Source organism: Aequorivita vladivostokensis, from assembly GCF_000952855.1.
In the GTDB taxonomy this organism is placed as follows: Bacteria; Bacteroidota; Bacteroidia; order Flavobacteriales; family Flavobacteriaceae; genus Aequorivita; species Aequorivita vladivostokensis.
Genome location: NZ_JSVU01000005.1, coordinates 57672 through 115093, shown reverse-complemented (window position 1 = coordinate 115093; position 57422 = coordinate 57672). Strand labels below are relative to the sequence as shown.

The window sequence follows — 57422 nt, the reverse complement described above, 5'->3', positions numbered from 1 at the left end:
GAAAAATATTTTTTGGCAAATTATTTTTTTATTTTAATCCAAAACTCTTTTTAAAGTCATCCCGAACCTAGCAGCGGCTTTATCATACATATTTCCCATTCTTATAAGGCTTGGTTTTGGGTAATCTTGTTTGGCTTTCATAAACTCTTCCAGCCAATTACCCGAGGGGCCAAAAGAGGTGGTTGTGCCAGTTTTATAAAAAGATAAACTTCCGACAACATCAAAACCTTCGGCTCTTTCAACGTCAATTTGCGAAATAATGCTTTCCGGATTTGAGGTTTCAAAAAAATAGATTTTAAGATTTGCTTTGGCTGGCTGTTTTGCTATTCCAGCATCATATCCAAAATACATCCAATCTGTTTGCACTTTCATTGTGTATTTTATTGATGGATCATTCCAAACAAATTCAACGGGATGGTCATAATTTTTGATGCGGTTATTTAGTGAAGCAACGAATATCCTTGGATATACAGAATCTTTGGCGGCAAGATGCTCTTGTTCCCAATCCAAGGCTTCTTCAGTGTTTAATTTCCCTTCTATTTTTTTCTTTATATAATCCAAAAATTCTGCTTCGGTAAAATTATCGGCATTGAAATGAAGGTCGTGGTAAGTAAAGACAACGTTTATTTTTTCCTGAGATGCCAAAAAAGCCATTTCTTTTTTATCGAGTCTAATATGTTGTGCAACTAAAAATTGTGTGCCAAAACAAATAAAAAAAGTGAAGAGTAAAACTTGAAATTTCATAAAATTTTTATTTGCCCAAAAATAGAAATATTTATGAAGTTTAAAATTGTTTTCTACTTTTACTGAAAACAAATTATGAAGTATCCAATTACAATTCTCTTTTTACTGTGCTGTCTCGGGGCTGGTGCCCAGAATGGGGCCACAGTTTCCGAAAGCAGGGCGGCTCAGCTGGAACTGAACGAAGAATTCAGCAACCCTGAAACTACCATTTTGGAGCCCGAGGATTTCAAAAACTTTAAAGGATTGGAATTTTATCCTATTGATGAAAAATATATTGTGAAGGCAAAATTTGTGCGTACCCCAGATGAAAAACCGTTTCTGATGCCCACAACCACTTCCCGCAGGCCCGAATATGTAAAGTATGGCGAAGCCCATTTCTCTTTGGAAGGAAAGGATTTTGTATTGAATCTTTTTAAAAGCACCCAACCGTACGATGAACCTGGCTACGAAGATTATCTATTTTTGCCCTTTACCGATTTAACCAGCGGCGACGGTTCCTACGGCGGCGGCAGGTTTTTGGACCAGCGCATTCCGGAAGGCGATACCATCATTATAGATTTCAACAAGACGTACAATCCTTACTGTGCGTACAGCCCTCGTTTTTCGTGCCCCATTCCGCCGAAGGAGAACGACCTTTTAATTCGAATTGAAGCCGGAGTGAAAGATTTTGGGAAGCATTAAAAATACTTCACCAGCCACATTCCGAAAAAAACCATTGCGAAACCCACTACAAAGCTGGCAATGGTATAAAAGGCAAAAGACATAAAGTCGCCGCTTTTTAAAAAGAGATGGTTTTCATAGGCAAAGGTTGAAAAGGTGGTAAACCCGCCGCAAAAGCCCGTGGCCAAAAACAGGACCGTGTTTTGGGAAAGGGTTTCGTTTTTCAAGGCCAGGCCCAAAATTATTCCAATCAGCAAACTTCCCAGAATATTTGCCGCAAAGGTTCCAAACGGAATGCCGGTTTCGGGATTGTTCAAAAACTTTGAAAAGAAATACCGCAGCACGCTTCCCAAGCCACCGCCTAAAAAAACCAGTGCCAATTGTTTCATTTTTCTATAAAAATTGTTTTTTCGTGGCTAAAGGGAGCATATTTTTTTATTGCAATTTCTCTCTGCAAATTAGTGCGTGCTATTTCATTTTAAATACCTTCTTGAACAGGTTCGGGGGCGGTAATTATTGGGATGTAAATCTCGGTCAACCAGTTTGCCGGATTGGGCGTTTCTTCGGGGTCTGTTACGTAAACCTCAAACATTTTTCCATTGGGGTCTGCTTGAAGGTCATTCTTCTCCATATATTGTCTGCCTTTGGTGTATGCTTCCGGTAAGTGTTTATAATTTCCTTTCAAAGAAATCTTCACCGCTGAAACGGGTTCCATAAAACCGCAAACTACGGGGCTGCCCTCTGGGGTAATCACTCTTTCCTTTACGGGAACGCCGGTTGAGAAAATAACGGTATTGTTGGCGCTGTTTATTTCATTGTAAAGAGCAAAAGGCTTGCCTGCCATATTCAGATTGTTGTTTTTTATAAAATCCATGACCACATCCATCATCGGCTCCATTTTTTCACCCAATTCGCCCATTTTCGCAACCGATGTTGTGTACATATAATAGCCGCCTCCGTATTGGGTAACGCCATCCACATTTATGGAATACTGCTTCATATCTTCGGCTACTTCTTCAGCAATTCCTTCCAAACCTGCTTTGTTCATCTTGTGCATTTCGGCATCAAAGTCCATTCCGCTGAGCGAATAATAGGCCTTGTCAATTAATGTGTGCTCGCCCTTCATTCCCCACGTCACCTTGGTTCCGCCGTCCACTTCCTCAAATTTCCAATATACTTTTGGATGTCTTTCCCCACCGGGAGTACTCAGTGTAAGATCTTGTTCTATTTCTTTGTTCGGAATCACTTTTGTCGTGGTCATAGAGCCGCTCATTTCGCCCTCCCAGGAATAGGACGCTCCTTCGCCCACAGTTTTTTCGGCATAGGTGAAGGTTATTGTGGAATCCTCTTTTTTCCACGGTCCCCATTCTTCCCAGCTTTTGTAATCGTTTACCTTATTGAAAACCACTTCCGGCGGCGCATTGATTACCATGGTATCCTGAATATCATAGCTTCCTTCCTTGGTTCCAAAGTAGATGGCACTGCCTATAATAATAATGAGAAGAAGAAAAAATAAGTATTTTAAAATTTTCATTTGGTCGTGGGGTGTTGATTGGTGTTGCTAAGATAGTGAAAATTCATTGACGCTTCTGAAAAGGGAAGGCTTTGGAATCTGTAGAATTTAGCCCCTTGGCTATCACGAACAATATTTTAGTACATTTGCGGAAATCTAAAATTTTTTAAAATGAAGAAGACCTTTTTTATTGCGATGGCAATGAGCGGTTTGCTCTTTTTTTCGTGCAAGGACAACCAGCCGGAAAAAGATGTGGCCCAATTGGAAACTGTCGAATCCACCGAGTTTGACTATAATGTGGAATCTTTCGGCGACGTAAAGATATTGCGTTACCAAATCCCGGGTTGGGACCAGCTTACCCTAAAGGAACAAAAATTAGTCTATTACCTTACCCAGGCCGGTTTGGAAGGACGGGATATTATGTGGGACCAAAACTACCGCCATAACCTAACCATCAGAAAGGCGCTGGAAAATGTGTATGAAAACTATAAAGGCGATAAAACAATCGAAGATTGGAAGAATTTTGAAACCTATTTAAAAAGGGTTTGGTTCAGCAACGGTATTCACCACCATTATTCAAATGACAAATTGAAGCCTGAATTTTCTTCGGAATACTTAAAGCAACTTTTAACCGACACAAACACAACTTTGGAAGGCGAGGCGTTTGAAGTAATCTTTAATGATAAGGATTCCAAAAAAGTAAACCAGGCAAAAGGTGTGGATAATGTTGCGGAAAGCGCTGTAAACTTTTATGGGCCAAACGTAACCAATAAGGATGTGGAGAGTTTCTATGCGAAAAAGAAATCTCCGAATCCTAACAAACCATTGTCTTTCGGTTTGAATTCAAAACTGGTGAAGGAAAATGGTGAACTCAAGGAATTGGTTTACAAATCGGGCGGACTTTACGGCCCGGCGATTGACAAAATTATTGGTTGGCTTGAAAAGGCACGGGGAGTAGCCGAAAACAAGGCTCAAGGCGATGCCATCGGCCTTTTGATTGAATATTACAAAACGGGAGATCTTCAAACCTGGGATGACTATAACGTAGCTTGGACCGCCGCCACCGAAGGAAACATAGACTATATAAACAGCTTTATAGAGGTTTATAACGATCCGTTGGGCTACAGAGGTTCGTATGAAACCATCGTTCAAATAAAGGATTTTGATATGTCTGAAAAAATGGCCGTACTTTCTGAAAACGCACAGTGGTTTGAGGATAATTCGCCATTGATGGACGAGCACAAAAAGAAAAATGTGGTTGGTGTAACCTATAAAGTGGTAAATGTTGCGGGTGAGGCAGGTGATGCTTCCCCGAGTACGCCAATTGGGGTAAACCTTCCAAACGCAAACTGGATCCGTGCCGAAGTGGGCAGTAAGTCTGTTTCCCTCGGAAATATTATCGAAGCCTATAACAACGCCGGAAGTACTGGCAGATTGAAAGAATTTGTAAACGATGAGGAAGAATTGGAGCTGGAAGAAAAATACGGGCAGAAAGCCGATAAACTCCACACCGCGCTTCACGAGGTAATAGGCCATGCCTCGGGACAATTAAATCCTGGCGTTGGCGAAACCAAGGAAACCTTGAAAAACTATGCCTCTACTTTGGAAGAAGGACGTGCTGATTTGGTGGGCCTTTACTATTTGTACAATCCAAAATTACAGGAGCTCGGCTTGGTTGACGACTGGAAAAAAGTAGGAATGGCAGCGTATGACGGTTACATTCGCAATGGTTTAATGACGCAGTTGATCCGCTTAAATTTAGGCGATGATGTAGAAGAAGCACACATGCGTAACCGCCAGTGGGTATCTGCTTGGGTTTATGAGAAAGGAAAGGCTGATAACGTAATCGAAAAAATTACCCGGGACGGAAAAACCTATTTCAACATCAATGATTATGACAAACTGCACGACCTTTTCGGGCAATTGCTTCGCGAAACACAGCGCATCAAAAGTGAGGGGGATTATGCCGCCGTGGAAAATTTAGTTGAAACTTACGGCGTAAAGGTGGACCAAAAACTTCACGAGGAAATTTTGGAGCGCAATAAGCAATTCACTTCTGCACCTTACAGCGGATTTGTAAATCCCGTGCTTGTTCCAAAAATGGACGCTAACGGCGAGATTGAAGGTTTCACCATAGAACAGCCAAAGACGTTTGCAGAGCAGATGAAGTTTTATTCTGAAAACTATAGCAATTTGCCTGCGGTGAATTAAGCTCTAAAAGTTGCTTCATAAAAAAGGCTCTTCGTAACTTTCGAAGAGCTTTTTTTATGAAGAATTAACCTTTTAAATACCCTTTTAAAAACAATAAAATTGCAATAAAAACCAAAAACCCCACCAAGACCCAAAGACTGCCCTTGTACTGTTTTTTATGATGTTTCTTATCGCCCCGATAACTATAGAACATGATGATCACGAAGGCAATAAAAAATAAAACAGAAAAAACCAATTGGCCGGTAGTAAACATAAATTTGTAGTTTTACTGGGCAAATTTACAACCTTAAAATCATTATATGAAGAATAAAATAGCCGCAGTTTCCGAATTTCACAAGGCATTTGGTTTGGAAATGAACGAAACCCCGACCGCCGATCTCGGAATAAAGAAAAACCTGTTGCGCTACGAATTGATGCGCGAGGAAAACGAGGAATATCTGGAAGCTGCCAACAATAATGATTTGGTTGAAGTTGCGGACGCCCTGGGCGATATGCTATATATTCTTTGCGGAACTATTATAGAGCACGGTCTGCAGCATAAAATTGAAGAGGTTTTTAACGAAATACAGCGCAGCAATATGAGCAAATTGGGGGAAAACGGAAAACCTATTTACCGCGAGGACGGCAAGGTTTTAAAAGGTCCCAATTATTTTAAACCGAATATTGGGGAAATCCTTGAAAAGTAAAATTCGAAATTCCAAATCGCAAAAACCAAAGAAGTACCAAATAAAAAGTTCCAAATTCCAAATCACAAAAACCAAAGAAGCACCAAATAAAAAATTCAAAATTCCAAATCACAAAAACCAAAGAAGCACCAAATAAAAAATTCCAAATTTCAAAGAGCTAAGTTTTTGGAATTTGGAATTTTAAGATTTAGAATTTAAGTTTCGTTTTTACAAAACCTCATATCTCCACCCAAATGGGTCTTCGCTACGGTTATACTGTATGTCCATCAATTCCTTTTTAAACCGGGCGGCATAGCCATCTTCCTGTTTCTCTAGATCGTAAACCGTTTCTTTATAGCTAAAGGCACTCACGGGACTGATAACCGCTGCCGTTCCCGCGCCAAAAATTTCCTTTAAGCTTCCATTTTTAGCAGCTTCCACAATTTCCGAAACTAAGACCGGTCTTTCTTCCACTGCTAAGTTATCTCGTTTTGCCAGAGCTATCACACTTTTTCGCGTAACACCATCAAGGATCCGATCGCTCACCGGTGCTGTTAAAAGCGTATCGTTCACACGGAAAAATACATTCATGGTTCCAGCTTCCTCCAAATATTCGTGCTTGCTGGCATCGGTCCAAATAACCTGTTGAAATCCTTTTTCGCGTGCCAAATTTGTCGGGAAAAACTGCGCCCCGTAATTTCCGGCTGCCTTTGCGGCACCCACACCGCCATTGGCAGAACGGCTGTAATGTTCGGCAATCACTACCTTAACATCACCTGTATAGTACGCCTGCGCGGGCGACATTAAGATCATAAACTTATATTCGGTGGAAGGCGATGCCGAAACGCCCTCTTGGGTGGCCATCACAAAAGGACGGATATACAATGAATTTCCAAGGCCTTGCCTTACCCAGTCCTTGTCCATTTTCACGAGAGTTGTCAATGCCTCAAAGAAGAGGTCTTTGGGAAATTCCGGAATCGCCATTCGTGTTGACGACTTATTGATTCTTTTAAAATTTTCCTCAGGTCTAAAAAGCCAAACTTTGCCAGCTTCATCCTTAAAAGCTTTCATTCCCTCAAAAACTGCCTGCCCATAGTGAAAAACCTTAGCTGCCGGTGAAATAGTCAGTGGCCCATATGGCTTAATGGTAGGGTTTTGCCATTCCCCATCCTTATAATCACATTCAAACATATGGTCGCTAAAGGTGCTGCCGAAAGTGAGGTTGTTAAAATCAACTTCGCCAATTCTGGAAGTTGAAGCTTTTTGTATATCAATTTTTTGGGTGGTGGAAGAATTCATGGGAAAGAATTATTTATTTTGTAAAAATAGGTAAAATTTAAACCATATAAAATTCAAAAAATCATTAAAATTGCAACACATTACCAATCAATAATTTATTAAATACTTCAAAATGAAAAAAATTCTATTTGTATTTTCAATAATGGCAGTCTTTGTAAGTTGCAAGAACGAAAAGACTGAAGAAAAGCCCGTTGTTGCAATGGAAGAAACTGCAATGAACTATCAGACTTTCGGCGATGAGATTACTGCTCAGGATGTTATGGACAAGTCAGAAATGATAGAGAAATACAACGATTTGAAAACTGGCGATACCATAAACGTGAAATTCACCACCCACGTAAAGGAAGTGTGCCAAAAGAAGGGTTGCTGGATGAAGGTAGATATGGGAGAAGATGAAGCAATGGTACGCTTTAAGGATTATGGGTTCTTTATGCCAAAGGATATTTCCGGCAAGGAAATTATTGCGGAGGGTAAGGCCTATGTAGAGGAAATGAGCGTGGAAGACCAACGCCACTATGCTGAGGATGGCGGTGCTACCCCAGAGGAAATTGCCGCTATCACCGAGCCCAAGCGCACCCTCGCCTTTGAGGCACACGGCGTGCTGATTCCAGAGGAGGAAAAACAATAATTTTTGAAAAGAACTCTATTTAAAACGGGCGACGGCTCTTACACCCTGCACATTCCGGAGTGGGACGAACAATACCACTCCAAGCACGGTGCCATAGCTGAAGCCCTTCACGTTTTTATTAAGGAAGGACTTTATCATTGGCTTTCACGTAATTCTGAAAAGGCGGTCTCAATTCTCGAAATAGGTTTCGGAACGGGGTTGAATGCTTTTCTTACTTATTTGGAAACAGAAAAAAATTCCTTTACAGTACATTACACCGCAATTGAGGCATTTCCATTGGAAGTAACCGAGGTTCAAAAGCTCAACTATACTTCACTCTTAAATGCTTCGGAAGAACTATTCTTGCAAATGCACCGTGTGCCTTGGGAAGAAATTCACGGTATTTCCGAAAAATTTCATCTTAAAAAACAGCAGCAATTCTTTTCTGAAATATCTTCTGGAAATTGCTTCAATCTTATCTATTTCGATGCTTTCGGAATCCGCGTGCAGCCCGAACTTTGGACCGAGGAAATTTTTGGCAAGATGTACATGGCTTTAAAACCGAACGGCGTGTTGGTAACCTATGCGGCCAACGGAAATGCCCGCCGTGCTATGCAGGCCGTAGGGTTTAAAGTAGAGCGTCTTGCGGGACCTCCGGGGAAAAAGGAAATGCTGAGGGCGACCAAAAAATAAGGAAAAACGTGGCTAAAGTGGATGTTTACAAATTCCAAATTCCAAATTCCAAACCTGCCTGTCGTGCCTCTGGCTGGCAGGTTCCAAATTCCAAATTCCAAATCCCAAATCCCAAATCCCGAATTCCAAATTACCAGATAAAATTGCCCAATTCACAATCTTCCGTTAAGGGGCTTTGCAATTCGCCTTTGAATTTCTAAATTTAGAATTATGATTAAAAAAGTGTTGATAACAGGAGCTACGGGGCTTATAGGTAGTGAATTGGTTCGGCAATGTCATGCTGCGGATATTTCCGTCAATTACCTCACTACCAGTAAGGAAAAGATAGAAAATACTAAAAACTACAAGGGCTATTATTGGAATCCGCAAAAGGGAGAGATTGATCTTCAGGCTTTTGACGGGGTCACGGCCATTATTAATTTGGTCGGAGCAACCATTTCAGAACGGTGGACTAAAAACTACAAAAAGGTTATTCTGGAGAGCAGAATAGAATCCATCAATCTCTTGCGGGATACCCTTTTAAAAATTGACCATAATATCGTTCATTTTATTTCGGCTAGTGGGGTAAGTATTTATCCAAATTCAAAAACCAAGCTCTATACCGAGGAAAATGAGGAGGTTGACACTACTTTTTTGGGCGAGGTAGTGTTAGCCTGGGAAGCTGCCGCCGCACAATTTAAAAACATGGGGATGGAGGTGAGCAAAGTGAGAACGGGCGTAGTTTTAGCTAAGGATGAGGGGGCACTGCCCAAACTGGTGAAGCCAATAAAGCTAGGGGTGGGGGCGCCCTTGGGAAGTGGTGAGCAATGGATCTCGTGGATACACTTGGAAGATATTGCCGGAATTTATCTTTTTCTACTTAAAAATCAATTGGAAGGGAAATATAATGCAGTAGCTCCAAATCCCGTCCAAAATAAAAAAATGACCAAAATGATTGCCGCTAAACTCGATAGCCCACTGTGGATGCCAAATATTCCCGCCTTTGCACTCAAGCTTTTATTGGGCGAAATGTCCGTATTGGTGCTGGAAGGGCAATTGGTAAGCTCACAAAAAATTGAGCAGCTCGGGTATCATTTTAAATATTACAATCTGGAAAACGCGCTGCAGGATTTATTGTAAATAAAAAGAGAGGCAAATTTGCCTCTCTTTACTTTATGGATATTTATTATTGATTACGCTTTGTTTGCAACCAAGGAAACGGTAATTTTCATAGTATCGTTGATAAACTTATCGCCTAAATTAGGGAAAACGGATTTTGATCCGTAATTAACACCCCATTTAGTTCTGTCTATCTCAAAAGTTTCGCTTTTTAGCATCATTTTATCTCCTTCCATTGTTACTGTTGCAGGAAATTCAATAGCGTGGGTTTTATCTTTTATAGTCAAGTTACCTTTTACCATATTGTTTTCGTAACCTGTCATCTCAAATTTTGCGGTTGGATATTCCTTAACATTGAAAAAATCGCCTTCCTTTCCTTCTACGGTTCCTTTTAAGTGAGCCTCGAGATTGGCTTTATCTTCCCCTTCCAAATCCTCATCATTGATACTGTTCATATCAATTACAAACTCACCGGCCTCTACGTTACCTTCGTTAAGGTGGATAGTTCCGGAAGAAAGCATAATAGTACCATTGTGCTTTCCGGTAGGTTTCGCACCTTCCCACATAATTTGTGATGCCGAGGTATCCACGGTATATTCAGTTGCCATTTCAGTTGGTTCGGCTGCATCCTCTACCATAGCTTCGGCCTCTTTTTCAGTATTCTTGCAAGAAAAAGCTCCTACCGCGATAAAAGCCATTAAAGTGATTTTTAAAAATGTTGATTTCATAAATATTGGTTTTTTGTTTTAAGGTGCAAAAATATGTTTTAACAAAATGATTTCTTCTTAAAGTAATATTAAATTAATTGCTGTGACATTTTGACATTTTAATGCAAATGGCAGTACTTTTGCTCCCTTTAGAAAAAATTGAAACAAACGCTACTATGAGCAAAAAAGATAAATTCTCTGAGAAAGAACGCGACCCTGAAAAATCGGAGTACGATACGGTGTTAAATGATAAAGAATTAAATGAGCAGGAAGTTGCGGAAGAAAATGTAACGGATGCACTTTTGGATTTACAGGATGAATTCCAACGAGAAAAGGAGCGCTATTTGCGTCTCTTTGCCGAATTTGAAAATTTCAAAAAAAGGACTGCCCGTGAACGGGCGGAAATGTATAAAACTGCGGGTGAGGATGTTATTAATTCCTTATTGCCCATTTTGGACGATTTTGAGCGTGCGTTGAAGGAAATTGAAAAGAGCGGCGATGATAACCTCTATAAAGGAGTGGCACTTATCAATAACAAGCTGCGCGAAACCCTTAAGTCGAAAGGATTACATTTAATGGACGTAAAAGCGGGCGATACCTTTGATGCAGATTCACACGAAGCAATTACCCAAATTCCCGCTCCCGAGGATAAGCTCAAGGGCAAAATAGTGGACGTGGTTGAAAAGGGATATGCGCTGGGCGATAAGATTATTCGCTACCCAAAAGTAGTTATAGGACAATAAAAAAGGCAATCCGCCGCGGCGGACTATATATATGAAGGAAGATTATTACGACATTTTAGAAATATCAAAAAGTGCAACGGCAGCTGAAATAAAAAAGGCTTACCGAAAAAAGGCCTTGCAATACCATCCCGATAAAAATCCAGGCGATCACGAGGCGGAAGCCATGTTTAAGAAATCTGCCGAGGCCTATGAGGTTCTCAGTGACCCAAACAAACGTTCACGTTATGACCAATACGGGCATCGAGCCTTTGAAAACGGTGGTGGTTTCGGCGGCGGCGGCATGAATATGGAAGATATCTTCAGTCAGTTTGGGGATATATTTGGCGGGGCTTTCGGTGGAGGCTTTGGCGGCGGTTTTGGTGGCGGTGGCCGCAGGACCGTTAAAGGAAGCAACCTGCGCATTCGCGTCCAGCTTACTTTGGAAGAAATTGCCAATGGTGTTGAGAAAAAAATAAAGGTTAAGCGGAAAAAATTAGCCAAGGGAACTACTTATAAAACCTGTTCCACCTGTAACGGTCAAGGTCAGGTTACGCGCATTCAAAATACTATTTTGGGCCGTATGCAAACGTCGGCCACCTGTAGCACCTGCGGTGGTTTGGGCCAGATTGTGGATTCCAAGCCCGCAAATGCCGATGCGGAAGGGATGTTGGTTACAGAGGAAACCGTTTCCATCAAAATACCAGCAGGTGTTGTGGACGGCATGCAATTAAAAGTTTCGGGAAAAGGAAATGATGCTCCCGGCAACGGTATTGCAGGCGATCTATTGGTGGCTATTGAAGAAAAGCCGCACCCTACCTTGCAGCGCGAGGGCGATAATTTGCATTACGATCTGTACATAAGCTTTTCTGAAGCAGCTTTGGGTACGTCAAGAGAAATTGAGACCGTTACCGGAAAAGTGCGAATAAAAATAGACAATGGGGCGCAGAGCGGAAAAATTCTGAGACTTCGCAATAAGGGAATTCCCAGCATCAATGGGTATGGAACCGGAGATTTGCTTGTACATGTAAATGTGTGGACTCCCAAATCGCTTTCAAAGGAACAACGGGAATTCTTTGAGAAAATGAGCAATGACGAACATTTTCAGCCGAAACCCGAAAAGGAGGACAAGTCGTTTTTTGAAAAAGTTAAAGATATGTTCTCTTAAATAAACGTTAAATAAATAATTTTGCATATATTTGAAAAGTCGCTTCGTCTTAGAAGTGATAATTTTTCTTTTTCATAGCAATTTTTTTCCCATCCAAAAATTTCATTTTTGGGTGGGTTTTGTTTTTATACGGTTTGTTGTCGGAAATTCTAGAATTTTTTTAATCTTTTCCGTGCAGCGCCCAATCCCGCTATCATCCCTTTTCTTTTGATCTCAAATTTTTATGCAAAAAAAATCATAAATCTTACCACCTTTCGGGGTTTGCGGACTATCATTTCAATATATTTACATACTTCAAACAAAATTCATGGAAAAACTTTTAGTGGTAAACAATGTTTCCAAAACCTACGGAGATTATAGAGCGCTCAACAACGCATCCATAGAGGTAGAGAAAGGAAGCATATTTGGACTATTGGGCCCCAATGGTGCCGGAAAAACAACCTTGATCAGAATCATAAACCAAATTACCATGCCCGATACCGGTTCGGTTATCCTGGATGGGGAGCCGCTCCAACCCCACCATATAAAGTACATTGGCTATTTGCCCGAAGAGCGCGGCCTCTATAAATCTATGAAGGTTGGGGAACAGGCCCTGTATCTGGCCCAGCTTAAGGGACTTTCAAAACAGGAAGCCAAGGAACGGCTGAAATATTGGTTTGACCGCTTGGAAATCGGTGATTGGTGGGATAAAAAAATACAGGAACTATCAAAGGGAATGGCACAGAAAATCCAATTTGTGGTGACGGTTCTCCACAAACCAAAACTGTTGATTTTTGACGAACCTTTCAGCGGCTTTGATCCCATAAATGCCAATCTCATAAAAGATGAAATTCTAAAGCTGCGTGACGAGGGTGCCACCGTCATTTTCTCCACCCACCGCATGGAATCTGTTGAGGAAATGTGCGACCATATTGCTTTGATTCACAGATCGAATAAAATACTCGATGGTAAATTGATTGATATAAAACGTCAATATAAAAACAACACTTTTGAAATTGGCTTAATCACCCAGGACCACGCCTCGACCACTGCGATGCTAAAGGATAAATTTGAAATTTCGCCGGCAACCTTTAAAAGTATAAATAACGAGCTGCAGTACAAGGTAAGAATACCGGATTCGGTATCGTCTAATGACTTTGTAAGTTACTTGACTTCCTTGGGGCAACTCACCCATTTTGTTGAGGTTGTACCTTCTGCCAGCGATATTTTTATTGAAACCATCCAAAAAAACTAACCCAGAAATGAATCATCTTCCGCTCATCATAAAAAGGGAATACCTCACCAAGGTACGCAACAAGTCGTTCATTATTATGACTTTTTTAAGCCCACTTATTTTTGTGGGTATCTTTGCATTGGTCGCCTATTTGTCCAGCCTTAATAACGATACGGTTCGCAAAATTTCGGTTTTGGACGAAAGCGGTCTATTTAAGGATGAATTCAACAGCTCTCCGCATTTGCAGTATAAGCTTTTGGGCGAAACTACACTACAGAATGCAAAGGAAGAAGCTGAAAAAGAGGAGGTTTACGGTTTGCTGTATATTCCGAAAATTGACAGACTTGAAGATCTTTCTAAGAAAATAACTTTTTATTCCGAAGATTCCCCCTCGCTTTCCTTGATGGGCGACATAAACGATCTACTTGAAAATAAGGTGAATACCCTAAAGCTTCGCGAAGCGGGTATCGATTCTGAAACCATTAAAAATCTTCACATAAATATTAGTGCCAATCAGGAAACCTTTAAGGGGAAGGAAACTTCAAAGCTTGGTTCTGGATTAAAGCTTATTTTTGGTGGAGCTGCCGGCTATTTGTTATTCATGTTTATTATCATTTATGGCAACATGATCATGCGCAGTGTTATAGAGGAAAAGACCAGCCGGGTGATCGAGGTGATCATTTCCTCAGTGAAGCCCCGATTATTGCTGCTCGGGAAAATCTTCGGAACAACGCTCGCAGGAATTACGCAATTTGTGGTCTGGGTGGTGCTTATTTTGGTTTTGATGACGGTTGTAACTTCTGTGTTCGGAATTGACCCTTCCGCAGGCTCGCCTTCACAACAGGTACTGGAGAATAGCGTAAATGGTGGAACCCAGCAGATCTTGCAGGATGTAATGATTGAAATTAACAATCTGCCCATTACAAATTTAATAATCATGTTCATCCTATTTTTTGTGGGCGGTTATCTGCTTTACGCATCCCTTTATGCCTCTGTGGGCGCCGCAGTGGATAGTGAGACCGATACCCAACAGTTTATGATGCCTATTTTAATGCCACTTATATTAGCTGTTTACGTAGGTTTTTTCACGGTTATTGACAACCCGCACGGCACGGTTTCACAGGTGTTTTCATATATTCCCTTTACTTCGCCTGTGGTTATGCTAATGCGCATTCCCTTTGGCGTGCCGCTCTGGCAACAGATTATTTCAGTAGTAATCTTGTTCGCAACCTTTATTGCCATGGTTTGGTTTGCGGCCAAAATTTATCGCGTGGGCATACTGATGTACGGTAAAAAACCTACCTACAAAGAAATTTTTAAGTGGCTTAAGTATTAATCAATTTCTTGTCGAAATATATGCTATGAATTCGACACTCAACCAAAAAAAGAAAAATTATGAAAAAAAATCTAATGATAACCTTCTGTCTTGCGCTATTTGCCTTTGCAACCTCGGCCCAGACTACAGATTTGGCCCGTGTGGAATATTTAAGACTTCCTTTTTCAAAATCAGATAACTCCATCAATCGGTATCGGGCGTTGGTACAAGTGCCCATTCCTTTGGATAAGGAAAAGAAAAGATTATTCGTTATTGGATTGGAATACCGTTACGTGGATATTAATATTGAAGATGCCGAAGACGTATTTGCCTTCAATAAAAATCTGGTAACCTCTACCCAACAGATGGATGCCTATTTGGGTTACGTCTGGAAACCAAACGACGACTGGCGTTTTGGCGTGAAAGGAGGCGTTAAGATTCAAAGTGATTTTGAAGGCAGTATGGTGAGCGATGACTTTATTTATGAAGTGGGCGCCTATGCCATAAAGGATAAAAAGAAAAATCCCGAGGAAGGCAAAAAACCCTACCGCTTTATTGCCGGCCTTACCTATTCCACTACGCCCGGTAGGTGGTATCCGTTGCCCATTCTGAATTATTACAAAGAGTTTCATCCCAATTGGACTTATACCTTGGGTGTGCCGAAAACAAATGTGCGCCATTATTTAAATGATACCCACAAAGATGCACTCCAGGCCTTTTTAACGTTAGATAATGTGTATGCGAACATACAGCAGAATTTCGTTCCTATTTCCGATCAAAATTCAGAAGCAAAACTGGCGGAAAGTATCCAGATGACAATTGGTCTCGTTGGTTTGGGCTATGAGCATTTCTTTACAGAACACCTTCTTTTTTACGGCTATGCGGCGCATTCGGTTTATAATGACTTCAGGTTGGAAGATGGCGATGGAAAGAAAATCTATAAGATAAATACCGAAAATTCCCCTTATTTTAGGGCAGGGTTTAAATTCAAATATTAATGGCGAGAATACTAATAATAGAAGACGAAGCAGCGATACGAAGGGTTTTGGTGAAGATCCTTTCCGAAGAAAACCAGGGTTACGAGGTTTTTGAGGCCGAAGATGGCCTTGCCGGAATGGAAATCCTCAAAAAGGAAGATTTTGATTTGGTGCTTTGCGATATAAAAATGCCTAAAATGGACGGCGTGGAGGTTTTGGAAGCCGTAAAGAAAATAAAACCTGAAATACCGATGGTTATGATTTCCGGCCACGGAGATCTTGAAACCGCCGTAAATACGATGAAATTGGGCGCATTCGACTATATTTCGAAACCGCCGGATTTAAACCGTTTGCTAAATACGGTACGCATCGCTCTCGACCGAAAGGAACTGGTAGTGGAAAACACCCGCCTTAAAAAGAAGGTTTCCAAAAACTATGAAATGGTCGGGGAATCGCCTGCCATTGTTCAGATTAAGGATATGATCGAGAAAGTGGCGCCCACCGAAGCCCGCGTTTTAATAACGGGCCCAAATGGAACCGGAAAAGAGCTCGTGGCACATTGGCTCCATCAAAAAAGTGAGCGCAGCAACGGCCCGATGATTGAGGTGAACTGTGCCGCAATCCCAAGTGAATTGATTGAGAGCGAGCTTTTCGGCCATGTAAAAGGAGCGTTTACGTCGGCAAATAAAGACCGGGCCGGAAAGTTTGAGGCCGCTAATGGAGGCACCATTTTCTTGGACGAAGTGGGCGATATGAGCCTTTCCGCGCAAGCCAAGGTACTGCGTGCCTTACAGGAAAACAAGGTGCAGCGCGTGGGTAGCGATAAAGATATAAAGGTAGATGTGCGCGTTATAACCGCCACCAATAAAAATTTAAAAAAGGAAATAGAGGAAGGCAATTTTCGCGAAGACCTTTATCATCGCTTGGCAGTGATACTCATCAAGGTTCCGTCATTGAATGATAGGCGGGAGGACATACCGCTGTTGGTGGATTATTTTTCCGAAAAAATCAGTTCCGAACACGGTACGGCAAAAAAGAAATTCTCTTCAAAAGCAATAAAGCTATTGCAGGAATACGACTGGACGGGAAATATCCGCGAATTGCGAAATGTAGTGGAACGCCTAATTATTTTGGGCGGAAAGGAAATCAGCGAAGAAGATGTAAAACTCTTTGCGAGTAAATAAGTTTATGGGTTTAAAAGTTTAAACGGTTAAATATAGTTCCACATTTTTTCAAAAAATCCACAGCAACCAAAGAATCAACAGAACCAATAGTATCCATAGAATCTAAAAGCATGAAAGACGTAAAAATCGAAGATTTTAAAGTTACCGGGCCCATTAAACTGGACGGCACTAAAAACGATTGGGATTTGGACGCTTCCGAAAAAGAGTTGGAAGACCATTTGGAGGACACCCGTAAAAAATTGGGCAAGCTCCAGGATACGCTTTACGCCCACGGAAAATACGCCGTGTTGGTCTGTCTACAGGGAATGGATACAGCCGGCAAGGACAGCCTTATTCGCGAAGTGTTTAAGGATTTCAACGCCCGTGGGGTGGTGGTGCACAGTTTTAAAACGCCCACCGCGCTTGAAAAAAGACACGATTATCTTTGGCGACACTATGTGGCCTTGCCCGAACGCGGAAAGTTTGGGGTTTTTAACAGAACGCACTATGAAAATGTTTTGGTAACGCGTGTGCATCCCGAATATATTCTCGGTGAAAATTTGCCCGATGTAAATAGTTTGGATGATATTGACGAAGCTTTTTGGGACAGGCGTATTCAGCAGATAAACGATTTTGAAAAGACCATTCAGCAGAACGGGACCATTATTTTCAAATTCTTTTTAAACCTTTCCAAAGACGAACAAAAGCACCGCCAACTCCGAAGGCTGGACAAACCCGAAAAAAACTGGAAATTCTCTCCCGGCGACTTGGATGAAAGGGAACTTTGGGAAGATTACCGAAAATGTTATGAGGAAGCCATCAACCGCACCTCAAAGCCGCACGCGCCTTGGTACATTATTCCTGCGGATGACAAGGAAACCTCGCGGGTAATTGTGGCCGAAATTATGCTGCAGGAACTAAAAAAATACAAAGACATAAAAGAACCGGAACTGGATGATGAAATAAAGGCCAAGATTTCGGAATACCGCGAACGGCTTAAAAATGATTAATTTAGCATCCCTTTAGTGCAACAAAGAATTGATTCCCATAAAATTTTATAAATGAAAATTTCGCTCCTCCCCACATTACTTTTCACATTATTAATTTCTTTCGTAAGTATTTCGCAGAACGCCGTTCAGGATTCCGTTATGCTGAAAAAATTGTACACCACCGCTCTAACCGATGGGAAGGCGTACGATTGGCTAGATTATCTTTCCAATGAAATAGGTGGCAGGCTCTCGGGTTCCTATGAAGCTGAACTTGCGGTAATATATACCGAGGCAGAACTGAAGGAACTCGGTTTGGACAAAGTGTGGCTTCAACCCGTGATGGTCCCGAAATGGACGCGCGGTTTTAAGGAATACGCCTATATAGAATCACCTACCGGTGATAAAACCATAACGAACATCTGCGCCTTGGGAGGTTCCGTGCCTACGCCAAATTTGGGAATAAAGGCGGAGGTTGTTGAGGTAAAAGGATTAGAGGAATTGGCTGCCTTGGGAAGGGAAAAGCTGGAGGGAAAAATTGTTTTCTATAACAGACCGATGCAGCCCGAATTAATACAAACTTTTGAAGCCTATGGCGGCTGCGTGGACCAACGCTATTCCGGCGCTGCCGAAGCGGCAAAGTTTGGCGCCGTGGGGGTTATTGTCCGCTCGCTGAGCCTGAGAATGGACGATTTTCCACATACGGGTGCGATGAGCTATGGCGATACTCCCGTAAACCAACGCATACCGGCCGCGGCAATTAGCACTAACGGAGCCGAATATTTAAGCAGTCTGCTGAAATTGCAGCCCAATCTGTTGTTTTACTTCAAACAGAATTGCAAGACTTTTGACGATGTGCAATCCTATAATGTAATCGGGGAAATTACCGGCAGTACAAAACCCAATGAATATATGGTGGTAGGTGGCCATTTGGACAGTTGGGACCTTGCCGATGGCGCCCACGATGACGGTGCCGGCTGCGTACAGAGTATGGAAGTATTGCGCCTTTTCAAAAAAGTGGGTTATAGGCCAAACCACACCATTCGCGTGGTGCTTTTTATGAACGAGGAAAACGGCTTGCGCGGTGGAAAAAAATATGCCGAAGAAGCAAAAAGAAAGAACGAAACCCATCGTTTTGCCTTGGAAAGCGATGCCGGCGGGTTTACGCCGCGAGGGTTTACATTTGATACCGATGCCGCAAATTTCAAAAAAGTGCAGTCTTGGGAAGGTTTGTTTAAGCCTTACTTGATTCACTATTTTGAAAAGGGATACGGCGGTGCCGATATCGGTCCATTAAAGGGAAATATCAACGTGCTGGCAGGACTGCGACCCGATAGCCAGCGGTATTTTGACTATCACCACGCGGCCAACGATACCTTTGATGCCGTTAACAAACGCGAATTGGAACTGGGAGCGGCCACTATGGCGAGTTTGGTTTATCTATTTGATAAATACGGAACCGAGTAGAGTGTTCAGTATTCAGTTGCAGTAAGCAGTTAATTATAATTACCACCACACCACAAAGAACCGCTCCAGCTTATGGGGCGTTTTTTTATAGATTAACGGAGATTTTTTCAACCTTAATTGAGCATCTATCAATGGTTTTATTTCTGAAAAAGGATACCATTGGGCAATCGAATTGATTGGCAATAGCCATTCTTTTTTTGACGGTATGGCGTACTGGGCTATTCCTTCTGCTTCGAAATCGGTTGGTTTTATGAAGTGGCCCACGATGCAATCCTGAATATTCTTTGGAAAAGATTCGCGGTTCATATTCTTCGGAATAAATAAAAATCCTTTTAAGCACAATTGCTGCGAAGATGGTTTCGGAATGCCAAGAACCTCTAATTTTTGTAGTGTTTTCGGTCTTTTCAACAAGGGGAATTGTTTCTGCCTTAATTTTTCAAGCTTCTCAAAAAGACTGTCCTTTCGGTTGGGGCCAATCCATTTTTCCGCTTCGGAAATATCGGCTGTGTTGTCGTATAAATAAAACTTACACGCCAATTCTATGTGGACGACTTTTTCGGTTTTAAGATTTCGAACTATATAATCCAACTCGCCCAAGGTTTCCTTTTCGCTTGGGTTCGTGAGCGAAGTGGAAGTATGGATTTGAAGATTTGCGGCAAGCAATTCAAAGTTGTTTGATTGTTTCAGATAAGCTTCAAAACAAGCCTCGGCCTGCATTCCGAGCACGGAATTTATTGGAAAGTTAAAGCCGTTTCCGTGTAGCTCTTCATCTAAAAATTCAAAAGTTTCAAATGATTCATTTTCCGAAGCTACCTTCAAATCAGGCGCTTTTATAAATGTTTTCAAAACTGTTTCTTCTTTGGTGCGCACGTTGTTTTTATTTACTGTTCAATCAATCGGAGAGTGCTTCAAAAGTTGATAAGGAAATACTTTAAAGGATTGCTATTCTTTTATTAAGAATATTTCCTATTTAACTGTTAGGTCTTTGGGTCTCTTCGGAACACTTCAACCAAATTAAAAATAAGGATACAGAACACCACCCATATAAATCCGGCAATATACCCGCCGGCAATGTCGGAAGGATAGTGTACGCCGAGATAGATTCTGCTTATTCCAATGTTCAGGATTATGAAGACCAGCAGGATAATGATGAGGGTTTTTAAGAAGATATTTATTTTAAATCTGGAAAAAAGATAGATAACAAAGCCGTAGAAAGCCATGGCGCTCATGGCGTGGCCACTGGGATAGCTGAGGGTCTCAACGGAAACCAGATGCTCAATGCCCGGCCTTGCGCGATCTATAAACCGCTTCAGGATTACATTTGACAGGGAGGCTACTACCAAAACAAAAATGGTTTGCACCACGCCCCGCCATCGCTTAAAAAAGAAATAGGATATAAATGACGAAATGGCCAAAACAATAAGATAGCCATATAAATCGCCTATATTGGTGATGAATATAAAATACTTTGTGAGTGCCGCGGTGCGAAAGGAAATAACATAATCGGTTATGGCCTGGTCGTATTGGGGCAGCAGTTCATCCTTTAGTTCATCGGTAAGCTCTATGAATAGATTGATGCCGCCAATAACAATAATCAAGGCCACTATTACCGTGATAATATATGGGAGTTTGCTGTTGTACTGGTGAAAATTGCGCACCAAAAACGCTTTCACTTTTTGTATTAACTCGTATAGCGTTTTTCTCATTCCTGCAACGTAATTTTAAAACTCCAAGCCTTAAAGATACCTTAATTTGGCAAAATAGGTTTTTTTAGGGATTGCTGGCTAAGGACAAGAGGTATTGTTCCTTTAGATCGTACTTCTATCTGTCTAAATTTGGTCAACAAAATCCATAAACACTTTTTTGTGCAGCTCCAGATCCATATTGGGAGAAAGGGAGGCGCGCACTATGTAATCCTTATCGCCTTCTTTAGTTGTTCCTTGGGTTGAGGTTGCAGGAATGGTCCAATAACTGCCTTTCAATTGCCCATAGCTAACGCAGAACTTGCACTCATCGGGAATTTCGGTAATCATTAAATTGATGAGCTTTAAATTAAGGGCTCTTTTATAGGCTTCCCTTTCCGCATCGGAATTTCCTTTCGTGGGAAGGTCCAATGAAAATACGGAAGGGGTAAAACCTTGCGCCGCCAATTCCTCAGAAACGAAATTGATCTTTGCTTCCGGAAGGGTCTCTTTTATAAAGTTTACAAACTCACGGGTATTTAGGTAGGCATCATAAATGCGTTGGTTCATGGACGGCAGTTGCTCGGCCAATATTTTATACTGAAGCGCTGTAGCCTCGTTATCGCAAAGCGTTAGATGCAGTTCTATCTTTTCCATCAAGGCTTCGGTCTTGGTATTTCCCACGGCATAACCTGCGGTACATTTTCCACCGCTGGGAAATTTGGAGCCACTGGCGTACGAAATGGCCCGAACGGTTGAAAGAATCTCCCCTTCACCCAAAAAGTGATAATTGGGGCAAAAGGTTTGATCGAGAATAAATACCGGGTCGATTGCGATTTCGCCATTTTCGGTTTTGCGCTCTTTGCTTAAAACTGCCTTTAATTGCTGCAAGTTTGGCACTTCAACCCTAGGGTTTGTGGGTATTTCGGCAATGATGTAAGGCACGGCATTTTCCTTGGCGACTTTAGTTAAAACGGTGTCTATGCTTTGCACCATATCGTTATCGCCGTCCACCAATAAATCTACAATTTCCACATTGTCAAGGCAGGCCGCCACGCGTCTTGCTTGGTCATTGGTGCCGCCGTAGCAGTTGGGTGGAACAAGGAATTTGATAGGTTTTCCGGGGTAGTTTGCCTGTGCATCGTGGATAAGCCCCATCATAATGGCGTATTGAATGGAAAGCCCGCTGGAAGCAACGAGCGGGGTGGTGGGCGAGCCCGTGATTTCCTTTATGGAGTTTAGAACGCTCTTTTTATCTTCCGCAATATTGCTTTTGGGTTCTGCAATGGCCGTTTGGTCCATCAGCGCCTTAAGGGCCACAAGGCAATTGGTGGGCGTCATGGCGATGGTTTCCCTTCTTCGGACGTGCTGTATTTCGGAAATATAATTTTCGTTTCTTTCGCCGTTAACCGTTATAATGCTTCCGAGCGTGCCGTAAAGATTTATGAGAAAATCTACGTTGGGGTTGAGGTCCAGCGTTCCAATTTCATCTTTCTGTGAAATGAAAACGGTAGTGCCTTCAAACTTTGGAATGGCTGAAGGGGAATCAAGCTGTTTCAATTCAAAATTATACCCATATACATTTCGAATTATTTCAGCATCGAAAAACGAGGGCAGGGCATCGGTATAAAGAATTTGGGTGTTTTTGTTTGCCAATAAATTCTTCCGAAGGATTGCCAGCACAGGGGCTGTTTTTGAGGCAAAACTGATGACGTTCCCGGGGTTTAGATTGTTTGTCTTGGCAATCGCCCATTCCAATACACTGGAAAGCGGATGCCCCAAGCGGATATAATCGTAGGCGGTGGGCAATTGTTTTAGGGATGCAGTTTCGGCATTATTTTCATTGTAAAGGGTTTCGAATTGCTCCAAAAACTGGGTCTTTGCCAAGCTTTCATCATAAATATCGAGCCTGTGGGTGGTTAGGTTTAGCCAATCTGAAGGCATATTTTTTAGTACTTCTTTTATATAATTGAGCATTTGGGCGTCTTGCATATTTTTCACTTTTTTATAGGGCGGCAAGTTACATTAAATTGATTTTTTTAAAGATGATTTAAGACTTTTGTAACAGACGAGTGCACACACGAGTAGCGCTAAACCAGTATAGCAGAAAACACTATAGCTTATTGAAGGGTACATTGCCTAAGCCTGAAGCCAGCAATTGTCCGCTTGCGTTTATGCTAAAGGAGGTGCTTTCGGTAGCGCCGTCCTCATAATCTAGGGTTAAGGTGGTTTCGCTGCTGCTCCAGCTAAAGGGCCGCAGGTTTGAAATTGCAGTGCCGTCCGGCTGGGCTATGAATTCGGTACTGTAGCCGTTGCCTTCCGTATTAAAATACAGTTTATAGTCATATTCCGCGCTAAAGTCGCTGCGTTGCCATACTCCAATTAGATTCTTGGCTTGGTCTGTATTGCTGTTTTTTTCATCGTTGTTGCAGGATAGGAGTGTTGTGATAGCGAGAAAGAGAATGGTGGCTTTAAGCGATTTGTATGGTTTCATTTAGCGAAAGAAGTGTGATTGTTATTGCTTTAGATGGGTTAAAAGTATGTAATAAAGTTGATAAATATGTTTGGTGTTTAGTAGGTTTATTCTTCATTACTATAAGCAGTACGCTCGCGATAGTGGGGCAATTGGTTTTAACGGGTTTGCAATTGGCTATGCGGGAGTTGCAAATGGCTTTGAGGGAGTTGCAAATGGCTTTGCGGGAGTTGCAAATGGCTTTGCGGGAGTTGCAAATGGCTTTGCGGGAGTTGCAAATGGCTTTGAGGGAGTTGCAAATGGCTTTGCGGGAGTTGCAAATGGCTTTGAGGGAGTTGCAAATGGCTTTGCGGGAGTTACAAATGGTTTTGCGGGAGTTGCAAATGGCTTTGCGGGAGTTGCAAATGGCTTTGCGGGAGTTGCAAATGGCTTTGCGGGAGTTGCAAATGGCTTTGCGGGAGTTGTAAATGGCTTTGCGGGAGTTGTGATTGCCTTTGTATGTGTTGCAATTGGTAATGTATATTGTACTTTTAGTAATCTATGTTCTGTAATTGAGAAAGTTTGCATTGCAAATGCGCGCCAGAGGGGAGTTCAAGCTTTAGTTCAAATTCATATTCATCCCGTTCTTTTGTGCCTTTCTTTCCTATTAAAAGGTCTTCGGCTTCGCTTAACTTATAGCTTTTCATTTGATATGTATTTTTGGTTGTGTTCTCACTGTTGCGGGCACACGTTGCAAATGTGCGCTAGCGGGGGAAAGTTCAAATAATCTATAATAAGAATTTAGGTTATTTTAGTAGAAATTTCATCAATTATTTCAAAAATTTTAGTGTATATCTCGTCTTTATCAAGAATACTGTAATCAAATTCCTGTATTAATCTCAATTCTTTTTTTCTTTTCCAAACTTCTCCATCATTCGATCCATTAGAAGTATCTAAATGTTGAATAGTAATTTTTGTAGTATGTAATTGTGCAAAAATTAAAAAATGAGAATTTTTAGATGTACCTCGAGCTTCAAACCAATAGCGCTTATTATTAGCACTCATTATTTTATAGAACCCATTTTCTCTAATTTCAATTTTAGTAAATACATATTTTATTTTTTCATAGCTAAAATTTAACTCTGAATTATTGGCCAGATTTTGATAAAATTCAATATCATTATTTCGAATTTCTGTATGAGCCTTTTCCTTCTGCTTATTTCGATCATACAATACCACAATTATAATAAGCAGAGCGAAAACTAATAATATAGCCATAATCAAAATTTTAGTATTACATAGTTACAAAAATAATCTTTAGTAAACCAAAGGGTTTATGCCTAATGATACCTCGCCGCCTACAACTTAAACAACTCCGAGTACAATTTTGGAAATTTTAAATACCTGATTGACGCGCATTCTTTATAATATTGGGAACTCGGTCAATTTCTTTAGCAACTTTAGGTAAATCTTCATTTAACCAACCCATTACTTTTAATATTCTTTCGTGGGTTTCAATAAGCCTATATAAATTCCAAGAAATGGGCTCGTGGTGAAAAACCCTATTTCTAAAATCACGGATCTTGTTTATTGGGGCAGAAACATTATTGCGCTGTCTTTCACTTTTTTCCAAATAGGGAAAAGCTTTCCGCAAAGGTTTCCACAGTATAAGTTCGTATTCAGCATTGAAAAGTCTTACCCAAAAACCCATTGTTAATTCTGCAATTACCTTATTTGCGGTAATTGTTTCGTTTCTGTTGGCAATATGTTTTTGAGCAGTTTGAATGCTACCGTTCAAATTTTTCAATCCCGATACAGAAGCAATTTTTAAATACCAATCAACAGTTCCAAAATACTCAGTCAATTCTCTATTTAAACTATTTCTAAAAGCAACTTCATACATTGAAAGGACAGCGTAAAATGCCTCTGAAAGTTCAATATTTGTTTTATAGTGAACGATTGCTTTTGCTTCATCGTTAGGGTAACGGTTAAAGTATTTGTCCATTCGTTGGGTGGAAAAAACTTTTTCGTAGAAATGTCTGTCCATTTTTTTGTATATTTGTGCCGTGCTGTCCCGGTAATTCCTCTCCCAGATATTAGATGCTGGTGATGAATCCGGGTTTTTTTATGCCTTCAATTTACATTTTATTTCCAAACCTTTAATTCATAATTCTGAATTATTGATACCCCGCCGCCTGCAACTTAAATAACTCCGCATACAATTTTGGGTTTGCCATTAGCTCCTGGTGCGTGCCCAGCTCTAGCACTTGGCCGTGTTGCAATACCAAAATACGGTCTGCCATCCGTACGGTGCTAAAGCGGTGGCTAATAATAATGCTGGTCTTGCCTTTGGTGAGGGCTATAAAGCGTTCAAAAACATCAAACTCTGCCTGGGCATCCAGCGCGCTGGTGGGCTCGTCCAGTACCATAACATCGGCATCCTTCATATAGGCGCGGGCCAGAGCCACCTTTTGCCACTGCCCGCCGCTCAATTCGGTGCCTTTGTAAAACCTTCTGCCTAGGCGTTGCTCCAGCCCGTCCACCATTTCGGTCACCACTTGTTCCGCGAGGCTTTTGCTGGCGGCGTAGTTAATTATTTCGTCGTTCTGCACTTGGTCTATATTGCCCACGGCTATGTTTTCGCGCAGTGTAAACTCATATTTAAAAAAGTCCTGAAAGATCACGCCGAAACGTTTTCGGTATTCGTCCACATCAAACTGGTTTATGTTGATGCCGTCCAAGAGGATTTCTCCCTGCGTGGGTTCGTAAAAACGGAGGAAGAGTTTTATAAGCGTGGTTTTTCCTGCGCCGTTTTGGCCTACGAAAGCCATTTTTTCACCTGCCTTTAGGGAAAAGGTAACGCCTTTCAACACTTCTCCCTCGCTACCGGGGTAGGCAAAGTGTAGATTGTTCACCTGAAACCCTTCTTTAATGGTTTTGGGCATAGGCGTTTTAGTTTCGGCATTTTGCTCAATAGTCAAATCGATAAAGTCAAAATAATCCTGCAGATAGAGCGCGCTTTCGGAAATGCGGGTAAAGCGCGAAAAGAAGCCCTGCAGGTTGTTGCGCAAACGGTTAAAGGAACCGGAAAGGAAGGTGAGTTCCCCAATGGTAATAACACCCGTGAGTACCCGCAAAATAATATACACATAGGCGCCGTAATAGCTGAGCACGCCGAGAATGTTGAACAGCGAGCCGTAGAGACTCTGTTTGAGCGATAGCTTTTTGTTGATGAGGTAATAGTCGTTCGAAAGTTTTTTAAAGCGTTCCGCGATAAAATCGGTCAGGCCGAAGAGTTTTATTTCCTTGGCGGTTTGGTTGTTGGCGCCGATGAAGCGAAGGTAATCCAGTTCGCGGCGTTCGGCGGTCCAACTGCGCGCCAACGAATATCGCGTGCTGCTAAATTTGGCTTCGTTTATAAACGAGGGAATGATGCTGAGCACCAAGATAAGTATCAAAATAGGCTCAAAATAAATCAAGCCCGCAATCAGCGAAACCATAGAAATCAGACTTTCCGCTTGCCCCAGCGCATTAGTCATTAAATCTACCCGACTGTTGGTTTGGGTGCGGGCGCGTTCCAATTTGTCGTAAAATTCCGGGTCTTCCAGTTGGGCAATGGTGAGCTCGGCGGTCTTGCGGATTATTTTTTCGGAAGACATATTGGAATATAAATCGCCCAAAAGGCCGTCGGTCAGGTTTATCAATCTTCCCAAGAGATCGGAAAGTACGGCAACGGAAAATTCGATGATTACGAGGTTCCAGAGTTGGGTGAAGTCTTGATTTTCCAGGGAAACCTGTAGGATGATTTCGTCAATAATCATTTTCCCCACCCAAAGGATAACCACGGGTGTGAAGGCATTTATGAGCCTGGCAAAAGTATTCAGCAGAAACAGTTTCGGGCTGCTGCGATAGATTTCCTTAAAAAACCGCGGGATGGTCTTTAGCGCTTTAAAAGAATCCTTGACGCTGGTCTTCTTTTCTTTTTCGGTAATGGATTTTAGTTGGGGTCTGGGCATTCTCGAGGTTTACGTTAAGAGTTATGGGTTAAGAGTTATGCGTTGAAACCAATAACGCCTAACTTTTAACTCTTAACTTTTTTAATGAAATACAAAGCTATTCTAAAAAACACAACTACTATCTTTGCGCAAAATTTTTTCCGACTTGGCGCTTTCCGACTACACCAAAGAATTTAAGTACAACACCAAACTGGCCACGCCCGTAATTTTGGGTATGCTGGGGCATCAAGTGGTGGCCCTGGTGGACAATATTATGGTGGGGCAGTTGGGCAGTGCCGAGCTTGCCGCGGTTTCGTTGGGGAACAGTTTTATGTTTGTGGCCATGAGCTTGGGCGTTGGGTTTTCAACTGCCATCACGCCATTGGTGGCAGAGGCCGATGGGGCGGGCAACCGCGAGAGGGGAAAATCTTCCTTTAAGCACGGGCTGTTTTTGTGTATTGTGTTGGGGCTTGCCCTCTTTGCCGTGGTAATGTTCGCCAAACCGTTGATGTATGTGATGAAACAACCGCCCGAGGTGGTCGATTTGGCCATGCCATATCTTACCTTGGTCGCGGCATCGTTGGTACCCTTGATTATTTTTCAGGGGTTTAAGCAGTTTAGCGATGGCCTGTCCATGACGCGTTTCCCGATGTATGCTACCATTGTGGCGAATTTGGTGAATGTGCTGCTCAACTATATGTTTATCTTCGGAAAGTTTGGCGCGCCCGAACTGGGGGTGGTCGGTGCGGCCATCGGTACGTTGGCATCTCGCGTGGTGATGGTGGGCTATCTGTGGTATCTTTTGAGCCGAAAGGAAAAATCGCGCTATTTTGTTACGAATATAAAAATCTTTACCCTCAGCAAAGCGATGCTGAAGAAACTGCTGAACCTCGGCTTTCCCTCGGCTATGCAGATGTTTTTTGAAGTGGGTATTTTTACTTCGGCGGTGTGGCTTTCGGGAATCTTGGGGAAGAACCCGCAGGCGGCAAACCAAATTGCCTTGAATTTGGCCAGTATGACCTTTATGGTGGCGATGGGCTTTAGCGTGGCCGCGATGATTCGCGTAGGCAACCAAAAAGGCTTGAGGAATTTTAGGGAACTGCGGCGGGTGGCTATTTCCATTGGGTTGCTCACTTCTATTCTGGCGCTGGTTTTTGCGGTTTTCTTTATTCTCTTTAATGAATCCCTGCCGAAGATATTTCTTGATTATGACAGCGTAGCCGACTTTGCCGATAATGTGGAAGTGGTAACCATTGCCGCCCAATTGTTGATTATTGCAGCTATCTTTCAGTTTACCGATGCCTTACAAGTGGTGGCACTTGGCGCCCTACGCGGAATGCAGGATGTAAAGATTCCAACGGTCATTACTTTTATTGCCTATTGGATTATTGGCTTTCCAATATCGTATTACCTAAGTATGGAAACTTCCTTGGAAAGTATGGGCATTTGGATCGGGTTGCTGGCAGGGCTTTCGGCAAGCGGCATTATGTTATTCATCAGATTTAATTATCTTTCGAAGAAATTGATACGTTTGGGTGCTGGATGAGGGATGCTGGGTGCTGGGTGCCGGGTGCTTTTTGAAGGATTTGATTTTCAGTTTTCAACATCCACTAACAATAAAGAATAAACCATAAATAATAAACAATAAACCTAAAAAAATGGATTTTCCAAAATACCTTCTCGGCGACAACAGCGATTATCCCACTGCGATTTTCGTAATACATACTGAATTCCCACGTTTTATAATTAATCTGGAAAACGATGAGGTGGAATGGCTGGAGGATTTTGATGCGCAGGACCAAAAGGAACTGGAGACGGAGGCCGAAAATTTAATACAGGGTGCAAACGATTTTTACGATCGGGAGATTGCGAGGTATGATGAGGATTAAATTTAAATAACCACGAATACACGAATGTTTTAACATAATAATTCGTGTATTCGTGGTGAGAATTTTATTGACTTTTAGAACTACAGAATAATGCTCGACGAACTCCTAAAATACGACACCGAACTCTTCCTTTTTCTAAACAATCTCGGAAACACTTCTTGGGACGGCTTTTGGCGGTTTGTTACCGAAAAATGGTCGTCAATTCCGTTGTACGCTTTTCTTCTGTATTTAGTCTTTAAACATTACGGCTGGAAAGGCACTTTGGTAATCATAGTCTGTGTTGCATTAATGATTACCGCCACCGACCAAATCGCCAGCCTTTTTAAATACGGAATAAAGCGCCCAAGACCGTGCAAAGTGGAAGAACTGCAACCATTAATGCGTTACGTTGCGGATGGTTGTGGTAGGTTTGGTTATTTTTCCGCCCACGCTGCTAGTTCTATGGCAGCGGCCGTTTTTCTCGGGTTGAGCCTTCAAAAATGGTACAAATATTTACCATTCCTTTTGTTGTTTTGGGCAGTAATTACAGGTTATAGCCGAATTTATTTGGGCGTTCACTATCCATTGGATGTAATTTCGGGAATGGCCTTTGGTGGGTTGACGGGTTGGTTGTTTTATCTTATACAGAAGTGGGGGCAGCGGAAGTTTAAAACACAAAAAACCTAACAGGTTTTCAAAACCTGTTAGGTTTGAGAGCATCACTTCTTGGAAACAATAAACAATTCCCGATATAGTCTCGTTTTATGCGTGCGGCTGTCCGGTCCCTTCGGATTCATATCGTAACGGGCAATATGCTCTCTTTTGAAGTTGGGGTAAACTTCCTTAAAATGCTCTAAACTTTCCTCTGAAACCAAAACCCCAAAACGGTCTTCGGCAGGGGTTATAAATTCGCCGTCTTTATTTAGCATTTCCATCTTTTCGCCGTAATCCCAAATAAGTTCGGGCGTCATTCCTGAAAATTCGTAGATTTTTATGTTCTCTTTTTCTTCAAAATTGTGCAATTCAGAAAACGGTTTGTAGTCTGGGTTTATGGTTATGGCCTTGCTGAGCGGTAGGCCGAACCAAATCACGGCAACAATAAAAGCGATGGTTAAATAAAAAACGGTTGCAATTTTTCTTCGGAAAAGATTTCTGAACATAAAAATTCCGATGGAAAATAAAGCGATGGAAAGCAGCACAAACCAAACCCAGTTTCCTGAAAGTCCATCTTTCAGAAAAATATAGCCGCCAACGGGGAAAGCTATGCCTATAAAACCAATTAAACCGAAGTTGAAATAGACTGGAATCGTTTCGCGTTTATCTTTCAACTCTTTAAAGCTTCGGAAGAGATATTCGATATAAAAACCCGTATTTAGCGCCATCGGAATTAAGACTGGCAATAAATAGCGCGACTTTTTCTCGGGAATCAGGGAAAGTAAAATCACCGAAAGCATCGTCCAAAGAAAGGTAAACAGATATGCCTTTTTATTGAAAACACGATTTTTTAAATAGGGGTAGAGCAGGGCTATAAACGCGGGAATGGTCCAAACCCCGCTTTGGGTGAAAAAGCTCCAGTAATAATAAAACGGTTTTATTTCGTAGCTTATCCAGTTGGTGGTTTCCTTTTTGGTAATTTCCGCTGCGGCGGGATCAAAGGTCAGCGTGTACCAATGCCACCAAGACGAAACCACAAAAGCCACGGCCAAAAACGCAAGAAGTGGCAACCACCGAGTTTTAAAATTTCTGTATTTGTAAACAATTCCAAAGGCAATCAAAAAGGGTAGGAGTAGGGCGTAAAGCGAAACGGGCCCTTTGCTTAAAAACGAACAGCCAAAAAAGAGTCCCGCTAAAAGTGCATTTCGGTATTTGTGGGTTTCTTTTATGAAAAATAAGTAGAGCAGATAAATACAGATTACCATAAACCCGTGGGTGTAAATATCCCACTGCCCATCGCGGGCGGAGGCAACGATGTAAAAGGAGGTCGCCATTATCAGCGAGCTTATAAAAGCATATAATTTTTCCGAAGTAAGTTTTTCTGCGAGTTTATACGAAAACAGTACGAGAAAAAGCGTCATAATCGCCGCTGGTAGCCGCAGCGCCCAAACGCTTTTTATTCCAAAGATTGCTGCCGAAAAAGCAGTAAGCCAAGTGGGAAGCGGGGGTTTTTGGTAACGCGGTTCGCCGTTGATGGTTGTGAGCAGCCAATGGCCGTCATTCAGCATTTCGCGGGCAGTGATGAAGTTTCGCGCTTCCATAATGTTTACCGGCAGCGAATTTAAATTCACGAAGAAAATAGCGGCGCAGGTGAGCAAAAGAAGTAGCAGATAGTTCCTTTCAAATTTCATAACGTGCCTGTTTTTTCCAAATAAAAATATTTCTCACATATATAATCAAGCCTGCTATATGGCCCACAAAAAGCACGGGGTCTTTTCTGAAAATGGCATAGGTTAAAATCAGCGAAGCTCCCAAAACGCTCATCCGCCAAAAGCCTACTGGCAATTGCGAGGTTTTTGTTTTTTCGGAAACGATCCATTGATAAACAAAACGAAGGGTAAAAAGTATTTGTGAAATTATCCCCAAAAGTAACAGCCACAGCGGAATGTCTTCGTTATTGAAAAGTTTCTCGATGTCGTATTCGCCATTGTTGTAAGCGTAAACAACTATCAAAATTGGAAAAATAAACAGAAAAATCCGCAACCATTTTGGCGATTTCTGCCATTCGCCCTGCAACTGTAGATTTCTGATGTAGATATAATATGTAAGCGCTTGCCCGAGCATTATGGCGAAATCGTCGCGCAAATGCCCATACACAAAAAGCAGAAAAGAAGCGAGCAAACTCAGTTTCCAAAATGTGGAAGGCGTGATGATGCGTTTGCTTCTTTCGGAAAGGATCCATTGCACGATAAGCCTTCCGCTGAAAAGGATTTGTGCCAAAAAGCCAATGCCGTACACAATCCAGTTGCTCATCCCTTGCTTTTAATCTCGTAGTTGATGTATTTTTTCTTCATCCAAAGATAGGCGAAACAGTCCATCAAAGGGCCAATCAAACGGTTCCAAAGTCCAAATTTTGCCGTGCCGGCCATTCGCGGAAAATGCTTTACGGGAACCTGTACTATTTTGCCGTTTTGCAAAAGAATCATCGCAGGCAGAAACCGGTGAAGCCCTTTAAACATTGGGATGCGTTTTGCGTAATCGGTCTTTATCACTTTCAACGGGCAGCCCGTATCATCCATGCCATCGTGTGTAAAGGCGCGGCGAATACCGTTCGCAATTTTGGATGACATATTTTTCACAAACTTGTCCTTTCTGTCGGCGCGGACGCCCGTTACCAAATCGTATTCGCCAATGTGTTTTAGCAACAGGTTGAAATCTTTTGGGTCGGTTTGCAAATCGCTGTCTATATAACCCACCAGCGGACTTTCAGCATAATCAAAACCCGCTTTTATGGCAGCGCTGAGGCCGCGATTTTCCTTAAACGAAATGAAATGAAAAGCTTCGTTTCGGTTGCAGATGTCTTCAATCAGCGCTTGGCTGTTGTCCTTTGAACCATCGTTTACAAAAAGGATAGAAGTTTTTTTGGTAGCAATTTGTGTGTAGGCTAGTAGTTCCTTTTCCACCCGTTGCAGGTTTTCTTCTTCGTTATAAACGGGTACAATTATGGTGAATTCGTACATTGAGATTTTTGAAAAGGTTTCTGCAAAAGTAATTTTTTTAGTTTAGAAGTTTATAGGTTTAAAAGTTTATGTGTGTATTTCGGATAATTCATAATAATAAAAGTGATTGCCTAAAAAAGATGCTATTTTTGCAACTGAAACAGATTTTATGAAAGTACTTGTTACGGGCGCGGCTGGTTTCATCGGCTCCCACACTGCGGAAAGATTAGGTGAAATGGGCCACGAGGTGATCGGCATCGATAATTTTTCGCCCTATTACGATCTTGGCCTGAAGACGCTGAACGCAAAGGCGCTGAGCGAAAAAAACATTGAAGTATATAATTTGGATTTGCGAACGGATAATTTGGCCGCAAAGCTTCCAAACGACCTCGACTATATTTTCCACTTTGCCGCCCATCCCGGAATCTCGGATAAATCTACTTTTGAGGATTATTTCAGCAATAATATTTTGGCGACGCAACGTTTGATAACTTTTGCTGAAAAGCTTCTGAAGCGGCCGTTTTTTGTAAACATTGCCACCTCTTCAATTTACGGGCTTGAAGCGACGTTCCCCGAAACCGTTGCGCCCAAACCTGCTTCGTGGTACGGCGTTACCAAGCTCGCCGCAGAGCAATTGGTACTGGCAAAAACCCGTGAACAGAAATTGCAGGGAACGTCCTTTCGGCTCTTTTCCGTTTACGGCCCGCGCGAAAGGCCTGACAAACTTTATACCCGACTGATAGATTGTGGGCTGAACAACAAAGTCTTCCCGCTTTTTGAAGGCAGCGAAAAGCATTTGCGCAGTTTTACGTATGTGCAGGATATTGTTGACGGAATTGTGAGTGTTTTTGGAAAGGAAAAAATTTGCAACGGAGAAATTTTCAATCTCGGCACCGAAACCGAAAGCACCACGGCACAGGGCATTGCAACGGTGGAGGAAATTCTTCAAACCAAAATTGCAACCGAAAGGAAACCGCCCCGCGCCGGCGACCAATCGCGAACTAAAGCAAATATCGACAAGGCCAGAAAATTATTGAACTATAATCCACAGACTACATTAAAAGCGGGATTGGAGGCGCAGACCGAATGGTTTAAAAATAATTTTTAACTTCGGGCTTCATTCCTTTCCGTTTCTAAATGCTGAAAATACTTCAAATAATCATCTTATTGCAAGGGGTTTTTCTTATCGTGGCTTTGATGGCCAACAGGGAAAAATACCAAAAACCCACCTTTTGGTTACTCATAGGAAGTATTGCGTCCATTATATTTTATATTATTGGCGATGACGACAACGGGTTTTTCGAGGAAAAAGTAGATTGGTTCTTTTTTGACTCTTCGCTATTTATCACCTTTCTGCTGTTGTTTGTAATGTATTTCGTTTCCCAACGCGAAGTTTTTAAACCCCGACATCTGCTCTTCTTTTTGCCCAATCTGCTGTATTTCATCATTGAGCTTTACGAGAAATACAATGCCGCTGAAGATATCATGCTTGTTGAAATAATAGAGCTTTTGGTAGAATTGGGCTTCCTGTCGTACTTGCTGTTTACCATTTGGGCCATCCTTAAATCCGATAGGAAGAAATGGATGGCGTTCTTTATTTTTCCTTTGGCCCTTCTTATGGGGCTGTCTTTGGCAAATGAAATTTTGGGATGGTTCAATATTGGGCAGATTCCGTATTTCAGCAATCCCGAGAACAATGCGTTAACCCTTATAATCATTGCTTTTCTTTTCTATTTTATGGCTTGGAAACTGGTTGTGTCACCTTCAGAAATAGTTCCTTTCGCCAAAATAAAAAAGTACCGGACGTCGGGGCTAAAGGAAGATTTGGTTGAAAGTTATACTAAAAAAATCACGGCTTTTATGGAAGAAGAAAAGGGCTTTATGGACAGCAAGCTCTCCCTGACTTCTTTGGGCGAACGGTTGCAAATCCCGAAGCAATACATCTCTGAAATATTGAATACCCATATGAATACCAATTTTCAGGATTTTGTGAATGGCTACCGGGTGGAGGCTTTTTTGGAAAGAATGGACGATGCCCACTATTCCAACTTTTCCCTGCTGGGAATTGCCAGTGAGGTGGGCTTTAGTTCAAAATCTAATTTTTACGCCACTTTCAAAAAACACAAGGGCGTTACGCCCACCGAGTACCGAAAATCGCTAAAATAACTGCAGAATATGTCCAACATAACCATATAGGACATCCCCGGGACACTATAAATAGGGGCTCTTCAGTTTAGACACTACCTTCGTACTTAAATTGATTTCAACGTGTCCAAACTATTCCCTTCCCGGTTTAAACTGCTTTTTTACTTTGTAAAAATTTTTATCATGCTATCCACCCTCCTACGGCTCATTTTTGTGGTTTGGGTGTTTAAGGAAATAGACCTGTCTTTTTTCAAAATAGCAAATACATTCTTAATAGGTTTCCTGTTTGATTTGGGCACGGTTTCGTTTTTCGCGCTGCCGTATGCCCTGTATTTATTGTTGCTTCCACGGCGGTGTCACGGGTCAATTTTTGATAGAATAGTAACCTGGTTCGCCTATTCCCTGGGGCTTGTGATTTTTCTTTTTTCCTTTTTTGCGGAAATCACTTTTTGGGAAGAATTCAAAAACCGGTTCAATTTTATTGCGGTAGATTATCTTATTTACACGTATGAAGTAGTAAAGAACATCAACGAATCGTATCCCATTCCATTATTGGTGAGCGGAATTTTAATACTTACGGCAGCGCTTCTTTTTATCACTGTGCGAATGGGCATTTTTAAGAAAACATTTCAAAGCGAAAGTACTTTTGGGGAGAAGCTGTTCCCCACACTGCTGGTTTTTGGTACTGTTCTGGTTTTTGCGCTCTTCGTAAAAAACAAGGATGCCGAGCAATTTGAAAACCGGTACAACAACGAAATTGCAAAAACTGGGATTTATTCTTTCTTTGCTGCATTTCAAAATAACGAGCTTTCATTTACAGATTTTTACAAAACTCTGCCTCTAAACGAAGCTTTTTCCGAAGTAAAAAACGAATTTAAAAAGCGCGGCGACAGTCTGCTTTTCCCTGAAAAGGAATTGATTTATCGAAATATTTTGAATACAGATTCGCTGCCCGAAGAAAGGCCCAACGTGATTTTTATTTGTGTGGAAAGCCTTAGCGCAAAGTTTCTCGGAAGCTTTGGAAATACCGAAAACATTACACCCACCTTGGATTCCCTTTCAAACCACAGTCTGTTTTTCACCAACCTCTTTGCCACGGGAACCCGTACCGTTCGGGGGATGGAAGCTATTACGCTTTCCATTCCGCCAACTCCGGGCCGAAGCATCGTGAAGCGCGAAAACAACCAGCAACTTTTCACTATTGGTGAGGTTTTTAGGCAGAAAGGCTATAACAGAAATTTCTTTTACGGTGGTGATGGCTATTTTGACAATATGAACAGCTTTTTTGGCGGAAACGGGTTCAACATCGTGGACCGTGGCCGCGGTTTTTTGATGGACGAAAGCATTACCACAAACCGCACCAATATTGAGGATGATGAGGTAACTTTTGAAAATGCTTGGGGAATTGCAGATGAAGATATTTACAACAAAGTAATCAAAGTTGCCGATGAGGCCCACAGTGCAGGGAAACCGTTTTTCGATTTTGTGATGACAACTTCCAATCACAGACCATACACCTATCCGAAAGGAAAAATAGACATTCCATCGGGTTCGGGGAGAAGTGGGGCCGTAAAATATACCGACTATGCGATTGGCGAATTTTTAAAAAAGGCACGGCAAAAGGAGTGGTTCAAAAACACGGTCATTATAATTATGGCGGACCATTGCGCCTCCAGCGCTGGCAGGCAGGAACTGGATGTAAAAAACTATCACATTCCCGCATTGATACTAAATCTGCCAAACACTCCGCCCCTAAAGATTGATAAAATGGCTTCGCAGATAGATATTTTTCCAACCTTGTTTTCACTTTTAAATTGGAACTACAATTCCAATTTATACGGAACGGATATTTTAAAGATGAAACCTGAGGAAGCGCGCGCTTTTGTGGGCACATATCGAAAGCTCGGTCTTTTAAAGGGCAATGACAAAGTGATGGTTCTGGGCGACAAAAAGGTTTCAAATTGTTATCAATGGAACCGTGAAACAAACGAACTTTTACCGCTGAAAGAAGATGAAACTTTTCTGAAGGAAATAATTTCAAACTATCAAACCGCGGACTATTTATTTTCAAATGGTGGGTTGAAACTAAACAGTTTGGGACTTGAAAACTAACCTTCATTTTATTGTAAACCCAATTGCGGGGAAAGGGAAAAATGAACTTTCCACCGATATGTTGGAAGCCTATTTTCCGAAGTCCGAATTTGTAATTTCAATAAAGAAAACCGAATTTGTTTTACACGCCACGGCCCTCACAAAAGCTTCCATTGAAGAAGGCGCGCAAATTATAGTTGCCTGTGGGGGCGATGGAACCATTAATGAAGTAGCTTCCTGTTTGGTGAATACTTCGGTATTTTTGGGAATTTTGCCGATGGGTTCGGGCAATGGATTGGCTTCCAATTTGAAAATTCCGAAGAATTTTAAGAAAGCGCTCAGCATCATTAAAAACCAAAATACAATCGCGATTGATACGGCAACAATAAACGGTAAGCCATTTTTCAGCAATGTTGGCGTTGGTTTTGACGCGCACGTCATTTCAGACTTTGAGGAAAATACTACCCGCAGGCTATTCAGCTATGTGAAATCCACGTTGCGAACACTGAAAAAATATCATTATAAAAATGTAGTGGAACTGAAATACAACGGAACCACCGAATTGATTTCGCCCTTTCTGCTTTTTGTTTCCAATTCAAACGAAATGGGTTACAAAATGAGCTTGACGCCCCGCGCTTCATTGCAGGACGGATTGTTGGATGTGGTTATCGTGCCAGAACTTTCACGTTTCAAACTAATGCTTTTTACCATGCTATTTCTTTTCAAAAAACATCATTGGTTAAAGGAAGTGCGGTTTCAACAACTTAGAGCTTTGGAAATTAAGGGTTTGGACAATACAATTTTAAAGGTCCAAAAGGATGGTGGGCTTTTCACGCTGAAAGAACCGAACATTGAGATTGCAATCCATCCAAAGAATTTGACTGTTTGTGTAAAAAAATAAGAAGATGAAAAAAGTAGCTGAAGTAACATTGGTTTTTTGGATAATGAAAATTTGCGCAACCACCTTGGGAGAAACCGCGGGCGATATGCTGTCGATGACCTTCAATATTGGGTACGGGCTTAGTTCCATAATTCTGATAGGTTTTTTTATTGCAACGCTAATAGCCCAGTTGAGCGTAAAAAAATACATTCCTGTTTTGTACTGGTTGGTTATTATTGCCACAAGCACGGCCGGCACTACGATGTCTGATTTTATGGATAGAACCTTGGGTCTGGGTTACGCAACGGGGGCATCCATATTGGCCATAATGCTCGTTTCCATGCTTTTTGTTTGGTATAAAAGTGAGGGGTCGCTTTCGGTTACCGATATTAAAAACTTTAGGCCCGAAATGTTCTATTGGATAACCATTTTAATTTCAAATACTTTGGGAACGGCGCTTGGTGATTATTTGGCGGATGATTCAGGTTTGGGCTTTAGCGGCGGAGCATTCTTGATAGGTTCACTAATCTTGATTACCGCTCTTTTACATTTTTTCAGCAAAATATCGAACGTTATTCTGTTTTGGATAGCATTTGTACTTACCAGACCCTTTGGGGCCACTTTTGGAGATTTGCTCACTAAATCTACCGATAAAGGTGGGCTAGACTTGGGAACCATAGGGTCATCTGCCGTGCTTTTTGGAGTTTTGACACTTCTTATTTTTTACGTTTCGGTGAAATTACATAGGGAAAGGATTGTAACCTAAATTCCAATGGGTAAAATCTAAAATGTATTTTATATCTTCAAAATATAGCAGCCATCATTGGAGATTTATACTTTTCATCTTTTAAGGGAAAGCAGTTTCTCCGCAGCGGCAAAAGGTGTCGTTTTATTTTCATCTATTGCCTTCAATTGTTTTTCGAGTTCTATTTTCACTGAAGGATTCGCATAAAATTCACTTTTTAATCGGCTTTCAATTGTTTGCATTAGCCAGAATTTATTTTGCTCTTTTCTCTTATACTGAAAATAGCCGTTGCCTTTTACGGTTTCAAAATAATTTGAAACCACTTCCCAGATTTCAGCAATGCCTTCATTTTTAAGGGCACTGCACAAAAGTGTTTTTGGTGCCCAGCCACTTTCCTTCGCGGGATAGAGATGAAGGGCGCGGTTAAATTCGTTTTTCGCCATCTTTGCGGCCTTCAAATTGTCGCCATCGGCCTTGTTGATAACAATGGAATCTGCCATTTCCATAATGCCGCGTTTTATGCCCTGCAGTTCATCGCCGGCACCGGCAAGTTTTAGCAACAGGAAGAAATCTGTCATAGAATGGACTGCGGTCTCACTTTGGCCCACGCCCACGGTTTCAATCAGGATTACATCAAAACCTGCGGCTTCGCAGAGGATGATGGTTTCGCGGGTTTTTCGGGCCACACCGCCCAAGGTATCGCCACTGGCGGAGGGGCGGATAAAGGCATTGGGCTCTTTTACCAGTTCCTCCATTCGGGTTTTGTCGCCCAAAATGCTCCCTTTGCTAATGCTGCTGCTTGGATCCACGGTAAGTACTGCCACTTTTTTTCCTTTGGAAATCAGCAGCTTTCCGAAGCTTTCAATAAATGTGCTTTTGCCTACGCCGGGAACGCCTGTTATACCTACGCGAATAGATTTATTGGCGTGGGGAAGACAACCCTCAATAATTTGTTTGGCCTGTTGTTGGTGTTTTAATGCCGTACTTTCAATAAGGGTTATGGATTGGCTCAATGCGCCCTGGTCTTGATTTAAAATGCCTTTGAGTAGGCTTTCCACGGAAGGAGTTTTTTTCCTGAATTTTTTCAGGCCTTCTACCACTTTTAGGTTTAAGGTTGTGGGTTGAGGGACACCTTCCCGTTCAGCCAATGCGCTTTTATTTTTTTTGTTTTCTGCCACAGTGTGAATTTAGGACAATTTTATGAATATGTTCTTTTAGAAACGGGTTTTAGGTAGTATCTTGAAATTTAATAATTTTAAAACTCAGAAAAAAATGAAAATCTTATATGAAGCTTCGTCAACCGCTGTGGGTGGAAGAAAAGGTCACGTAACTACCGATGACGGTAAAATTGATATGGAACTTTCTGTGCCAAAGGGCCTAGGCGGTGACGGCGGAAAGGGAATCAACCCAGAGCAACTTTTTGGCAGCGCTTATGCAGCCTGTTTTGGGGGCGCGGTACAAATGGTTGCCGAAAGCAAAAAAATAAAATTAGGTGACGATATGAGCGTAACGGCAAATATTGAAATAGGAAAGACCAAGGACGGCGATTTGCAACTGCGGGCTACGTTGGATTGCTATTTGCCTGGGGTAGATGTAGAGACAGGTGAAGATCTTGTAAATAAAGCTCACGAGGTTTGCCCTTATTCTCGAGCTACGCGTGATAATATTACCGTAACTCTTAATCTCCTGCTTGACGAATAGTCATTAAATTATATAAAAAAAGCCCCGAAATTTCGGGGCTTTACTTTTTTACATTGCCTTTAAATTTATCACTTTCCCCCCGTCATTTTCCTTACTGGGCTCTTCTTTTTTTTCTTCTTTTGGGGTTTCCACAAAGGGGCTTTTCTTGGTCTGCTGTGCCGCTTGTTTTATATACCATTCCAATTGATACTTTTGCTTTTCGAGTAATTCCAAAATACTATCCGGCAGTTCCCTGCGCTCCAAAAGCTCGTCATATCTTTTAATATTATTACGGTCCCGGCTTATGCAGGACTTCACAATGGCATCGGCATCAAAATATTCCAAGGCGTCCTTGATTTCCTGCCAGGTACGGTCCAGATTTCCTTTTTCAGAATCCTGCTTTAGAGGTTCTATGTCGCGTGAGTGAAGCTCGTTTGAAATGTCGTGGCTCATTCGGTTTCGCTCCACTGCCATATAGTTTAAAAACCGCTTCAAATCTGTAGTTTGGGCATCTTGCGCGGCATTATAGTACAGCTTCTCCGCCTCAAAACAGGCCACGAGCAAGCGGTTCAATTTGTCAAAATCTGCGTATTTCTTTTTCATAGGTTGATGATTTTATCAAATTTAGCATAAAAAATAACTGCTTTCTAAAATCTAAACACTTTTTTATGAATAGTTAACAGTAATTTATAAGCTAATTCTCAAATATTTAGACATAATGTATGCCAAAAATTATCGGGGAGTAAAATTTCGGTAAAATTACAAAGTGTATTTGCGAATTTTTGCGTCCAAGATACAAAAATTTAAATGGTTCCCGCAAATTGTTTTGCTGTGGCTCCGTAAGTTTAATAGCCTGGTTTGACACTGTTTTGGAGAAAAATTTCAAGAAAAAAAAATCAAAATCTGCAACATCGTTTATCTTTTGTCGTCCTTTAAGGGAACAGCAACCAAAAAAACCATCAAGTTTGTCCGATTCACTACTTATCGAGCAATGCAAACAATGCAATAGAAAGGCGCAAATGGCGCTTTATGACAAATATTGCGAAGGCATGTATGTTATAGCCCGTAGGTATTTAAAGGACACCGCGGCCGCGGAAGACGCGATGCAGGAGGCTTTTATTAAAGCTTTCAAAAAGTTAAGCCAGTTTAAAGGAGACGTCACTTTTGGGGCTTGGCTAAAACGGATTGTGATAAATACCTGTTTGGACACCTTAAAGTCCAGAAAGTTGGAATTGCAATCTTTAAATGAAGAAGTTTTTACAATGGTGGAAGACGAATCGGATTGGTCTATTTCTGATGAAATATCTATTTCCGAAGTGCTTTCAGCCATTGAGGGGCTACCGGAAAATTATAGGGCAACCGTAAAGTTGTTTTTGATTGAGGGATATGACCATCAGGAAATTTCAGAGATACTGCAGATTTCTGAAAACGCCTCGAGAACCTATCTGCACCGGGGAAAAACAAAATTGAAAGAAACACTTAAACACTTGCGCTATGGCACAGGATATTAAAAAAATGTTTGAAAATTACCAGCCGGAACCGCGCCAACCCCGTGAAGGGCACCGAGCGCGATTTGAAGCCAAACTGGACGGGGTTTTTTCAGAGAATATTTCCGAAGAAAAACACACGACCATCCCTTGGTTAAAGATTGCGGCAATGGTGGTCGTGCTTTTGACTGTGAGCTTTTTTGGCTATCAGCAGTTATCCAAACCCGAAGTGGCGACTGATGCAACCAATGCCATAGTGGAAATTCCCGCTACAACCGTGGAAAGTGCCGATACACCAAAACTTACCCTGGCGGATATTTCCCCAGACCTTAAAAAGGTGGAGGAATATTATATGGCCGGCATCAACGTGCAATTGGCGTCATTAAAAATTACCGAGGACAATAAAGATTTGGTAGATGGCTATATGCAGCGGCTTGCCGAACTGGATAGGGAATATACCGCACTGAATGCCGAACTGGGCAGGGTAGGCCCCACCGAAGCCACCGTAACTGCATTGATCGACAATTTGAAACTTCGTTTGGATTTGCTGTTCAAACTGAAAAACAAATTAAAGGAACTTAAAAAACAAAACAATGAAGAATTTAAAGTCATTCAAACGTAGTACAGCGCTTGTGCTACTTTTGGCAACCACGTTTGGGTATTCACAAAAAAAATATGTGGAGAGCTTTAATGTGGCCGATAATATAGAAGTATCCGTAAACACCTCCTTTACAAACGTAGTTTTTGAAACTTGGAACAAGGACAAAGTTGCGGTAGAAGCATTTATTGAAGGTGAAAACCTTTCAGAAAAAGAGAAGGAGCAATTGATGAAAAACTGGGATCTTCAGGTTACCGGTAACAGTAAAAAAGTAACCATTACATCCAACGCGGGAAACCAGCCCTTTGCGATGACTGATATGCCCAATCTCGACTTTATCGGTCCGTTGATGGAGGATATGGTTATGCCTATGATCCAAAATATAAAAGTGCCGCCCCTTCCCGAGGATTTGATGGAGAACATTGGAAACATCCAGTTTGATTATGAGGAATTCCAAAAGGATGAGGAAGGCTATATGAAGAAATTTGAAGCCCAAATGGATAAAAGATTCGGAAAGGATTTTGAAAAGAAGATGGAGAAATGGGGCAAGAGCTTTGAGGATTCGTGGGATGAAAAACGGGCCGACAGCATCGGCGAGGCATATGGAAAGCGAATGGAAGCTTGGGGTGAGGATTTTGGAAAACGTATGGAAGCCTGGGGCGAGGAATACGGTAAAAAAATGGAAGCCTGGGCAAATGAAATTGAAAAAAAATATAACGACGAGGGAGGCAATTATACCAAAACTGTCACCAAAAGCCCGCACGGTACCGCCATTGTTATTCAAGGAAACCGTAACGACAATGTGAACAGCGGCAAAGTAAAGAGAACCATTATTATCCGCGTGCCGAAAAACACCAAAACTGAGGTGAACGTGCGCCACGGCGATCTGAAAATGGCAGATGCCAATAATGTTAAGGCCAATTTAAATTATACGCCATTTACGGCAAACAGCATTGATGGGGGACAAACCCTCATCAATGCCTCTTATGCCCCGATTGTGGTGAATGTTTGGAAACAGGGTGGATTAAATGTGAAATACGTAGATAATTGTAAGATTGAAAATGTACAGAACATAAATCTTCAGGCCAATTCCAGCGATGTGCGCATTGGCAACATCAGTAATCAGGCCTTTCTTTCCGGTTCTTTCGGCGAATTGAGAATAGATAGGATTTCCGAAGGTTTTGAAACGCTGGACATCCGGCTTGAGAATACCGATGCGAAAGTGAAAATTCCCAGTGGGGCGTTTTCCTTCTATTTCACCGGAAGTAAATCTACTTTGAAATACCCCAAAACCCTTCAATTGAACGAATCCAAAAGTGCAGGCAGAGTTTTGGTGAAAGGTTTCAACCAAAATAACCGTTCAAACAAAACCATTACCATCAATTCCACCTATAGCAATGTATCCCTTCAATAATTCACTTTCAGCCTTGTTCCAGAAACCTGCTTCCCTTCCCCTATAAAAAATAAAAAACCCCTTTCCAAACTTTGAAAAGGGGCCTGCACCGCAGTGCATAAAATTAGGGAGTCTGCTTATTGTTTTATCACTTTTAAATTTTCCACATTACCATTGCTCGATACCTTTACAAGGTAAACGCCACTCGCTAGGCTGGAAAGATTTAGTTCAGTCTGGTTTTCATTAAAAGTTACATTTGAAACTTTTTGTCCAGTAATAGTATATACAGCTACTGAATCGATCATTTCTTTTGAATTTAAATGAAGCACGTTTTCCACAGGGTTTGGATAGAAAGATACGGTGTTTTGTAGTACATTCTGCGTTCCCAAGATACTGTCGTCTAAATACGCCATCCAACCTTCAGCAAATACCGGGGGACCGTTTACCCATCCTGCCACATAGTTTCCATTGTCAGATATTTTGTACGCGGTTCCCAACATGCCATCGGCGGTGTTGATCGTTACGCCCAAATCTGAAAGTACATCCTTTAAATATAGCGGTTGTTCACCTAAATCGGGATGATATATAATTGCTTCCCTTATCTGAAAATCCACATCCTCAAAGCCCACTGCTATTCCATTGTCTGAAATGCTGGTAAATGTGGCGCTATTGCCTTGTGGGGCATCATAGGTCGTGAAGGTTTGGGTATTCATATCATAAATAAACGGCTGGCCATCAAAATCGCCCACCATAACGTTGGAGCTGTTTATGTCCCCAATGGTATTTGTATTGAATTGCGGCAATTGACCGTCTGGAATTAAAGTGATGTCTCCATCTTTGTTAAAGAAGGCCGGTACCCGTAAAGTTCCGCCGCCGTCGGGCTGGTCCAACCAGCCAACCATTAGACCGTCATTTGTTACCGCATAGGCCGTCAAAGTCTCTCCCGCAGGGTCAAAAACTTCAAACAGCTCTTCCGTTTCTGTATCGTATAAAAAAGTGCCGAAATCGCAGCACCCGATAGACATCTGCCCTGTTACATACTTGCTGTTCGGAGAAATACCATAAGTGGTAAATCCCGATTGGGCAGGATCGGCCGTGGGAAACCATCCTATGGGAGTCCAAACTCCGTTCTTTTTCACCGCGGGCTGCATAATGCCGTTTGGCTCATCAAAATACATTTGGCCAGAAACATCTCCATTATTGTTTATGGAGGCAAGACCCGTAGCTTCGGGCTCCATATTGATAAGTACGTTGCTTGCAAAATCGTAATATTGGCCCGTGGTAACACCTTGGCCATTATCGTTTACGTCGTTGAAACGTGTAAACATTTCCGTTTGCAACTTAAATTCTACTTGGGCTTCCATTGAGACAGCTCCTATGAGAAAGCATGCCAAAAGGACACTTTTTACAGAAAAGGTAATTTTTTTCATCGTCAATTGTTTTAAAAGATTTTAGTTTAATGGGTTCGAAACTATGCTAATTAATACTATAATAAAAGGATATGCCTTTTCAAATTCACGAAATCTGAAAGCATGAGTTTCATTAAAAATTTGATTTTTAGAATCTTATATTTTCTAAATGAAATAGTAAGTTTCGGAACTTAAACTTGCAGATGCTGTAGTTTTTCCTTCGCCACAAGAAATTTTCGACGGTTTTTCAAAAGAAAATAAATAGACAATCCCAAGACCAAAACAACGAGAATAATAAGTGCAATTATCATACGGTTATTTTTTGAAATGATACTGTTGGAGGTCAATCTATTCTCCTCAATCAATGCTTTGATGGAATTGTCAATGGTTTTTTGCTCCCGCTCATAAATCTGCTGCTGTACAGCAGAGTATTTTTCTGAATAGGTTTTATACAGTTCACGGTTGTTGAGTGCCAAATAATTATCGGAAAGATTCTTATAAATACCCTGGTTCAAAATTAAATCGCCTACCTTTTCTGAAGTTTTTTCGGCCTCCTTCAATTCTTGAATGGCCTTCCCATAATTTCCTTCCACGGTATAAACCTCGCTCAATCCTTTTTTGGCAAAGGCATAAAGGCTGTTGGCGCCTACCTCTTGCGCGTAGGCTATCGCCCTGTTGAAACTTTCACGGGCCGCCTCTATTTGCCCTATTTGCAGAAAGCAGTTGCCCTTGTTATAGTTTAAGGTGCTCAGGTTTGCGGTCATGGCATTATTTCCGCTTATCTTTTTGAATTGAACAATCGCTTTGTCAAAATAATTCAGGGCAATATCGCAGCTCATCTGTTCTCGGTAAATAAAACCTCGAATGGTATAATTATAGCCCAAAAGCGATGGAAGGCTATCCGGGTTCTTGATCTGCTTGGATAGCAGCAGCGCATCGTCCAGATAATCTATAGCCTTATCGTAAATACGCAATTGTTGGTGCTGCATGCCTATGGCGTTCAGTACATTTATACGGGTTTTTATACTGCTTATTTCGTTTAAATGGTCACGAGCCATCAATGCATATTCCAACGATTTGCTGTTTTCTCTTTTGGAAAGGTAGGAATTGCTGATAAGCATAAGGGCGCCAATTTTTGTTTTGGCCTGGGTTGCTTCGCCATATACCTGAAGCCCCAACGAGATGGCTTTATCCGGATTTTCAAAAATGATACTTGTGGCACTGTTTACTAAACTGTCCAACTTCTTCTGGGCAAAAAGCGACTCTCCGTGAAGCAGGCAGCTTAAGAGAATTAGTGATATGACAGCCTTATTCCTCATGCGCTTTCCTTTCTTTTTTGAAGTAGATCCATAAATTTGGTAGGCGAGATTCCCGTGACCGACTTAAATACGGTAGCAAAACTACTGTGCGATGAAAACCCGCTCTCCTCAGCCAAATAGCTGATCTTATAGTTGAAGTAAACAGGTTCGGTCTTTAGTTTTTCGATGATGTAATTAATTCGAAGTTCGTTGATATAACTGTTGAAATTTTTGCCCTTTTGCCTGTTGATTACCTCTGATAGATATTTAGTATTTGTATCAAAGAGGGAGGCAAGGTATGCAATGCTCATTTCTTGATTGGTAAACTTAGTTCCCCTCTCAAAGGCGTCGAGTTTTTTGAGCAGGTTCCTTTCAATATCTTCGGGAACAATCGAACTTTTTTCCGAATGAAGCTTTTCGGGTTCGGGTTCGGGTTCTTTTGCTTGTGGGGTGGGTTGGATAAATTTTAAAATGGCATTGTATTCCCTCGCCCGAGTACGGTACCAATGGTTTGCCATTAACCCGGCCAAGAGGAGTAAGCCCAGAAACCCAAGGAGCATGTATATTTTGATGTAGGCACTGTCCCGATAGCTTTGAATTTTCTGGTTTCCAGAATCACTTATAAAATTGAATACCGTATTAACCGCTTGGTTCCGGTCATTTTGTGCAAGTGCCGCAAAGTTTCCGGTCTTTTGTTTAAAAGCGTAAAACTTTTTGGCGTCCTCTAGGGCTAGATAATTCAAACTTAATCCTTCCAGACACTTGCTTTGGAAATAATTGTTTCGGAAGAGTTCTGCCAACTTTAAGGTACGCTCATATAATTGGATTGATGTTTCGTATTCCTTTTCGGAAAACGAAATTTCACCCAAGTGACAAAGCAGTTGCAATTCCTGAAAACTTCCGCCATTTTTGGGGGCTATTTTGTCCAGCTCCTCTTGAAGCACAACCGCAGCTTTGCCTAAACGTGAGGTGTTTTTATAAACTTCTGAAAGGAGCAAGGCGTTTTCAAAAAGAGCGAGGGTATCTTTTAGGTTTATAAATTCTTTTCGCGAAAGCAGTAAGAGACTTTCCGCTTTTCGATAATCATCGGCCTGCAAACGCACAGCTGCGCTGTCTTGCGTCATAATGGCGGCAATTTGGGTGGCGCTGTCGCTGTCAGTTTTTTTCTGCAGGGAATGGAGCATGCTTAAATAATGTTGTGCAACGTTGTGCAGGCCCAATTCGCGCATCAGTTTTATGGCGAACTGCAATATTTGCAAATTTAGTCCCACATCCTCATTTTGTCCTGTGAGTTCCTGGGCCTCGAGTATATTTTTTGCGGCTCCGTTCAGGTTGCCCTGCGCGTATTGACTTTGTGAAAGCAGGAGGAGGGCATGGGCCTTTACGGTATCGCTTTCGGCTTGTTTGATTATATATTCCGCGATTTTTTCCGTCTGTTCGGGCTGGGAATACACCTTGCCTTGTGCTTCCCTAAGCAACTCGGAAACCGTACCATTTTCTTGCCCAAGGAGAAGAATAGGATAGAGGAGAAGTCCAAAAAAAACAATTAATGCCCGCATTTTCTTAAAATGATTCCGAAGATTTAACGGAAGTTGTAAAGTTACGGTATGAATGTCTTTTTGGTTACTTTTTCCGCACAAAGATTGCAACTACTGCTGCGGTAATTATCCCAAACCCTAAGGCGCCAATGGCAGATTGCCACATATAACTGTTTATGTTAAAATATTCGTTGGCCTTTTCGCGGGTCATAAGATCGTTGGTTACTGAGTATTCTATCACATTGTTGAAATATTCGGGCGTGATATAGTTATGCGTTATATATTGCGCCAAGGGCGATAGCAATGCGGCAAACACACTGAGTATAACCCCAGAGATAAATCCTTGCAGCCAAGTCATTTTTCCGCCATGTGCACGTCTTCGCTTTTCGCGCATTTCCAACAGATACATCAATATGGCAAAAGGGGCAAACAAAAGCGTGAGCCATTGATGGTCTGCAATTTGCTCTTCATGCCAGCCCAAGGTTTTTTCAAGCAGCATCCATGAGAGCATTGTGATGGTGAAAATTATGGCCCATTTAAACTCGATATAAATTTTTTTCATAAATCCTCTTTTTTTGAAGTCTAAAGATACTGGTTTTCCTGAAAAAAAATCCCGGAGCGAAGCTTCGGGATTTCCATAATCTAAAATCTAATGTCTCAAATCTCACGTCTAAAGACTATTCATCCACCAGCACCCAATCACCTTTATCGAGCAATGGAATGGCCTGCTTAAATTTCATGGTTTTGTTTTCTCCGCTCATCACGTGCTTGATGGTCACCTTGTCGTTTCGGTTTATCTTGGGGCGTTCGCGTACTATGGTTTCGGTAACTTGCTGCTGTTGCGACTGGGTGTTGCCCGCTGCCCTGGATTGCGCGGCGCGCTCGTCCATGTTCGGGATTTCGTCTTTCTGCTCGCTTAGGTTTTCTTTGCGTTTCACTTCACGCGCTTCCTGTATTTGCTGTTGGTTTTCCTGCGGCAGCTCTCCTTTGAAAAGGAACGAGATAACGTCTTTGTTTACCTTTTCAATCATAGCCTTAAAGAGTTCAAAAGCTTCAAACTTATAGATAAGCAACGGATCTTTCTGCTCGTGTACCGCAAGCTGTACAGACTGTTTCAGTTCGTCCATTTTACGAAGGTGCGTTTTCCACGAATCATCGATTATTGCAAGGGTAATGTTCTTCTCAAAATCGTTCACCAATTGCTTTCCTTCGGTTTCGTAGGCCTTTTCAAGATCGGTGGCCACGTTAAGGGTTTTAACGCCATCGGTAAAGGGAACTAAAATTCTTTTGTACTTATCCTTCTGTGTTTCATATACATTTTTGATTACAGGATAAGCCATTTCAGCATTGCGTGCCATCTTGTTCTGATAGTGGACGTAGGCAGCTTTATAAATTTTTCCGGCAATTTCACGCGTGTCCATCTTCTCAAATTCCTTTTCTGAAATAGGAGAACTCATGGAGAAGAAGCGGATCAATTCAAATTCAAAATTCTTATAATCTTGTGCCAGTTTGTTGCTTTCTGCTATTACTTCAGCGGTATCGTAAATCATATTTGCGATATCCACACGAAGCCTGTCGCCAAACAAGGCGTGGTATCTTCGCTTGTAAACCACTTCCCGTTGTGCGTTCATAACATCGTCATACTCCAGAAGGCGCTTACGGATCCCGAAGTTGTTTTCTTCCACCTTCTTCTGTGCGCGCTCAATGGATTTGGAAATCATTGAATGCTGAATCACCTCGCCTTCCTTCAATCCCATTCTATCCATCATCTTCGCAATCCGCTCGCTTCCGAAGAGACGCATCAAGTTGTCTTCCAAAGAAACATAAAACTGTGAACTTCCCGGATCTCCCTGACGACCGCTACGGCCACGTAACTGTCTGTCCACGCGACGGCTATCGTGGCGCTCGGTACCTACAATGGCAAGGCCGCCCGCTTTCTTCACTTCCTCACTCAGCTTAATATCCGTACCACGACCTGCCATGTTGGTGGCAATGGTTACAATACCGCTTTTTCCGGCTTCGGCAACAATGTCTGCCTCGCGTTTGTGGAGCTTTGCGTTCAATACGTTGTGGGGAATGTTCCGGATACTCAACATTCGGCTCAACAATTCTGAAATTTCCACAGAAGTGGTACCGATCAACACTGGTCTTCCAGCTTTTGAAAGCGCAGTAACCTCTTCCGCTACGGCGTTGTACTTCTCTCTTTTTGTCTTATAAATTTTATCCTCGCGGTCGTGGCGGGCAATGGGACGGTTGGTAGGAATTTCCACCACGTCCAACTTGTAGATTTCCCAAAGTTCACCAGCTTCCGTTACGGCAGTACCCGTCATCCCCGAAAGTTTGCGGTACATTCTAAAGTAATTTTGAAGCGTAATGGTGGCAAAAGTTTGCGTCATTGCTTCAATCTTCACATCTTCCTTTGCCTCAATAGCCTGGTGGAGCCCATCGCTATAACGGCGACCATCCATAATACGGCCGGTCTGCTCATCAACGATCATCACCTTATTGTCCATCACCACATACTGATCATCTTTTTCAAAAAGGGTATAGGCCTTTAAAAGCTGGTTCATGGTATGGATACGCTCGCTTTTTACCGAAAACTCACGAAAGAGATCCTCTTTCAGTTCCACCTCTTCCTCTACGGGAAGCCCCTTGCTTTCAATCTTGGCAATTTCAGTTCCAATCTCTGGCATTACGAAGAAATCGGGATCGCCTTCCCCGGAAAGATAATCTACCCCCTTATCGGTAAGTTCTATCTGGTTGTTCTTTTCATCTATAACAAAGTAGAGCTCGGCATCAACCTTTGGCATTTCACGGTTGTTGTCGCTCATATAGTGGTTTTCGGTTTTTTGGAGAATTTGTTTTACCCCTTCTTCCGAAAGAAATTTTATAAGTGCCTTATTCTTTGGCAACCCGCGATATACGCGTAGCAATTGAAAGCCACCTTCCTTTTCATCGCCTTCTTTTATAAGTCTTTTGGCTTCAGCCAGCACGCCGTTCAAGTACTTTTTTTGAACCTCAACAATGTTGTTGATTTTAGGTTTCAGTTCGTTGAACTCGTGGCGGTCACCTTCCGGTACGGGTCCGGAAATAATAAGTGGCGTACGCGCATCGTCAATCAAAACCGAATCCACCTCATCCACAATGGCATAGTGGTGCGGACGCTGTACAAGATCATCCGGCGAATGCGCCATATTATCGCGCAAATAGTCAAATCCGAATTCGTTATTCGTTCCGTAGGTTATATCTGATAAATATGCTTTCCGCCGCGCCGCAGAATTGGGACGGTGGTTGTCAATACAGTCCACGGTCATCCCGTGAAACTCAAACAATGGTGCCATCCACGCACTGTCACGTTTTGCCAGATAATCGTTCACAGTTACTAGGTGCACGCCATTTCCGGCAAGGGCGTTGAGGTACATTGGCAGCGTGGCGACCAAGGTTTTACCTTCCCCTGTTTGCATTTCGGCTACTTTTCCCTCGTGCAGGGCAACCCCGCCAATAAGCTGTACATCGTAATGTACCATATCCCAAGTAATGGGTTTTCCCGCGGCATCCCAGGAGTTTTTCCAAATGGCCTTGTCGTCCTCAAGGGTTACGTACTCCTTTATTGCGGAAATTTCCCGGTCAAAAGGGCTGGCGGTTACGGTAATGGTTTCGTTGTTTTTAAATCGCTTTGCGGTTTCTTTCATTACGGCAAAGGCTTCGGGAAGTATTTTGGTAAGGGTCGCTTTTTCAATTTCGTAGCGGTCGTCCTTCAGTTTGTCTATTTGGTTGTAGTAGTCTTCTTTTTTGTTGATGTCTTCCTCGCTTTCAGATTGTTTTTCAAGGGCATCAATTTGGTCCTGCACCTCTTTTTGGGCGTCTTTTATTTCTTTTCGGAAGAAATCGGACTTTGCCCGCAGTTCATCGTGGGAGAGTTTTTCAATGGCTGCTTCGTGTTTCTTTATCTCGTTAACAAGTGGCTGTATTTGGCCAATGTCCTTTTTTGATTTATCGCCTACAAATACTTTAAGTACGTTATCTAATATTCCCATAATGTAAATTTATTTTGAAGTGTTGCCGGGCAGCACTGTTTTGTCAATTTATAATTTTTGTCCGTTCGAGCAGCAAGGGGAACGTAAGCTTCCCTTCAGCAATAGGAACTCGAAGAACTATTTATGTTTTCTTACCACGAACCTGCTTGCCGGCAGGCAGGTACACGAATAATTATTTATACAATTCGTGTATTGGTGGTTTTCTTTTTCAATACTTTTTAAATAAAAAAAAAGCCCCTTAAAAGAGACTTTTTATATTATTTTTTAATTGTTTCCCAAAACCTTGGGATTAATATTCATCCTCGTTCCAAAGATAATCATCGTCGGTCGGGTAGTCTGCCCAGATCTCTTCAATAGAGTCGTAGGAGTCTCCCTCGTCCTCAATAGCCTGAAGGTTTTCCACTACTTCCAGTGGAGCACCGGTCCTGATCGCGTAATCAATCAATTCGTCTTTGGTTGCGGGCCAGGGCGCATCGCTCAAATAGGATGCTAATTCTAATGTCCAGTACATAGCACTTTAGGTTTTAATTTTCTGCAAAAGTAATTTTTTAGATTAAAAAGTCAAGAAAAATCCAAATTATTTCTGCACTATTTTAAAGAACGTTTCTTTTGTGTTGATTTTGAATTAGTTATAAAGTTATTTATTAATAAGTTATTAAGACAAAGCGGAGGTGTTTGGTTATTTTTCGTTTATTTCAATAACTAAATAACTCAATCAACTCACAACTTCTCCGGAATCCACTGCGTCTCTTCTGCGTTGGTGTCTTTAGACAACTTTCGTGCCAGCACAAAGAGGTAGTCAGATAGTCGGTTTAAATACTTAAGGACCATTTCGTCAATGGGTTCATTTTCATTTAGTAGTGTGGCGCGGCGTTCGGCTCGGCGGCAGACCGTACGGGCTATGTGACAATATGACACGGTAGTATTTCCGCCGGGCAAAATGAAATGTGTCATGGGTGGCAGGGCATCGTTCATTCGGTCCATTTCATTTTCCAAGAGGGTTATATTCTCCTCGGTTATTTTTGGAATATTCAGCCGTTCCTTTCCACTTTTCAGCGTTGCCTTTGCGGGGTCTGTCGCTAAAATAGCTCCCAGTGTAAATAATCTATCTTGTATATGTGTTAAAATTTCTTTGCTGCGCGGGTCTATTTCCTGGGTGCGCACCAAGCCCAGATAGGAGTTTAGTTCATCAACGGTGCCATAACTTTCAATCCGGATGTTGTGTTTTGGAACGCGTGTACCACCGAAAAGGGCTGTTGTGCCTGCATCGCCGGTTTTTGTATATATTTTCATTTTGGGTGTGTGGTTTTAGGGATGAGGTATGAGGTTTTAGGCAAATTTACGAATAACTGTTTTAACATGCTCGCAAAGTCACAAAGTCGCAAAGTTTTAACTGCCAACTGCCACCGATTACTGCGTACTGATTTACTGCTTACTTTTTTCATCCCGTTCCTTTTTCCGCTCGTAATAACTGCTTCGGAAATTTCTATTGCGACGTGCTTTCTGGTTTGAAGCATTGCGCTTGTTCCAAAAATAGAGAATGGCAAGCAGTAAAATGCCGCCAATTATTAAAACAATGGGGTTCGAAAGTTCCATATTCAAGAAATTTACGATTGCAGATTTACGATTTACGATTGAAATATAATGATACGAATTAACGAATTCACTTTTAAAACAATTTTACTGAAAACCGGGACTGTCAACTGCGACTGTCAACTGCGACTGTCAACTGCGACTGTCAACCGCGACTGTCAACTCCGACTGTCAACCGCGACTGTCAACTCCGACTGTCAACCGCGACTGTCAACTGCGACTGTCAACCGCGATTGTCAACCGCGACTGTCAACTGCGATTGTCAACCGCGACTGTCAACTGCGACTGTCAACTGCGACTTTTTTAGTATCACTTTCCACAATTCCATCCCGCAAGCGAATAATTCTATGGGCGTTTTCGGCAATATCCTCTTCGTGGGTAACGAGAATTACCGTATTGCCGGCTTTGTGGATGTCCCCGAACAGCTTCATTATCTCTTCCGATGTTTTTGAATCCAGGTTTCCGGTAGGTTCATCTGCCAAAATGATGGAAGGACGATTTACCAAGGCCCGGCCTACGGCAACGCGTTGGCGCTGCCCACCCGAGAGTTGGTTGGGTTTGTGGTCCATCCGGTCTGCCAATCCAACATCGGTCAATACTTGTTTGGCGCGTTCGGTGCGGTCGCTTTTTGAGGCACCTGCATAAATCATGGGCAGGGCAACGTTTTCCAGGGCGGTGGTGCGGGGGAGGAGGTTAAAGGTTTGGAAGACGAAGCCAATTTCCTTGTTCCGTATTTCGGCCAGTTCATCATCGGTCATATTGCTCACATCCCTTCCGTTTAGCTCATAACTGCCCGAAGTTGGCGTGTCCAAACATCCCAAAAGGTTCATCAAGGTAGATTTCCCCGAACCCGAAGGCCCCATCAAGGCAACGTATTCGCCCCGTTCAATGTCCAAATCTATTCCCTTTAAAACTTTGACCACTTCATTCCCAAGCGGGAAATCGCGCGTAATATTTCGAATTTTAATTACTAAGCTCATGGGTGTATTTCAATTTGTTTTATAGGACGCAAAGGTAGGTGGGTTGTTACAATCTTAGTTAAAAGTTCAAAGTTAATAGTTTAAAGTTATGTGGGAAAGCAATTAACGAAAAGGTAAAAGAGAAAAGAAAATACAGAAGAGAGTAGAGAAAAGAACGGAGAGAAGAGGGAAAACTATAATTTTTTCCATCAACCATCAACCATCAACCATCAACCAATACGAATAATAAAATGCTGCTTTGCCTGTTCTTTTCTAAAGAAAACCAATCCCCATTGAAAAGTATCTATGCTCACCGTTACGATATCATTGGCGATTATTTGCTGCCACGCCGTCGTCATATCCTTGCTCCAGTAAATATCGTCAAATACAATTACGGAATTGTTATGTACATTTTTTAATAGGGAATGAAAATATTCCAATGTCCTTTCGCCATTGTGGTCGCCGTCTATAAATATTAAATCAAATTTTTCATGAGTATTTTGAAGAAATTCACTGAAAAGCTTTTGGTGTATCTGTATATTGTGCAAGTTGAATTTTTCAAAATATTCCTGCGCTTTTTGCAAGGTATTTGGGCAACCTTCCACTGTCTGGATTGTGGAAAACTCATTGGAAAGCGATAGGGCCACCGTGCCCAAACCCAGAGAGGTACCCAATTCCAAAACAGTTTCACTTTTAAAATATTTCGCCAAGCGGAAGAGCAGTCTTTGGCGTTTCTTTTTCATTCCTGCATTTTTTATAACAGCGGAAACCTTTCGCGCATTGCCTTTAAATACGCGGGAACCTTGGCCAAAATCCTTCATCTCAAACTTGGAAGTGTCGCCTCGCAATGCTTTGCGATGTTTTTTTAAAGTTTCGTATTCGGGATATTTCGTTTTGTCGTTAAAACAATTTGTCACCAAATCATATACAAAAGGGGAGTGCACGCCGTGTCTGTTTTTGGCAAGGCGAATAAATTTTATGTAACTTTTTGATTGATGGATCATTTTTTAGGGCTTTAGACTTTATGCTCTAAGCTGTATGCTAAAGTACAGATTTCATATAATTTGCCTACAGCCTACAGCCTACAGCCTACAGCTTATGGCTCTTATTCCATTTTTGCTGAAAGCTCAAACCAACGTTCTTCCTTTGCTTCAATGGTATCTATAATCTCCTGTAGTTTTATGGATTGCTTATCAATTTCTTCGCCGTCCCAGTTTTCCGTGGCAAATTTATTTTGAAGTTCTTCGCGCTCCTTTTCCAGATTGGCTATTTCCTTTTCCAGTTTTTGGTATTCCTTCTGCTCGTTATAGCTCAATTTTGCGGGAGTATTATCCTGCTTCCAGTCTTTTTTTACTTTTGGTGCTGCCTCACTGGCCTCGCGCTTTTCCTGTATATTACTATCTTCGTAAACCCTGAAATCGGTATAATTTCCGGGGAAATCCTCCACTTCGGCATTCCCTCTAAAAACAAAAAGATGGTCCACGATTTTATCCATAAAATACCTGTCGTGGCTCACCACCAAAAGACAGCCGGGGAAATCCAAAAGAAAACTTTCCAAAACGTTTAGCGTAACAATATCAAGGTCGTTCGTAGGCTCATCGAGAATTAAAAAATTTGGGTTTTTGATAAGAACGGTACACAAATAAAGGCGCTTGCGTTCTCCACCGCTCAATTTTTCTACAAAATCATATTGCTTTTTGGGGTCGAAAAGAAAGCGCTCCAAAAGTTGCGAGGCCGAAATCTGTCTTCCTTTTTTTAGTGGAATATAATCGCCGTATTCGCGGATGACGTCAATTACCTTTTGGCCTTCTTTTATATTGATTCCGGCTTGGGTGTAATAACCGAATTGTACCGTTTCACCCACAACCACTTTCCCCGAATCGGGTTTTAATGCTCCTGTGAGAATATTTAAAAAAGTAGATTTCCCAGTTCCATTTTTCCCGATAATCCCTACACGTTCGCCACGGTTGAAATTGTATTCAAACTTATCCAATAACAATTTATCTCCGAACGATTTTGATATTTTATGAAGCTCCACAACCTTGGTTCCCATACGTTCCATGTTCAATTCCAGTTGCACTTGGTGGTCGTTGCGGCGTTTGCTGGCGCGGTCCTTTATTTCGTGGAAATCATCAATCCGGCTTTTGCTTTTTGTGGTCCGTGCCTTAGGTTGGCGGCGCATCCATTCCAATTCATTTTTGAAAAGTTGCTTCGCCTTTCCCGTTTCGGTGGCTTCGTTTTCTATTCTAGCCTCACGTTTTTCGAGGTAATAGCTGTAATTGCCCTTATAGCTGTAAAGCGTGCCTTCGTCCAATTCCACAATTTCATTACAAACGCGCTCCAAAAAATAACGGTCGTGCGTAACCATAAACAGCGTGAAATTTTCCTTGGCAAATAGATTTTCCAGCCACTCGATCATTTCAAGGTCCAAATGGTTGGTGGGCTCGTCCATGATCAGCAAATCGGGTGTAGTAAGAAGTGCGTTCGCCAGTGCGAGTCGCTTTTTCTGTCCGCCGCTCAAGCTTCCAACTTTTGCCTGTAAATCTTCCAATTTCAGTTTAAAAAGAATTTGCTTATAACGCGTTTCAAAATCCCAAGCGTGATGTGCATCCATTGCGTCGAAGGCTTTTTGGTATGCTTCGGAATCGTCGGGATTTTCAATGGCGTGTTCGTAATTCTCAATTATTTTGAGAATCGGATTATCTGAATCAAAA

The 57422-nt window shown here is 41.9% G+C and carries 57 protein-coding genes (1 of these 57 only partly in view); 27 read left to right on the top strand and 30 right to left on the bottom strand.

Going from position 1 to position 57422, the window contains the following annotated elements; translation table 11 throughout:
* Positions 1-33 precede the first annotated feature (33 nt).
* On the bottom strand, positions 34-744 hold the full coding sequence (locus MB09_RS09405) for a hypothetical protein (protein ID WP_131459881.1): 711 nt from the start codon (positions 742-744) through the stop codon (positions 34-36).
* A 75-nt stretch (positions 745-819) separates the two neighbouring features.
* On the opposite strand from MB09_RS09405, the gene MB09_RS09400 reads away from it, so the two are divergent.
* The gene (locus MB09_RS09400; protein ID WP_045080642.1) at positions 820-1425 is read left to right on the top strand and encodes a DUF1684 domain-containing protein; all 606 of its coding nucleotides are present in this window, start codon (positions 820-822) and stop codon (positions 1423-1425) included.
* Here the strand turns inward: MB09_RS09400 and crcB are convergent.
* Complete coding sequence (crcB, locus tag MB09_RS09395; RefSeq protein WP_045080641.1) at positions 1422-1793, bottom strand: fluoride efflux transporter CrcB; 372 nt, start codon at positions 1791-1793, stop codon at positions 1422-1424. The two genes, MB09_RS09400 and crcB, sit on opposite strands and share 4 nt — an antisense overlap.
* Before the next feature lie 89 nt (positions 1794-1882).
* Positions 1883-2938 (bottom strand): SRPBCC family protein, encoded by a 1056-nt coding sequence (locus MB09_RS09390; RefSeq protein ID WP_045080640.1) that lies wholly within the window; start codon positions 2936-2938, stop codon positions 1883-1885.
* A 150-nt stretch (positions 2939-3088) separates the two neighbouring features.
* Between MB09_RS09390 and MB09_RS09385 the strand changes: the two genes are divergently transcribed.
* The gene (locus MB09_RS09385; RefSeq protein WP_045080639.1) at positions 3089-5128 is read left to right on the top strand and encodes a dipeptidyl-peptidase 3 family protein; all 2040 of its coding nucleotides are present in this window, start codon (positions 3089-3091) and stop codon (positions 5126-5128) included.
* 64 nt (positions 5129-5192) lie between these two features.
* Here MB09_RS09385 and MB09_RS09380 read toward each other — a convergent pair whose 3' ends face one another.
* The gene (locus tag MB09_RS09380) at positions 5193-5381 is read right to left on the bottom strand and encodes a hypothetical protein (RefSeq protein ID WP_045080638.1); all 189 of its coding nucleotides are present in this window, start codon (positions 5379-5381) and stop codon (positions 5193-5195) included.
* Between the two features lie 46 nt (positions 5382-5427).
* Here MB09_RS09380 and MB09_RS09375 point away from each other — a divergent pair, with 46 nt between their 5' ends.
* A complete protein-coding gene (locus tag MB09_RS09375) occupies positions 5428-5814 on the top strand; it encodes a pyrophosphohydrolase domain-containing protein (RefSeq protein ID WP_045080637.1) in 387 nt (128 codons plus the stop codon).
* A gap of 207 nt (positions 5815-6021) precedes the next feature.
* Here the strand turns inward: MB09_RS09375 and MB09_RS09370 are convergent, their stop codons facing one another.
* Positions 6022-7092 carry a branched-chain amino acid aminotransferase gene (locus tag MB09_RS09370; protein ID WP_045080636.1) on the bottom strand — a complete coding sequence of 357 codons (1071 nt, stop codon included), beginning with the start codon at positions 7090-7092 and terminating at the stop codon, positions 6022-6024.
* 112 nt (positions 7093-7204) lie between these two features.
* Here MB09_RS09370 and MB09_RS09365 point away from each other — a divergent pair, with 112 nt between their 5' ends.
* The 3 genes from MB09_RS09365 to MB09_RS09355 all read left to right on the top strand — a co-directional run bounded on the left by MB09_RS09365 (position 7205) and on the right by MB09_RS09355 (position 9511).
* Positions 7205-7720 (top strand): DUF4920 domain-containing protein, encoded by a 516-nt coding sequence (locus tag MB09_RS09365; RefSeq protein WP_045080635.1) that lies wholly within the window; start codon positions 7205-7207, stop codon positions 7718-7720.
* A gap of 3 nt (positions 7721-7723) precedes the next feature.
* Positions 7724-8392 (top strand): tRNA (5-methylaminomethyl-2-thiouridine)(34)-methyltransferase MnmD, encoded by a 669-nt coding sequence (gene mnmD / locus MB09_RS09360; protein ID WP_045080634.1) that lies wholly within the window; start codon positions 7724-7726, stop codon positions 8390-8392.
* A 210-nt stretch (positions 8393-8602) separates the two neighbouring features.
* Complete coding sequence (locus MB09_RS09355; protein ID WP_045080633.1) at positions 8603-9511, top strand: TIGR01777 family oxidoreductase; 909 nt, start codon at positions 8603-8605, stop codon at positions 9509-9511.
* 53 nt (positions 9512-9564) lie between these two features.
* On the opposite strand, the gene MB09_RS09350 is transcribed toward MB09_RS09355, so the two are convergent.
* Positions 9565-10218, bottom strand: a complete 654-nt coding sequence (locus tag MB09_RS09350; RefSeq protein WP_045080632.1) for a YceI family protein — start codon at positions 10216-10218, stop codon at positions 9565-9567.
* Positions 10219-10373: 155 nt separating this feature from the next.
* Here MB09_RS09350 and MB09_RS09345 point away from each other — a divergent pair, with 155 nt between their 5' ends.
* The 8 genes from MB09_RS09345 (at position 10374) to MB09_RS09310 (ending at position 19205) form a co-directional block, all read left to right on the top strand.
* Positions 10374-10940, top strand: coding sequence for a nucleotide exchange factor GrpE (locus MB09_RS09345; RefSeq protein WP_045080822.1), 567 nt, complete (start codon positions 10374-10376; stop codon positions 10938-10940).
* Between the two features lie 31 nt (positions 10941-10971).
* The gene (dnaJ, locus tag MB09_RS09340; RefSeq protein ID WP_045080631.1) at positions 10972-12084 is read left to right on the top strand and encodes a molecular chaperone DnaJ; all 1113 of its coding nucleotides are present in this window, start codon (positions 10972-10974) and stop codon (positions 12082-12084) included.
* Between the two features lie 307 nt (positions 12085-12391).
* The gene (locus MB09_RS09335; RefSeq protein WP_045080630.1) at positions 12392-13318 is read left to right on the top strand and encodes an ABC transporter ATP-binding protein; all 927 of its coding nucleotides are present in this window, start codon (positions 12392-12394) and stop codon (positions 13316-13318) included.
* A gap of 7 nt (positions 13319-13325) precedes the next feature.
* Positions 13326-14633, top strand: coding sequence for an ABC transporter permease (locus tag MB09_RS09330; RefSeq protein WP_045080821.1), 1308 nt, complete (start codon positions 13326-13328; stop codon positions 14631-14633).
* Positions 14634-14692: 59 nt separating this feature from the next.
* Positions 14693-15610 carry a DUF6268 family outer membrane beta-barrel protein gene (locus tag MB09_RS09325; RefSeq protein WP_045080629.1) on the top strand — a complete coding sequence of 306 codons (918 nt, stop codon included), beginning with the start codon at positions 14693-14695 and terminating at the stop codon, positions 15608-15610.
* Positions 15610-16773 (top strand): sigma-54-dependent transcriptional regulator, encoded by a 1164-nt coding sequence (locus tag MB09_RS09320; protein ID WP_045080628.1) that lies wholly within the window; start codon positions 15610-15612, stop codon positions 16771-16773. Before MB09_RS09325 ends, MB09_RS09320 begins: the two co-directional genes overlap by 1 nt.
* 110 nt (positions 16774-16883) lie before the next feature.
* The gene (locus tag MB09_RS09315; RefSeq protein ID WP_045080627.1) at positions 16884-17762 is read left to right on the top strand and encodes a PPK2 family polyphosphate kinase; all 879 of its coding nucleotides are present in this window, start codon (positions 16884-16886) and stop codon (positions 17760-17762) included.
* Between the two features lie 51 nt (positions 17763-17813).
* A complete protein-coding gene (locus MB09_RS09310; protein WP_045080626.1) occupies positions 17814-19205 on the top strand; it encodes a M20/M25/M40 family metallo-hydrolase in 1392 nt (463 codons plus the stop codon).
* A gap of 39 nt (positions 19206-19244) precedes the next feature.
* Here the strand turns inward: MB09_RS09310 and MB09_RS09305 are convergent, their stop codons facing one another.
* The 4 genes from MB09_RS09305 to MB09_RS09290 form a co-directional block, all read right to left on the bottom strand.
* Complete coding sequence (locus MB09_RS09305) at positions 19245-20051, bottom strand: DUF1853 family protein (protein ID WP_165586694.1); 807 nt, start codon at positions 20049-20051, stop codon at positions 19245-19247.
* Positions 20052-20182: 131 nt separating this feature from the next.
* Positions 20183-20911: a phosphatase PAP2 family protein gene (locus tag MB09_RS09300; RefSeq protein ID WP_045080625.1), complete on the bottom strand. Its 729-nt coding sequence runs from the start codon at positions 20909-20911 to the stop codon at positions 20183-20185.
* A 123-nt stretch (positions 20912-21034) separates the two neighbouring features.
* The gene (locus MB09_RS09295; RefSeq protein WP_045080819.1) at positions 21035-22879 is read right to left on the bottom strand and encodes a PLP-dependent aminotransferase family protein; all 1845 of its coding nucleotides are present in this window, start codon (positions 22877-22879) and stop codon (positions 21035-21037) included.
* 121 nt (positions 22880-23000) lie between these two features.
* A complete protein-coding gene (locus MB09_RS09290) occupies positions 23001-23381 on the bottom strand; it encodes a hypothetical protein (RefSeq protein ID WP_045080624.1) in 381 nt (126 codons plus the stop codon).
* Here MB09_RS09290 and MB09_RS16570 point away from each other — a divergent pair.
* Complete coding sequence (locus MB09_RS16570) at positions 23372-23827, top strand: hypothetical protein (RefSeq protein WP_165586693.1); 456 nt, start codon at positions 23372-23374, stop codon at positions 23825-23827. The genes MB09_RS09290 and MB09_RS16570 overlap by 10 nt on opposite strands.
* Before the next feature lie 63 nt (positions 23828-23890).
* Here the strand turns inward: MB09_RS16570 and MB09_RS16385 are convergent, their stop codons facing one another.
* The 4 genes from MB09_RS16385 to MB09_RS09270 form a co-directional block, all read right to left on the bottom strand.
* Positions 23891-24046, bottom strand: a complete 156-nt coding sequence (locus MB09_RS16385; RefSeq protein ID WP_240484824.1) for a hypothetical protein — start codon at positions 24044-24046, stop codon at positions 23891-23893.
* A gap of 94 nt (positions 24047-24140) precedes the next feature.
* Positions 24141-24617: a hypothetical protein gene (locus MB09_RS09280; protein WP_045080622.1), complete on the bottom strand. Its 477-nt coding sequence runs from the start codon at positions 24615-24617 to the stop codon at positions 24141-24143.
* 118 nt (positions 24618-24735) lie between these two features.
* Positions 24736-25386 carry an Abi family protein gene (locus MB09_RS09275; RefSeq protein ID WP_084709074.1) on the bottom strand — a complete coding sequence of 217 codons (651 nt, stop codon included), beginning with the start codon at positions 25384-25386 and terminating at the stop codon, positions 24736-24738.
* A gap of 130 nt (positions 25387-25516) precedes the next feature.
* On the bottom strand, positions 25517-27355 hold the full coding sequence (locus tag MB09_RS09270; protein ID WP_045080621.1) for an ABC transporter ATP-binding protein: 1839 nt from the start codon (positions 27353-27355) through the stop codon (positions 25517-25519).
* Between the two features lie 145 nt (positions 27356-27500).
* Here MB09_RS09270 and MB09_RS09265 point away from each other — a divergent pair, with 145 nt between their 5' ends.
* From MB09_RS09265 to MB09_RS09255, 3 genes are all read left to right on the top strand, one after another.
* Positions 27501-28880, top strand: a complete 1380-nt coding sequence (locus MB09_RS09265) for an MATE family efflux transporter (protein ID WP_045080817.1) — start codon at positions 27501-27503, stop codon at positions 28878-28880.
* Between the two features lie 112 nt (positions 28881-28992).
* Positions 28993-29223 carry a hypothetical protein gene (locus tag MB09_RS09260; protein WP_045080620.1) on the top strand — a complete coding sequence of 77 codons (231 nt, stop codon included), beginning with the start codon at positions 28993-28995 and terminating at the stop codon, positions 29221-29223.
* A gap of 90 nt (positions 29224-29313) precedes the next feature.
* Positions 29314-29889, top strand: coding sequence for a phosphatase PAP2 family protein (locus MB09_RS09255; RefSeq protein ID WP_045080619.1), 576 nt, complete (start codon positions 29314-29316; stop codon positions 29887-29889).
* A gap of 32 nt (positions 29890-29921) precedes the next feature.
* Here the strand turns inward: MB09_RS09255 and MB09_RS09250 are convergent, their stop codons facing one another.
* From MB09_RS09250 to MB09_RS09240, 3 genes are read right to left on the bottom strand one after another with little or no spacing between them, the layout of a single operon-like run.
* Positions 29922-31547, bottom strand: coding sequence for an ArnT family glycosyltransferase (locus tag MB09_RS09250; protein ID WP_045080618.1), 1626 nt, complete (start codon positions 31545-31547; stop codon positions 29922-29924).
* Complete coding sequence (locus MB09_RS09245) at positions 31537-32169, bottom strand: lipid-A-disaccharide synthase N-terminal domain-containing protein (protein ID WP_045080617.1); 633 nt, start codon at positions 32167-32169, stop codon at positions 31537-31539. The genes MB09_RS09250 and MB09_RS09245 overlap by 11 nt, the downstream gene beginning before the upstream one ends.
* Positions 32166-32876, bottom strand: a complete 711-nt coding sequence (locus tag MB09_RS09240) for a glycosyltransferase family 2 protein (protein ID WP_045080616.1) — start codon at positions 32874-32876, stop codon at positions 32166-32168. The genes MB09_RS09245 and MB09_RS09240 overlap by 4 nt, the downstream gene beginning before the upstream one ends.
* 148 nt (positions 32877-33024) lie before the next feature.
* Here MB09_RS09240 and MB09_RS09235 point away from each other — a divergent pair, with 148 nt between their 5' ends.
* From MB09_RS09235 to MB09_RS09215, 5 genes are all read left to right on the top strand, one after another.
* Positions 33025-33963 carry an NAD-dependent epimerase/dehydratase family protein gene (locus tag MB09_RS09235; protein WP_045080816.1) on the top strand — a complete coding sequence of 313 codons (939 nt, stop codon included), beginning with the start codon at positions 33025-33027 and terminating at the stop codon, positions 33961-33963.
* Between the two features lie 29 nt (positions 33964-33992).
* Positions 33993-35021, top strand: a complete 1029-nt coding sequence (locus MB09_RS09230; RefSeq protein ID WP_045080615.1) for a helix-turn-helix domain-containing protein — start codon at positions 33993-33995, stop codon at positions 35019-35021.
* A 162-nt stretch (positions 35022-35183) separates the two neighbouring features.
* Positions 35184-37112, top strand: a complete 1929-nt coding sequence (locus MB09_RS09225; protein ID WP_084709073.1) for an LTA synthase family protein — start codon at positions 35184-35186, stop codon at positions 37110-37112.
* On the top strand, positions 37102-37992 hold the full coding sequence (locus tag MB09_RS09220) for a diacylglycerol/lipid kinase family protein (RefSeq protein WP_045080613.1): 891 nt from the start codon (positions 37102-37104) through the stop codon (positions 37990-37992). Before MB09_RS09225 ends, MB09_RS09220 begins: the two co-directional genes overlap by 11 nt.
* 4 nt (positions 37993-37996) lie before the next feature.
* Entirely contained in the window at positions 37997-38737 is a 741-nt protein-coding gene (locus MB09_RS09215; protein WP_045080612.1) for a COG4705 family protein, read from the top strand.
* Positions 38738-38811: 74 nt separating this feature from the next.
* Here the strand turns inward: MB09_RS09215 and meaB are convergent, their stop codons facing one another.
* Positions 38812-39894 (bottom strand): methylmalonyl Co-A mutase-associated GTPase MeaB, encoded by a 1083-nt coding sequence (meaB, locus tag MB09_RS09210; protein ID WP_045080611.1) that lies wholly within the window; start codon positions 39892-39894, stop codon positions 38812-38814.
* A 94-nt stretch (positions 39895-39988) separates the two neighbouring features.
* Between meaB and MB09_RS09205 the strand changes: the two genes are divergently transcribed.
* A complete protein-coding gene (locus MB09_RS09205) occupies positions 39989-40417 on the top strand; it encodes an organic hydroperoxide resistance protein (RefSeq protein ID WP_045080815.1) in 429 nt (142 codons plus the stop codon).
* Positions 40418-40465: 48 nt separating this feature from the next.
* Here the strand turns inward: MB09_RS09205 and MB09_RS09200 are convergent, their stop codons facing one another.
* Positions 40466-40999, bottom strand: a complete 534-nt coding sequence (locus tag MB09_RS09200) for a DUF2383 domain-containing protein (protein ID WP_045080610.1) — start codon at positions 40997-40999, stop codon at positions 40466-40468.
* A gap of 362 nt (positions 41000-41361) precedes the next feature.
* Here MB09_RS09200 and MB09_RS09195 point away from each other — a divergent pair, with 362 nt between their 5' ends.
* Genes MB09_RS09195 through MB09_RS09185 form a run of 3 tightly spaced genes read left to right on the top strand, consistent with a single transcriptional unit; the run spans position 41362 to position 43895 of the window.
* Positions 41362-41907, top strand: coding sequence for an RNA polymerase sigma factor (locus tag MB09_RS09195; protein ID WP_084709087.1), 546 nt, complete (start codon positions 41362-41364; stop codon positions 41905-41907).
* The gene (locus MB09_RS09190) at positions 41891-42505 is read left to right on the top strand and encodes a hypothetical protein (RefSeq protein WP_045080609.1); all 615 of its coding nucleotides are present in this window, start codon (positions 41891-41893) and stop codon (positions 42503-42505) included. The genes MB09_RS09195 and MB09_RS09190 overlap by 17 nt, the downstream gene beginning before the upstream one ends.
* Positions 42477-43895 (top strand): DUF4097 family beta strand repeat-containing protein, encoded by a 1419-nt coding sequence (locus MB09_RS09185; protein WP_052671343.1) that lies wholly within the window; start codon positions 42477-42479, stop codon positions 43893-43895. The genes MB09_RS09190 and MB09_RS09185 overlap by 29 nt, the downstream gene beginning before the upstream one ends.
* A gap of 116 nt (positions 43896-44011) precedes the next feature.
* Here the strand turns inward: MB09_RS09185 and MB09_RS09180 are convergent, their stop codons facing one another.
* The 11 genes from MB09_RS09180 to MB09_RS09135 all read right to left on the bottom strand — a co-directional run.
* The gene (locus tag MB09_RS09180; protein WP_045080608.1) at positions 44012-45304 is read right to left on the bottom strand and encodes a T9SS type A sorting domain-containing protein; all 1293 of its coding nucleotides are present in this window, start codon (positions 45302-45304) and stop codon (positions 44012-44014) included.
* Positions 45305-45474: 170 nt separating this feature from the next.
* On the bottom strand, positions 45475-46602 hold the full coding sequence (locus MB09_RS09175) for a tetratricopeptide repeat protein (protein ID WP_131459879.1): 1128 nt from the start codon (positions 46600-46602) through the stop codon (positions 45475-45477).
* Complete coding sequence (locus MB09_RS09170) at positions 46599-48140, bottom strand: helix-turn-helix domain-containing protein (protein ID WP_045080606.1); 1542 nt, start codon at positions 48138-48140, stop codon at positions 46599-46601. Before MB09_RS09170 ends, MB09_RS09175 begins: the two co-directional genes overlap by 4 nt.
* Positions 48141-48204: 64 nt before the next feature.
* Positions 48205-48681: a DUF4199 domain-containing protein gene (locus MB09_RS09165; RefSeq protein ID WP_045080605.1), complete on the bottom strand. Its 477-nt coding sequence runs from the start codon at positions 48679-48681 to the stop codon at positions 48205-48207.
* 115 nt (positions 48682-48796) lie between these two features.
* The gene (secA, locus tag MB09_RS09160; protein WP_045080604.1) at positions 48797-52156 is read right to left on the bottom strand and encodes a preprotein translocase subunit SecA; all 3360 of its coding nucleotides are present in this window, start codon (positions 52154-52156) and stop codon (positions 48797-48799) included.
* 289 nt (positions 52157-52445) lie between these two features.
* Positions 52446-52667 carry a DUF2795 domain-containing protein gene (locus tag MB09_RS09155; RefSeq protein WP_014782927.1) on the bottom strand — a complete coding sequence of 74 codons (222 nt, stop codon included), beginning with the start codon at positions 52665-52667 and terminating at the stop codon, positions 52446-52448.
* 209 nt (positions 52668-52876) lie between these two features.
* Positions 52877-53449: a cob(I)yrinic acid a,c-diamide adenosyltransferase gene (locus MB09_RS09150; RefSeq protein WP_045080603.1), complete on the bottom strand. Its 573-nt coding sequence runs from the start codon at positions 53447-53449 to the stop codon at positions 52877-52879.
* Between the two features lie 132 nt (positions 53450-53581).
* The gene (locus MB09_RS16170) at positions 53582-53752 is read right to left on the bottom strand and encodes a hypothetical protein (protein WP_165586692.1); all 171 of its coding nucleotides are present in this window, start codon (positions 53750-53752) and stop codon (positions 53582-53584) included.
* A gap of 272 nt (positions 53753-54024) precedes the next feature.
* The gene (locus MB09_RS09145) at positions 54025-54729 is read right to left on the bottom strand and encodes an ABC transporter ATP-binding protein (RefSeq protein WP_045080602.1); all 705 of its coding nucleotides are present in this window, start codon (positions 54727-54729) and stop codon (positions 54025-54027) included.
* Positions 54730-54938: 209 nt separating this feature from the next.
* Positions 54939-55712 carry an O-methyltransferase gene (locus MB09_RS09140; RefSeq protein ID WP_045080601.1) on the bottom strand — a complete coding sequence of 258 codons (774 nt, stop codon included), beginning with the start codon at positions 55710-55712 and terminating at the stop codon, positions 54939-54941.
* A gap of 101 nt (positions 55713-55813) precedes the next feature.
* On the bottom strand, positions 55814-57422 hold the 3' portion of the coding sequence (locus tag MB09_RS09135; protein ID WP_045080600.1) for an ABC-F family ATP-binding cassette domain-containing protein. Its footprint extends 260 nt past the window's final position; 1609 of the gene's 1869 nt are visible here — the last part of the coding sequence; its start codon lies off the right edge, out of view; its stop codon occupies positions 55814-55816.

Bases quoted from the DNA above. Each gene is read 5' to 3' on its own strand.
- MB09_RS09245 (WP_045080617.1), bottom strand. From the start codon at position 32,169: ATGAGCAACTGGATTGTGTACGGCATTGGCTTTTTGGCACAAATCCTT.
- MB09_RS09270 (WP_045080621.1), bottom strand. From the start codon at position 27,355: ATGCCCAGACCCCAACTAAAATCCATTACCGAAAAAGAAAAGAAGACC.
- MB09_RS09370 (WP_045080636.1), bottom strand. From the start codon at position 7,092: ATGAATTCTTCCACCACCCAAAAAATTGATATACAAAAAGCTTCAACT.
- MB09_RS09310 (WP_045080626.1), top strand. From the start codon at position 17,814: ATGAAAATTTCGCTCCTCCCCACATTACTTTTCACATTATTAATTTCT.
- MB09_RS09400 (WP_045080642.1), top strand. From the start codon at position 820: ATGAAGTATCCAATTACAATTCTCTTTTTACTGTGCTGTCTCGGGGCT.
- MB09_RS09315 (WP_045080627.1), top strand. From the start codon at position 16,884: ATGAAAGACGTAAAAATCGAAGATTTTAAAGTTACCGGGCCCATTAAA.
- MB09_RS09170 (WP_045080606.1), bottom strand. From the start codon at position 48,140: ATGCGGGCATTAATTGTTTTTTTTGGACTTCTCCTCTATCCTATTCTT.
- MB09_RS09355 (WP_045080633.1), top strand. From the start codon at position 8,603: ATGATTAAAAAAGTGTTGATAACAGGAGCTACGGGGCTTATAGGTAGT.
- MB09_RS09380 (WP_045080638.1), bottom strand. From the start codon at position 5,381: ATGTTTACTACCGGCCAATTGGTTTTTTCTGTTTTATTTTTTATTGCC.
- MB09_RS09235 (WP_045080816.1), top strand. From the start codon at position 33,025: ATGAAAGTACTTGTTACGGGCGCGGCTGGTTTCATCGGCTCCCACACT.
- MB09_RS09260 (WP_045080620.1), top strand. From the start codon at position 28,993: ATGGATTTTCCAAAATACCTTCTCGGCGACAACAGCGATTATCCCACT.
- MB09_RS09145 (WP_045080602.1), bottom strand. From the start codon at position 54,729: ATGAGCTTAGTAATTAAAATTCGAAATATTACGCGCGATTTCCCGCTT.
- dnaJ (WP_045080631.1), top strand. From the start codon at position 10,972: ATGAAGGAAGATTATTACGACATTTTAGAAATATCAAAAAGTGCAACG.
- MB09_RS09275 (WP_084709074.1), bottom strand. From the start codon at position 25,386: ATGGACAGACATTTCTACGAAAAAGTTTTTTCCACCCAACGAATGGAC.
- MB09_RS09320 (WP_045080628.1), top strand. From the start codon at position 15,610: ATGGCGAGAATACTAATAATAGAAGACGAAGCAGCGATACGAAGGGTT.
- MB09_RS09280 (WP_045080622.1), bottom strand. From the start codon at position 24,617: ATGGCTATATTATTAGTTTTCGCTCTGCTTATTATAATTGTGGTATTG.
- MB09_RS09205 (WP_045080815.1), top strand. From the start codon at position 39,989: ATGAAAATCTTATATGAAGCTTCGTCAACCGCTGTGGGTGGAAGAAAA.
- MB09_RS09255 (WP_045080619.1), top strand. From the start codon at position 29,314: ATGCTCGACGAACTCCTAAAATACGACACCGAACTCTTCCTTTTTCTA.
- MB09_RS09240 (WP_045080616.1), bottom strand. From the start codon at position 32,876: ATGTACGAATTCACCATAATTGTACCCGTTTATAACGAAGAAGAAAAC.
- MB09_RS09345 (WP_045080822.1), top strand. From the start codon at position 10,374: ATGAGCAAAAAAGATAAATTCTCTGAGAAAGAACGCGACCCTGAAAAA.
- MB09_RS09215 (WP_045080612.1), top strand. From the start codon at position 37,997: ATGAAAAAAGTAGCTGAAGTAACATTGGTTTTTTGGATAATGAAAATT.
- MB09_RS09150 (WP_045080603.1), bottom strand. From the start codon at position 53,449: ATGAAAATATATACAAAAACCGGCGATGCAGGCACAACAGCCCTTTTC.
- MB09_RS16170 (WP_165586692.1), bottom strand. From the start codon at position 53,752: ATGGAACTTTCGAACCCCATTGTTTTAATAATTGGCGGCATTTTACTG.
- MB09_RS09350 (WP_045080632.1), bottom strand. From the start codon at position 10,218: ATGAAATCAACATTTTTAAAAATCACTTTAATGGCTTTTATCGCGGTA.
- MB09_RS09390 (WP_045080640.1), bottom strand. From the start codon at position 2,938: ATGAAAATTTTAAAATACTTATTTTTTCTTCTTCTCATTATTATTATA.
- MB09_RS09335 (WP_045080630.1), top strand. From the start codon at position 12,392: ATGGAAAAACTTTTAGTGGTAAACAATGTTTCCAAAACCTACGGAGAT.
- MB09_RS09140 (WP_045080601.1), bottom strand. From the start codon at position 55,712: ATGATCCATCAATCAAAAAGTTACATAAAATTTATTCGCCTTGCCAAA.
- MB09_RS09230 (WP_045080615.1), top strand. From the start codon at position 33,993: ATGCTGAAAATACTTCAAATAATCATCTTATTGCAAGGGGTTTTTCTT.
- MB09_RS09300 (WP_045080625.1), bottom strand. From the start codon at position 20,911: ATGAGAAAAACGCTATACGAGTTAATACAAAAAGTGAAAGCGTTTTTG.
- MB09_RS09190 (WP_045080609.1), top strand. From the start codon at position 41,891: ATGGCACAGGATATTAAAAAAATGTTTGAAAATTACCAGCCGGAACCG.
- MB09_RS09365 (WP_045080635.1), top strand. From the start codon at position 7,205: ATGAAAAAAATTCTATTTGTATTTTCAATAATGGCAGTCTTTGTAAGT.
- MB09_RS09250 (WP_045080618.1), bottom strand. From the start codon at position 31,547: ATGAAATTTGAAAGGAACTATCTGCTACTTCTTTTGCTCACCTGCGCC.
- MB09_RS09165 (WP_045080605.1), bottom strand. From the start codon at position 48,681: ATGAAAAAAATTTATATCGAGTTTAAATGGGCCATAATTTTCACCATC.
- MB09_RS09180 (WP_045080608.1), bottom strand. From the start codon at position 45,304: ATGAAAAAAATTACCTTTTCTGTAAAAAGTGTCCTTTTGGCATGCTTT.
- MB09_RS09375 (WP_045080637.1), top strand. From the start codon at position 5,428: ATGAAGAATAAAATAGCCGCAGTTTCCGAATTTCACAAGGCATTTGGT.
- MB09_RS16385 (WP_240484824.1), bottom strand. From the start codon at position 24,046: ATGAAAAGCTATAAGTTAAGCGAAGCCGAAGACCTTTTAATAGGAAAG.
- MB09_RS09225 (WP_084709073.1), top strand. From the start codon at position 35,184: ATGCTATCCACCCTCCTACGGCTCATTTTTGTGGTTTGGGTGTTTAAG.
- MB09_RS09290 (WP_045080624.1), bottom strand. From the start codon at position 23,381: ATGAAACCATACAAATCGCTTAAAGCCACCATTCTCTTTCTCGCTATC.
- MB09_RS09330 (WP_045080821.1), top strand. From the start codon at position 13,326: ATGAATCATCTTCCGCTCATCATAAAAAGGGAATACCTCACCAAGGTA.
- MB09_RS09295 (WP_045080819.1), bottom strand. From the start codon at position 22,879: ATGCAAGACGCCCAAATGCTCAATTATATAAAAGAAGTACTAAAAAAT.
- MB09_RS09155 (WP_014782927.1), bottom strand. From the start codon at position 52,667: ATGTACTGGACATTAGAATTAGCATCCTATTTGAGCGATGCGCCCTGG.
- MB09_RS09325 (WP_045080629.1), top strand. From the start codon at position 14,693: ATGAAAAAAAATCTAATGATAACCTTCTGTCTTGCGCTATTTGCCTTT.
- MB09_RS09185 (WP_052671343.1), top strand. From the start codon at position 42,477: ATGAAGAATTTAAAGTCATTCAAACGTAGTACAGCGCTTGTGCTACTT.
- MB09_RS09405 (WP_131459881.1), bottom strand. From the start codon at position 744: ATGAAATTTCAAGTTTTACTCTTCACTTTTTTTATTTGTTTTGGCACA.
- secA (WP_045080604.1), bottom strand. From the start codon at position 52,156: ATGGGAATATTAGATAACGTACTTAAAGTATTTGTAGGCGATAAATCA.
- MB09_RS16570 (WP_165586693.1), top strand. From the start codon at position 23,372: ATGGTTTCATTTAGCGAAAGAAGTGTGATTGTTATTGCTTTAGATGGG.
- MB09_RS09200 (WP_045080610.1), bottom strand. From the start codon at position 40,999: ATGAAAAAGAAATACGCAGATTTTGACAAATTGAACCGCTTGCTCGTG.
- crcB (WP_045080641.1), bottom strand. From the start codon at position 1,793: ATGAAACAATTGGCACTGGTTTTTTTAGGCGGTGGCTTGGGAAGCGTG.
- MB09_RS09175 (WP_131459879.1), bottom strand. From the start codon at position 46,602: ATGAGGAATAAGGCTGTCATATCACTAATTCTCTTAAGCTGCCTGCTT.
- MB09_RS09385 (WP_045080639.1), top strand. From the start codon at position 3,089: ATGAAGAAGACCTTTTTTATTGCGATGGCAATGAGCGGTTTGCTCTTT.